General features: G+C 63.2%; 56 protein-coding genes (1 of these 56 only partly in view). 21 read left to right on the top strand and 35 right to left on the bottom strand.

The window, feature by feature from the left end; all coding sequences use genetic code 11:
• The 6 genes in view from NKI01_RS14535 to NKI01_RS14510 are tightly spaced (at most 29 nt apart) and all read left to right on the top strand, a layout consistent with a single transcriptional unit that may run on beyond the window.
• On the top strand, positions 1-354 hold the final stretch of the coding sequence (locus tag NKI01_RS14535; protein ID WP_023719057.1) for a carbohydrate ABC transporter permease. 591 nt of this gene lie to the left of the window's left edge; the window shows 354 of its 945 coding nt (coding positions 592-945); its start codon lies beyond the left edge, outside the window; its stop codon occupies positions 352-354.
• A 4-nt stretch (positions 355-358) separates the two neighbouring features.
• Positions 359-1474: an ABC transporter ATP-binding protein gene (locus NKI01_RS14530; protein ID WP_023719056.1), complete on the top strand. Its 1116-nt coding sequence runs from the start codon at positions 359-361 to the stop codon at positions 1472-1474.
• A gap of 5 nt (positions 1475-1479) precedes the next feature.
• Complete coding sequence (locus tag NKI01_RS14525) at positions 1480-2994, top strand: GMC oxidoreductase (protein ID WP_352481921.1); 1515 nt, start codon at positions 1480-1482, stop codon at positions 2992-2994.
• Positions 2991-3752, top strand: a complete 762-nt coding sequence (locus NKI01_RS14520) for a 3-ketoacyl-ACP reductase (protein ID WP_352963655.1) — start codon at positions 2991-2993, stop codon at positions 3750-3752. Before NKI01_RS14525 ends, NKI01_RS14520 begins: the two co-directional genes overlap by 4 nt.
• Before the next feature lie 29 nt (positions 3753-3781).
• On the top strand, positions 3782-5410 hold the full coding sequence (locus NKI01_RS14515; protein WP_023719053.1) for a GMC family oxidoreductase: 1629 nt from the start codon (positions 3782-3784) through the stop codon (positions 5408-5410).
• A gap of 10 nt (positions 5411-5420) precedes the next feature.
• Positions 5421-5732 carry a Dabb family protein gene (locus NKI01_RS14510; protein ID WP_023719052.1) on the top strand — a complete coding sequence of 104 codons (312 nt, stop codon included), beginning with the start codon at positions 5421-5423 and terminating at the stop codon, positions 5730-5732.
• Here the strand turns inward: NKI01_RS14510 and NKI01_RS14505 are convergent, their stop codons facing one another.
• The 17 genes from NKI01_RS14505 to NKI01_RS14425 form a co-directional block, all read right to left on the bottom strand.
• On the bottom strand, positions 5733-6578 hold the full coding sequence (locus tag NKI01_RS14505; RefSeq protein WP_023719051.1) for an EamA family transporter: 846 nt from the start codon (positions 6576-6578) through the stop codon (positions 5733-5735).
• Between the two features lie 7 nt (positions 6579-6585).
• Positions 6586-7500 (bottom strand): endonuclease/exonuclease/phosphatase family protein, encoded by a 915-nt coding sequence (locus NKI01_RS14500; protein ID WP_352494695.1) that lies wholly within the window; start codon positions 7498-7500, stop codon positions 6586-6588.
• A gap of 193 nt (positions 7501-7693) precedes the next feature.
• Positions 7694-9244, bottom strand: a complete 1551-nt coding sequence (locus NKI01_RS14495; RefSeq protein WP_352494694.1) for a cation:proton antiporter — start codon at positions 9242-9244, stop codon at positions 7694-7696.
• 68 nt (positions 9245-9312) lie between these two features.
• Positions 9313-10485, bottom strand: a complete 1173-nt coding sequence (locus NKI01_RS14490) for a glycosyltransferase family 4 protein (RefSeq protein ID WP_352856958.1) — start codon at positions 10483-10485, stop codon at positions 9313-9315.
• Between the two features lie 17 nt (positions 10486-10502).
• Positions 10503-11453, bottom strand: a complete 951-nt coding sequence (locus NKI01_RS14485; protein ID WP_352494692.1) for an NAD-dependent epimerase/dehydratase family protein — start codon at positions 11451-11453, stop codon at positions 10503-10505.
• Positions 11454-11480: 27 nt separating this feature from the next.
• Positions 11481-12317, bottom strand: coding sequence for a class I SAM-dependent methyltransferase (locus NKI01_RS14480; protein ID WP_198030481.1), 837 nt, complete (start codon positions 12315-12317; stop codon positions 11481-11483).
• A complete protein-coding gene (locus tag NKI01_RS14475) occupies positions 12253-12639 on the bottom strand; it encodes a class I SAM-dependent methyltransferase (RefSeq protein WP_023719046.1) in 387 nt (128 codons plus the stop codon). Before NKI01_RS14475 ends, NKI01_RS14480 begins: the two co-directional genes overlap by 65 nt.
• A 342-nt stretch (positions 12640-12981) precedes the next feature.
• Positions 12982-14046, bottom strand: coding sequence for an ABC transporter ATP-binding protein (locus tag NKI01_RS14470; RefSeq protein ID WP_352963652.1), 1065 nt, complete (start codon positions 14044-14046; stop codon positions 12982-12984).
• A 15-nt stretch (positions 14047-14061) separates the two neighbouring features.
• Entirely contained in the window at positions 14062-14856 is a 795-nt protein-coding gene (locus NKI01_RS14465; protein WP_352494691.1) for an ABC transporter permease, read from the bottom strand.
• Positions 14853-15746, bottom strand: coding sequence for an ABC transporter permease (locus NKI01_RS14460; RefSeq protein ID WP_352963650.1), 894 nt, complete (start codon positions 15744-15746; stop codon positions 14853-14855). The genes NKI01_RS14465 and NKI01_RS14460 overlap by 4 nt, the downstream gene beginning before the upstream one ends.
• A gap of 72 nt (positions 15747-15818) precedes the next feature.
• Positions 15819-16925 carry an ABC transporter substrate-binding protein gene (locus tag NKI01_RS14455; protein ID WP_023719042.1) on the bottom strand — a complete coding sequence of 369 codons (1107 nt, stop codon included), beginning with the start codon at positions 16923-16925 and terminating at the stop codon, positions 15819-15821.
• 244 nt (positions 16926-17169) lie between these two features.
• Positions 17170-18342, bottom strand: coding sequence for an iron-containing alcohol dehydrogenase (locus tag NKI01_RS14450; RefSeq protein ID WP_023719041.1), 1173 nt, complete (start codon positions 18340-18342; stop codon positions 17170-17172).
• A gap of 37 nt (positions 18343-18379) precedes the next feature.
• Positions 18380-18871 (bottom strand): DUF2569 domain-containing protein, encoded by a 492-nt coding sequence (locus NKI01_RS14445; RefSeq protein WP_352494688.1) that lies wholly within the window; start codon positions 18869-18871, stop codon positions 18380-18382.
• 42 nt (positions 18872-18913) lie between these two features.
• Positions 18914-20302 (bottom strand): aldehyde dehydrogenase family protein, encoded by a 1389-nt coding sequence (locus NKI01_RS14440; RefSeq protein WP_352494687.1) that lies wholly within the window; start codon positions 20300-20302, stop codon positions 18914-18916.
• 137 nt (positions 20303-20439) lie between these two features.
• Entirely contained in the window at positions 20440-21810 is a 1371-nt protein-coding gene (locus NKI01_RS14435; RefSeq protein WP_352494686.1) for a glutamine synthetase family protein, read from the bottom strand.
• A gap of 84 nt (positions 21811-21894) precedes the next feature.
• Positions 21895-23463: an amino acid permease gene (locus tag NKI01_RS14430; protein WP_352494685.1), complete on the bottom strand. Its 1569-nt coding sequence runs from the start codon at positions 23461-23463 to the stop codon at positions 21895-21897.
• Positions 23464-23485: 22 nt separating this feature from the next.
• Complete coding sequence (locus NKI01_RS14425; RefSeq protein WP_023719036.1) at positions 23486-24310, bottom strand: N-formylglutamate amidohydrolase; 825 nt, start codon at positions 24308-24310, stop codon at positions 23486-23488.
• Positions 24311-24455: 145 nt separating this feature from the next.
• On the opposite strand from NKI01_RS14425, the gene NKI01_RS14420 reads away from it, so the two are divergent.
• The 3 genes from NKI01_RS14420 to NKI01_RS14410 all read left to right on the top strand — a co-directional run bounded on the left by NKI01_RS14420 (position 24456) and on the right by NKI01_RS14410 (position 27149).
• Positions 24456-25283 (top strand): MurR/RpiR family transcriptional regulator, encoded by an 828-nt coding sequence (locus tag NKI01_RS14420; RefSeq protein WP_023719035.1) that lies wholly within the window; start codon positions 24456-24458, stop codon positions 25281-25283.
• Between the two features lie 516 nt (positions 25284-25799).
• On the top strand, positions 25800-26615 hold the full coding sequence (locus NKI01_RS14415) for an SDR family oxidoreductase (protein WP_023719033.1): 816 nt from the start codon (positions 25800-25802) through the stop codon (positions 26613-26615).
• 39 nt (positions 26616-26654) lie between these two features.
• Positions 26655-27149 (top strand): MaoC family dehydratase, encoded by a 495-nt coding sequence (locus NKI01_RS14410; RefSeq protein ID WP_352857436.1) that lies wholly within the window; start codon positions 26655-26657, stop codon positions 27147-27149.
• A gap of 27 nt (positions 27150-27176) precedes the next feature.
• Here NKI01_RS14410 and NKI01_RS14405 read toward each other — a convergent pair whose 3' ends face one another.
• Entirely contained in the window at positions 27177-27878 is a 702-nt protein-coding gene (locus NKI01_RS14405; protein ID WP_156948069.1) for a hypothetical protein, read from the bottom strand.
• A gap of 193 nt (positions 27879-28071) precedes the next feature.
• Between NKI01_RS14405 and NKI01_RS14400 the strand changes: the two genes are divergently transcribed.
• Positions 28072-28713: a TetR/AcrR family transcriptional regulator gene (locus NKI01_RS14400; RefSeq protein ID WP_352909126.1), complete on the top strand. Its 642-nt coding sequence runs from the start codon at positions 28072-28074 to the stop codon at positions 28711-28713.
• A 190-nt stretch (positions 28714-28903) separates the two neighbouring features.
• Positions 28904-29143 (top strand): DUF680 domain-containing protein, encoded by a 240-nt coding sequence (locus NKI01_RS14395; protein ID WP_352484636.1) that lies wholly within the window; start codon positions 28904-28906, stop codon positions 29141-29143.
• Positions 29144-29243: 100 nt separating this feature from the next.
• Here the strand turns inward: NKI01_RS14395 and NKI01_RS14390 are convergent, their stop codons facing one another.
• The 7 genes from NKI01_RS14390 to NKI01_RS14360 form a co-directional block, all read right to left on the bottom strand.
• Entirely contained in the window at positions 29244-29468 is a 225-nt protein-coding gene (locus NKI01_RS14390) for a hypothetical protein (protein WP_023719028.1), read from the bottom strand.
• 53 nt (positions 29469-29521) lie between these two features.
• Positions 29522-30100: a sarcosine oxidase subunit gamma gene (locus tag NKI01_RS14385; protein WP_352845533.1), complete on the bottom strand. Its 579-nt coding sequence runs from the start codon at positions 30098-30100 to the stop codon at positions 29522-29524.
• Positions 30093-33086 (bottom strand): sarcosine oxidase subunit alpha, encoded by a 2994-nt coding sequence (locus tag NKI01_RS14380; RefSeq protein ID WP_352909124.1) that lies wholly within the window; start codon positions 33084-33086, stop codon positions 30093-30095. Before NKI01_RS14380 ends, NKI01_RS14385 begins: the two co-directional genes overlap by 8 nt.
• A complete protein-coding gene (locus NKI01_RS14375; protein WP_023719025.1) occupies positions 33083-33379 on the bottom strand; it encodes a sarcosine oxidase subunit delta in 297 nt (98 codons plus the stop codon). Before NKI01_RS14375 ends, NKI01_RS14380 begins: the two co-directional genes overlap by 4 nt.
• A gap of 8 nt (positions 33380-33387) precedes the next feature.
• Positions 33388-33810 (bottom strand): hypothetical protein, encoded by a 423-nt coding sequence (locus tag NKI01_RS14370; RefSeq protein WP_023719024.1) that lies wholly within the window; start codon positions 33808-33810, stop codon positions 33388-33390.
• Positions 33810-35063 (bottom strand): sarcosine oxidase subunit beta, encoded by a 1254-nt coding sequence (locus NKI01_RS14365; protein WP_352494681.1) that lies wholly within the window; start codon positions 35061-35063, stop codon positions 33810-33812. Before NKI01_RS14365 ends, NKI01_RS14370 begins: the two co-directional genes overlap by 1 nt.
• Before the next feature lie 128 nt (positions 35064-35191).
• Positions 35192-35932 (bottom strand): hypothetical protein, encoded by a 741-nt coding sequence (locus tag NKI01_RS14360; protein ID WP_352963645.1) that lies wholly within the window; start codon positions 35930-35932, stop codon positions 35192-35194.
• A 194-nt stretch (positions 35933-36126) separates the two neighbouring features.
• Here NKI01_RS14360 and NKI01_RS14355 point away from each other — a divergent pair, with 194 nt between their 5' ends.
• From NKI01_RS14355 to NKI01_RS14330, 6 genes are all read left to right on the top strand, one after another.
• Entirely contained in the window at positions 36127-36885 is a 759-nt protein-coding gene (locus NKI01_RS14355; RefSeq protein WP_352494680.1) for an SDR family oxidoreductase, read from the top strand.
• 109 nt (positions 36886-36994) lie between these two features.
• Positions 36995-37393, top strand: coding sequence for an SET domain-containing protein (locus NKI01_RS14350; protein WP_352494679.1), 399 nt, complete (start codon positions 36995-36997; stop codon positions 37391-37393).
• A 265-nt stretch (positions 37394-37658) separates the two neighbouring features.
• Positions 37659-37931, top strand: coding sequence for a 30S ribosomal protein S21 (gene rpsU, locus NKI01_RS14345; protein ID WP_023675331.1), 273 nt, complete (start codon positions 37659-37661; stop codon positions 37929-37931).
• A gap of 161 nt (positions 37932-38092) precedes the next feature.
• Complete coding sequence (locus tag NKI01_RS14340; protein WP_352494678.1) at positions 38093-38938, top strand: tetratricopeptide repeat protein; 846 nt, start codon at positions 38093-38095, stop codon at positions 38936-38938.
• A 123-nt stretch (positions 38939-39061) separates the two neighbouring features.
• Positions 39062-39535, top strand: coding sequence for a DUF992 domain-containing protein (locus tag NKI01_RS14335; RefSeq protein ID WP_023719019.1), 474 nt, complete (start codon positions 39062-39064; stop codon positions 39533-39535).
• Between the two features lie 373 nt (positions 39536-39908).
• On the top strand, positions 39909-41408 hold the full coding sequence (locus NKI01_RS14330; protein ID WP_502896341.1) for an MFS transporter: 1500 nt from the start codon (positions 39909-39911) through the stop codon (positions 41406-41408).
• Between the two features lie 18 nt (positions 41409-41426).
• Here NKI01_RS14330 and coaBC read toward each other — a convergent pair whose 3' ends face one another.
• From coaBC to ubiE, 3 genes are all read right to left on the bottom strand, one after another.
• On the bottom strand, positions 41427-42890 hold the full coding sequence (coaBC, locus tag NKI01_RS14325) for a bifunctional phosphopantothenoylcysteine decarboxylase/phosphopantothenate--cysteine ligase CoaBC (RefSeq protein WP_352845525.1): 1464 nt from the start codon (positions 42888-42890) through the stop codon (positions 41427-41429).
• Between the two features lie 66 nt (positions 42891-42956).
• Complete coding sequence (ubiB, locus tag NKI01_RS14320) at positions 42957-44531, bottom strand: 2-polyprenylphenol 6-hydroxylase (RefSeq protein WP_352845523.1); 1575 nt, start codon at positions 44529-44531, stop codon at positions 42957-42959.
• A 70-nt stretch (positions 44532-44601) separates the two neighbouring features.
• On the bottom strand, positions 44602-45378 hold the full coding sequence (gene ubiE, locus NKI01_RS14315) for a bifunctional demethylmenaquinone methyltransferase/2-methoxy-6-polyprenyl-1,4-benzoquinol methylase UbiE (protein ID WP_352484649.1): 777 nt from the start codon (positions 45376-45378) through the stop codon (positions 44602-44604).
• 168 nt (positions 45379-45546) lie between these two features.
• Here ubiE and NKI01_RS14310 point away from each other — a divergent pair, with 168 nt between their 5' ends.
• The 3 genes from NKI01_RS14310 (at position 45547) to NKI01_RS14300 (ending at position 47948) form a co-directional block, all read left to right on the top strand.
• Positions 45547-46521 carry an adenosine deaminase gene (locus NKI01_RS14310; RefSeq protein WP_352484651.1) on the top strand — a complete coding sequence of 325 codons (975 nt, stop codon included), beginning with the start codon at positions 45547-45549 and terminating at the stop codon, positions 46519-46521.
• 136 nt (positions 46522-46657) lie between these two features.
• Complete coding sequence (upp, locus tag NKI01_RS14305) at positions 46658-47287, top strand: uracil phosphoribosyltransferase (RefSeq protein WP_023675320.1); 630 nt, start codon at positions 46658-46660, stop codon at positions 47285-47287.
• A gap of 100 nt (positions 47288-47387) precedes the next feature.
• Positions 47388-47948 carry a TIGR02281 family clan AA aspartic protease gene (locus NKI01_RS14300; RefSeq protein ID WP_352963640.1) on the top strand — a complete coding sequence of 187 codons (561 nt, stop codon included), beginning with the start codon at positions 47388-47390 and terminating at the stop codon, positions 47946-47948.
• A 3-nt stretch (positions 47949-47951) separates the two neighbouring features.
• Here NKI01_RS14300 and deoA read toward each other — a convergent pair whose 3' ends face one another.
• The 6 genes from deoA to NKI01_RS14270 are packed head-to-tail and all read right to left on the bottom strand — an operon-like array spanning position 47952 to position 54123.
• On the bottom strand, positions 47952-49268 hold the full coding sequence (gene deoA, locus NKI01_RS14295; RefSeq protein ID WP_352963638.1) for a thymidine phosphorylase: 1317 nt from the start codon (positions 49266-49268) through the stop codon (positions 47952-47954).
• On the bottom strand, positions 49268-50086 hold the full coding sequence (locus NKI01_RS14290; protein ID WP_023719009.1) for a purine-nucleoside phosphorylase: 819 nt from the start codon (positions 50084-50086) through the stop codon (positions 49268-49270). Before NKI01_RS14290 ends, deoA begins: the two co-directional genes overlap by 1 nt.
• Positions 50083-50475, bottom strand: a complete 393-nt coding sequence (gene cdd, locus NKI01_RS14285) for a cytidine deaminase (RefSeq protein WP_023719008.1) — start codon at positions 50473-50475, stop codon at positions 50083-50085. Before cdd ends, NKI01_RS14290 begins: the two co-directional genes overlap by 4 nt.
• Positions 50476-50481: 6 nt before the next feature.
• On the bottom strand, positions 50482-51453 hold the full coding sequence (locus NKI01_RS14280) for an ABC transporter permease (protein ID WP_352963635.1): 972 nt from the start codon (positions 51451-51453) through the stop codon (positions 50482-50484).
• 1 nt (position 51454) lies between these two features.
• Positions 51455-52594: an ABC transporter permease gene (locus NKI01_RS14275; protein WP_352484653.1), complete on the bottom strand. Its 1140-nt coding sequence runs from the start codon at positions 52592-52594 to the stop codon at positions 51455-51457.
• The gene (locus NKI01_RS14270; protein ID WP_352845519.1) at positions 52591-54123 is read right to left on the bottom strand and encodes an ABC transporter ATP-binding protein; all 1533 of its coding nucleotides are present in this window, start codon (positions 54121-54123) and stop codon (positions 52591-52593) included. The genes NKI01_RS14275 and NKI01_RS14270 overlap by 4 nt, the downstream gene beginning before the upstream one ends.
• 181 nt (positions 54124-54304) lie before the next feature.
• Between NKI01_RS14270 and NKI01_RS14265 the strand changes: the two genes are divergently transcribed.
• The gene (locus tag NKI01_RS14265; RefSeq protein ID WP_031194007.1) at positions 54305-54514 is read left to right on the top strand and encodes a SlyX family protein; all 210 of its coding nucleotides are present in this window, start codon (positions 54305-54307) and stop codon (positions 54512-54514) included.
• 67 nt (positions 54515-54581) lie between these two features.
• Here NKI01_RS14265 and NKI01_RS14260 read toward each other — a convergent pair whose 3' ends face one another.
• Complete coding sequence (locus tag NKI01_RS14260) at positions 54582-55571, bottom strand: BMP family lipoprotein (RefSeq protein ID WP_023719004.1); 990 nt, start codon at positions 55569-55571, stop codon at positions 54582-54584.
• Between the last annotated feature and the right edge of the window lie 277 nt (positions 55572-55848).

Genomic DNA, 55848 nt, shown 5'->3' with positions numbered 1-55848 from the left:
GAAGCGTTTCCGAATGAATTGGTGAAGGCGGCGCAGATCGACGGCGCCAGCTTCTTCCAGATCTTCCGGCGCATCATGCTGCCCAACTCGCTGCCGATCATCGTGGTGACGGTGATCTACCAGTTCACCAATATCTGGAACGACTTCCTCTTTGCCTCCGCCTATGCCGGCTCCGGCGACGTGATGCCGATGACCGTGGCGCTGAACAACGTCGTCAACACCTCGACCGGCGTCGTCGAATACAACGTCAACATGGCGGCGGCGATGATCGCCGCGCTGCCGACGCTCCTCGTCTATGTGCTCGCCGGCCGCTATTTCGTGCGCGGCCTGATGGCCGGCGCCGTCAAAGGATAATCGCATGGCTTTTCTGGAAATTGACGGGTTGAAGAAGCGTTTCGGAGCGGTCGAGATCCTGAAAGGCATCGATCTCGACCTCGAAAAGGGCGGCTTTCTCGTGCTGGTCGGGCCCTCCGGTTGCGGCAAGTCCACGCTGCTCAACACCATTGCCGGCCTGGAGACCATCACCGAAGGCGAAATCCGCGTCGACGGACGCACGATCAACGATCTCCACCCCTCCAAGCGCGACATCGCGATGGTCTTCCAGAGCTACGCGCTCTATCCGAACATGACGGTCGCCGGCAATATCGCCTTCGGCATGGAGATGCGCGGCGTGCCGGCCGACGAGCGCCAGAAGGCCATCGACAAGGTGGCGAAGGTCCTGCAGATCGGCCATTTGCTGAAGCGCAAGCCAAGCCAGCTTTCCGGCGGCCAGCGCCAGCGCGTCGCCATGGGCCGGGCACTGGTGCGCGATCCAAAGCTGTTCCTGTTCGACGAGCCTTTGTCCAACCTCGACGCCAAGCTGCGCGTCGACATGCGCATCGAGATCAAGCGCCTGCACGCCACCACCGGCACCACCATCGTCTACGTCACGCACGACCAGATCGAGGCGATGACGCTGGCCACCAAGATCGCGGTGATGCGCGACGGCGAGGTGCAGCAGTTCGGTACGCCGGCCGAAATCTATAACAATCCGGTCAACCTGTTTGTTGCTGACTTCATGGGCTCGCCGGCGATGAACCTGATCCCGGCGACGATCGGCAGCAACGGCAGCGGCTTCTCCGTCGTCATGGAGCGCGAGGCGCGCCAGCCGATCTCGCTGCCGCTGGCCAATGCGCCGGCCGGCCTGTCGGCGTTCCAGGGAAAACCGATCATCTTCGGCGTCCGCCCGGAAGCACTGACCGATCCCGAAGGGGCCGAACGCAACGCCTCGAACATCGCCCGCGCCGACTGTCACATCGAGGTCATCGAGCCGGCCGGCTCGGATACGTTCGCGGTCACCAATCTCGGCGGCAAGGCGGTGGTGGCGCGGCTGCGCGCCGACGCCAACATCCAGCCCGGCACGGTCACGCCGCTCGCCTTCAACCTGACCAAGGCGGTGTTCTTCGATCCGGCGACCGAGAGACGCATCGTCTGACGGCCATGACAAATCCAGATATCGTCATCATCGGCTCCGGCATAGGCGGCGCCACGATCGCTTCCGGCCTTGCCGGCGGTGGCGCCTCGATCCTGATGCTGGAGCGCGGCGAACCGCTGCCGGCGACGCCGCATACACGCGACACCCGCGCCATCTTCGTCGATGGCCACTACCGGCCGAAGGAGATGTGGCTCGAGGCCGGGGGTGCCGCGTTCAACCCTGGCAATTACTACTATGTCGGCGGCAATTCGAAATTCTACGGCGCGGTGCTGATCCGCTACCGCAGGCAAGACTTTTCGGAGATGGAGCACTATGGCGGCATCTCGCCGGCCTGGCCGTTTTCCTATGAGGAATTCGAACCCTGGTATTCCAGGGCCGAGCAGCTTTTTCGCGTGCGTGGTGCGCTCGGCGAAGACCCGACCGAGCCGTTCCACTCGACGCCCTACCCTTTCGGCCCGGTACCCGACGAGCCGCCTATCGCGCGTGCGCGCGCCGAGTTGAAGAGCCTGGGCCTGCATCCGGCATCGCTGCCGCTCGGCGTCGACATCGAAGCCTGGCTGAAAGACGGCAGCACGCCGTGGGATGCGTTTCCCAACACCGGCGCCGGCAAGGTCGACGCGCAAACGGGGCCGCTGGCGTCGGCCCTTGCCGACCAGAACATCAAGCTCGAGACCGGCGCGCATGTCGAACATCTCGAAGCATCGCCGGACGCCAGGACGATCGCCGCCGTCCATTATCGACAGAACGGTACGCTGAAGAGCGTCGCGCCGAAGCTGGTCATCCTGTCGGCCGGCGCGGTCAATTCCGCCGCCATCCTGCTGCGTTCGCCTTCCCCCAACGGCAAAGGCGGCGGCAAAGGCCTGGCCAACCGCTCCGACCAGGTCGGCCGCAACTTCATGAACCACAATTCGAGCGCCATGCTGGCGATCGATCCGCGCCGCCGGAACAAATCCGTCTACCAGAAGACGCTGATGCTGAACGACTATTATCTGTCCGACGGCAAGGGCGGCAAGCCGCTCGGCAATGTCCAACTCCTCGGCAAGATCGACGGCAACATCCTCAAGGCCAATGTCAGGCGCGCGCCCAAATTCGCGCTCGATTTCATGGCCGGCCGCGCCGTCGACTGGTATCTGATGTGCGAGGACCTGCCCGATCCCGAGAGCCGCATCATGGTCGACGGCAAGGACATCGTCATGCAGTGGCGGCGCTCCAACATGCAGTCGCTCGACGGGCTGACCAAGGTGATGCGCGAGAATTTCCGCGCCTGCGGCTATCCGATCGTCCTGTCGCGGCCGTTCGACAAGCGCACGCCCTCGCACCAGTGCGGCACGGTGAAGATGGGCAATGACCCGGCGACCTCGCCGCTCGACCCATTCTGCCGCTCCTTCGACCACAGCAATTTGTTCGTCGTCGATGCCGGCTTCCTGCCGAATTCGGCCGCCGTCAATCCGGCGCTGTCGATCGCCGCACAGGCGCTGCGCGTCGCCGACCACATCCGCAAGACGGAGCTCGCAACATGAGCCGCCCGGCAGCGATCGTCACCGGCGGCGCGCGCGGCATCGGCCTTGCCTGCGCCGAGGCGCTGGCCAGCGCCGGCTTCGACATCCTCGTCGCCGACCTTGCCAACGAAGCCGCCGACGGGCTCGCCGCCGACATCACCGGGCGCGGCGCGAAGTTCGCCTATGTCAGCGGCGACATCGCCGACCTCGACGACCATGCAGCGCTGATCGATGCCGCGACATGCGCCTTCGGCCGCATCGACTGCCTGGTCAACAATGCTGGCATCGGAACCGTCCTGCGCGGCGACCTGCTTGAACTCAAGCCGGAAAATTTCGACCGGGTGCTCAGCATCAATCTGCGCGGCACCGTATTCCTCAGCCAGGCCGTTGCCAAAGCGATGCTCGACCTGCCGAGCGATGGTGCGAGGTCGATCATCACCATCACTTCGGTCAGTGCCGCCATGGCCTCGCCGGAACGCTCCGATTACTGCATTTCCAAGGCCGGGCTTTCGATGTGGGTGAAGAACCTGGCGCTGCGGCTTGCCGCCGAAAACATCGCCGTGTTCGAAGTGCGGCCGGGCATCATCCGCACCGACATGACCGCGGGTGTCACCGCCAAATATGACGGATTGATCGACGGCGGCCTGGTGCCGGCAATGCGCTGGGGCGAGAGCAAGGATATCGGTGCCGCCGTGGCGGCGCTCGCCGGGGGCAAGCTCGGCTTTTCGACCGGCTCGGTCATCAATGTCGACGGCGCGCTGTCCGTGCCGAGGCTATGAACAGGTGACGCCATGATCGACTACATCCCATGACTGACTACATAATTGTCGGCGCCGGCCCGGCCGGCTGCGTACTCGCCAATCGGCTGAGCGAAGATCCGTCGCATCAGGTGCTGCTGCTCGAAGCCGGCGGCAAGGACTGGCATCCCTTGATCCACATGCCGGCCGGTTTTGCCAAGATGACCAAGGGCATCGCCGCCTGGGGCTGGTCGACGGTGCCGCAAAAGTACATGAACGATCGCGTCTTCCGGTACACGCAGGCCAAGGTGATCGGCGGCGGCTCTTCGATCAACGCCCAGATCTACACGCGCGGCAACGCACGCGACTACGATGCCTGGGAGAAGGAAGAAGGCCTTGCCGGTTGGGGCTATCGCGACGTGCTGCCCTATTTCAAGCGCGCCGAGAACAACCAGCGCTATGCCAACGATTTTCACGGCGACCAGGGCCCGCTCGGCGTATCGAACCCGATCGCGCCGCTGCCGATCTGCGAGGCCTATTTCCGTGCCGGACAAGAGATGGGCATTCCCTTTAATCCCGACTTCAACGGCGCCAGCCAGGAGGGCGTCGGCTACTACCAATTGACGCAGAAGGACGCAAAACGCTCCTCCGCCTCGGTCGCCTATCTCAGGCCGATCCGCGAGCGCAAGAATCTCACCATCAGGACCGGCGTTCTGGTGACACGCATCGTCGTCGACAAAGGCCGCGCTGTCGGCGTCGAGATCGTCGACAAGCCGGGCGGCCAGCCAACGATCCTGCACGCCGAACGCGAGGTGATCGTCTCGTCCGGCGCCATCGGCTCGCCGAAGCTTCTGATGCAGTCGGGCATCGGCCCGGCCGACCATCTGAAGGCGGTCGGCGTGACGCCGGTGCACGATTTGCCCGGCGTCGGCTCCAATCTGCAGGATCATCTCGACCTGTTCGTCATCGCCGAATGCACCGGCAACCACACCTATGACAACTACGCCAAGCTGCACTGGACGGCGTGGGCCGGCCTGCAGTATCTTCTCCTGAAGAAGGGCCCCGTGGCCTCCAGCCTGTTCGAGACCGGCGGCTTCTGGTACGCCGATCCGACCGCCGCCTCTCCCGATATCCAGCTGCATCTCGGCCTCGGCTCCGGCATCGAGGCCGGCGTCGAGAAGCTGAACAATCCGGGCGTGACACTGAACTCGGCCTTCCTGCCACCGCGCTCGCGCGGCACGGTGCGGCTGAACAGTGCCGACCCGGCCGACCGCCCGCTGATCGATCCGAACTATTGGTCCGATCCCTATGACCGCGACATGTCGATCAAGGGGCTGAGGCTGGCGCGCGAGATCATGCGGCAGAAGGCGCTGCAGCCCTACGTGCTGCGCGAGGTACTACCGGGACCCGACCTGCAGACCGGCGACGAACTGTTCGACTACGCCTGCCGCAGTTCCAAGACCGACCACCACCCGGTCGGCACCTGCCGCATGGGCCACGATGCGATGAGCGTGGTAACGCCCGATCTCAAGCTGCGCGGCATCGAGGGCCTGCGCGTCTGCGACGCCTCGGTGATGCCGCGCATCCCCTCCTCCAACACCAACGCGCCGACGATCATGGTAGGCGAAAAGGGCGCCGATCTGATCCTTGGCCGGGAGCCGCTGCCGCCGGCGGTGTTTTCCACCAACCGAGCGGCATGAGGGACAAAGAATGATCAGGCACTGTGTTTTCGTCAGATTCCGCAACGATGTCGCCATCGCCGAGCGCGCGGCAATCCATGGCGATCTCGAAGCGTTGCGGCCGGTGATCGACGGCATGGGCAAGGTCGAGTTCAGCGCCAACACCAGCCCAGAACCCTTCGCCCGCGGCTTCACGCACGGCTTCACCATCGACTTTCGCGATGCGGCGGCACGCGATGCCTATCTGGAGCATGAAGCGCACCAGCGAGCCGGCGCGAGACTGGTCGCGGCGCTCGAAGGTGGCACGGACGGGCTGATAGTGTGCGACCTGGAGATCGCGTGACTATCCCAGTCTCAGCGCAACGACGCCGGCGACGATGCTAAGCACCGCAGCACCTCGCCATGCCGTCATCTTCTCGCCGAGCGCGAACACCGAGATCATCATGGCGAACAGGATCGATGTTTCGCGCAGCGACGCCACCGAGGCGATCGGCGCCTTGGTCATCGCCCACATCACGATCCAGTAGGCGCCGCCGCTGAGCACGCCGGTATAGATTCCCGCCTTCCAGTCGCGCGCCAGCACCGGCAGCGCCCGTGGGCCGCGAAAGACGACGCACAGCACCAGCGCCCACAGCGCGTCGCAGACGAACAGCCAGGCCGCATAACTCGACGCGGTGGCGGCGAGCCGCGCGCCGCTGCCGTCCGACAGCGTATAGCTGGCGATGAAGATCGATGTGCCCAGCGCGAAGCCGACGGCGCGCAGGTTCAACTTCTCCAGATGCGCGCCGCCGCGAAACGACAGCACCAGCGTGCCCGCCGACAACAAGACGATGCCGACGATAGCGAGCGGCGCCGGCATCTCGGCCACAACCACAATGCCCCCCAAAGCAGCCAATAGCGGCGCGGTGCCGCGCGCCAGCGGATAGGTCTGGGCGAAATCGCCGGCCTTGTAGGCACCGATCAGGAACGTCCTGTAGCCCATGTGGAAGACAACCGAGGCGAGGATGTATGGCCACACTTCCGGCTTCGGCACCTCGACGAAAGGCAACGTCACCAGCGCGGCGGCACCCATGCCGGCCGTCATCAGCGTAATCGACAGGAAACGGTCGAGATGGACCTTGACCAGCGCGTTCCAGATCGCATGCATGGCCGCAGCGGCAAGCACCGCGAAAAAGACAAACAGGCTCATCGGCGGCTCATCCGCCGCCGATCCCGGTGGCTACCGGCGCTTCCATGTCGATATCGACCCAGAGCGGAAAATGATCGGAGGCGATTTGGCCGACATCGGCACTGACCGAACGCACGCGCCCGGCAAACATGCCGCCGACGAAGCAATGGTCGAGCCGGCGCTTTGCTACTCTGCCGTCGATGGTCTTCACATGGGTATGGAAATCCGTTGTCGGTTCCATGGCGACGGCGGCGGCATCGACAAAACCGTCGAGATAGGCGGCACCGCGATGATAGGGCGCGCTGCCGGCGATGCGGCGGTACTCGGCGCTGCCCGGCTCCATGTTGAAGTCGCCCATCCAGATCGCCGCCAGCGGGCTTTCCGGCTCCTGTTCGCCATTGCTCCAGTTGCGCGCCGGCTCATCGTCGGCACCGCTCCATGGCCCGCCCTCGGACGGCGCCCGGTGATGCTCGGCGAGCAGGTATTCGATCTGCTCCAGCCGCTCCTCGGCGGCAATATGTGCCAGATGCAGCGACAGCACCCGCACCGGGCCGGCAGGGGTGCGGATCATGCACTCGAGTGCGGCATTGCGGGTGTTGAGCGGCCGCAGCGTGCGCCTGAGCGGCAGCGTGTGCAGCCGCGACCAGGCGATCGGCAGCTTCGACAGAAGCATGGTGCCGAATTGCCGCCGCCGGTTGACGATGCGGCCTTCACGCCGTCGGCTGGCATCCATGTCGAAGGCCGGGCCATAGACCCAATGGTAGTCGGGCAGCAATTGCGAAAGAAGTTCCGGCTGGTCGTCCTCGTTGCTGCGCAACCAGTGCCGCTCCACTTCCTGTAAGGCGATGATGTCGGCGCCGGCAACGACCTTGGCGCAGCGCGCCAGATCGTAGCGGCCATCGCTGCCGAAGCCGTACTGGATGTTGTAGCTGACCAGCTTCATTGCTTATCCGGCTCAGTTTCCTGCTGGCAGTAGCCGTTCGCTGACAGCCTTGCAATGTGCAGCCGGGCGGACGGAGCTTGGGCCAGATGCTAATGCTTGTCGCCCAAAAGTGCGCAGCGGTTTTGGGATAACGACATGCATAGAGACAAAAACTTAAAGCGCGTCGCAAGAGGCTGTCCAAACGCGACGCGCTTTAAGTGGTCAGCGGCTGGAACCGACCGGGCGGGGATGCTGCCAGTTCCGACCAGTCGATTTCTTCCTCAAGGCGGTGGTAGGCTTCGTCGCCGATCGTTCCGTCGATGCGCAAACGCTCCAGCGCATCGCGCTGGCTCTTGATGGCATAAAGACGCAATCTGTCATACTCGGTCGCGGCCTGGGCATCCTCCGGGTTTTCGGCGATGGCGCGCTGCGCCGCATATTGCTCTCGCACCGCCCCTGCCGCACTCGATGTCTTGCCGCTCAGCACGTCCAGCGCCGCCTGCATGATGGCGACGCGCGCCTGCGCGACCTCCCGGTCGACGGTCTGGTCGGGGTCGAAATTGAGCAGAAGCAGCAACGGCTTCAGGCTGACGCCTTGCAGCACCAGCGTGCCGAGCACGACAGTGAAAGCGGCGAGCACGATCGGGTCGCGGCCGGGAAAATCGGCCGGCAAGGCGAAGGCTGCCGCAAGCGTCACCAGGCCGCGCATGCCGCACCAGCCGATGAGCACGCCGCCGCGAAATGTCGGAGCGTCTCTCCGCCTGTCCTCATCGCCCAGACGTGCCAGCCTTCTGAGAATCGCGCCACAGCCCAGCACCCAGACCAGCCGCGAGACGATGACGACAGCCAGCACGGCTGCGGCGAAGATGAATGCTTCGACCTGCCCCTGCTCAGCAAGGCGGCCGACGATCAACCGTGCCTGAAGTCCCATCAGAACGAAGGCCAAGACATTGAGCACGAACACCGCCGTCTCCCAGACCGAGTAGGAACTGACACGATTCCTTGCCGGCATGCGGCGCGGCGACGTACGTGCGATCGTCATGGCATAGACGACGATCGTGATGATGGCGGAAAGCCCTATCCTGTCGGCCAGGATCCAGACGCCGAACGTTGAGGCGAATTGCACCACGGTGCCGCTCGCCGGGTCGTCGATGCGGCCGAGTATCGCGAGAGACAACCGGCCGAGCACATAGCCTGCGGCAAGGCTGCCAACCGTCGACAGCAGGATCATTGGTACGGCACTGCTGAACAGGATGGAGCCGGCGGCTGCGGAAACCGACATCCTGTAGATCAACAGCGCCGTGGCGTCGTTGAGCAGGCTCTCGCCTTCCAGGATGGCGGTGATGCGGTGCGGCACCTTGAACTGTCCGAGCACGGCCGCGGCTGCGACGGCATCGGGCGGCGCCACGATCGCCCCAAGTGCTATGGCCGCGGCAATGGGCAGGCCTGCCATCGTCCAACCGACAAATGCCACGGTCACGGTGGTAAAGATGACGGCGCCGAGCGCCAGCAGGATGAGCGAAACCTTGTAGCGGTTGAGATCGCGCAGCGACGTGTCATAGGCCGCGTCGAGCAGCACCGGCGCGATGAACAGAGCGAGCGCCAGCTCCGGGTCGATCTCGATGGTCGGTGCAAACGGCAGGAAGGCTATGCCGGCGCCGGCCAGCGCCAGCAACGAAGGATAGGGAATCTGCAGACGCCGTGACAACGCCGTCAGGGCGACCGCGGCCAGGAGAAGAACAAGGGTCAGTTCAAAAAGCGCCATGCCCAGTTATAACCGTGAAAAGCGACCGACGGCAGGGGCCTGGACGGTTCGATCATGACTGAGGGCGGTCAGCGAACTGCGGCGGCGCGCTGGAATGCTCCAAGAAGCGCGTCCGCATACATCTGGCGACGCGCCGCATGATCGGCACGCAGCTTTTCGGCCTTTTCATGCGTTCGCGCCGGTCCCTGAGACATTGTGACCATGGCGGACGCTAACGCCACGGCATCGTCGACCGGAAAGAACGTCGCGTTTGGCGCCTGCTCCCGATGAAGGCTGATATCCGAGAGGAGCATCCGTGTGCCGAGCGCCTTGGCTTCCTCGACCGTGGTTGACCAGCCCTCGAACAGCGAAGGATTGATGAGAGCATCGGAAGCAGCGTTGAGGCCGAACACATCCTCGTAAGGCACAAGGCCCAGATGACGGAAATGACCCGACACGCCGGCCTCCCTGGCGCTAGCCAGCAACTGGTCGAAATGTCGGGGATTGCGCGGGTCTTCGGTTCGCCCGGTCAAGATCACGGGGGCAACCTTATCAAGCCCGCCATTTGCCGATATGTGCGCCAATGCTTTGATCACAAGCCCATGGTTCTTGTGCGACCAGAACTGGTTCGGTAGGTAGAAATAACGCTGCGGCAGTTCATACCGTGCGATCACCTCCGCCTGCCTTGCTATATGCGGGGCCGGATCAAGATCGATTGCAAACCGAACGACCGCCGTCTTGCCGCGTGCTGCGGGATAATACGTCTCGCAGTCCCGCCTGGCGTCATCGCTCGACAACAGGATGATGCGTTTGCCGGACGTCTGCAGACGGTATCCCAAATCGCGACGCCACCACATGGAGCGCGAGAACAGGTGTGGCAAGTGTCGGTGCTGGAAGTCAGGAATCCACGATACGACAGAAATCGGAAAACGGTTGCCGTAGAACTGCGCCGGCTCGAACACCACGTCGACGCCTTCGCGGCTTAGTATCCGTGCCGCATCGGCGTCGCTGCCGCTGGCCAGCGCCCGGATGGCGTTGCGACCGCGGCCAAAATCAGCAACCTTCGCATCGACGATCGGCGGCGCGGCCAGGAAAGCATCCATCGATGTGCCGATCTTTTCTGCCTGCGCCGGAGTTAAGAACAGCTTGGCCTGCAACTTCCCGGCCAATTCGCTGGAAATAACGCCGAGCATGTTGCGCAGGTAGGTCTCCCCACCTGACCAGTTGCCTCGGCCGATGAGCGTGAAGCCCGCGGTAATCATCTTCGCCCCTCGATGCCTCAGCCTGCCTTTTTGAAAGGAAACCCGCGCACGATATCGGCCACGGCGGCTGGAAGTTCGATCTTGGCGGACCAGCCAACTCGATTTCCGATCTTGTCCACCTTGGCCAGTTGCGTTGCGCGGTCGACCCTGCGTAAGCGCGCCTTGTCCTCGACGATCTCGATATCGACCTTCATCGCCGCTCCGATCAGGCGAACAAGCTCCTCCACCGATGCGTCCCTGCCGGAACCGATATTCATGACATCGAAACTCGCCTCACCAGTGTCGCCGGCCAAAGCCGCCACCCCGGCAGCGGTATCCTCCGCATGGATGTAGTCGCGCCGCGGTTTCAGATTGCCCAATGCGATCCTGGCCTGGCCCTTGGCATTGTAGAGCTGGTTGAGAATATCGGGAATGAGATGCGCATTGGGGTCGTCATGGCCGATAGTGTTGAAGATGCGCGCCACACGCCCCCTCCCGCCGGTCCTGTCGGCCCAGAAACGAAGCTGGCTTTCATTGGTCAGCTTGGACAGAGCATAGTTGTCGCAAGGCCAGGTCCTGGTCGCATCCTCGTCGAGCGGGGCATCGACCCAGTCGTACACCGCGCCGCTGGACGCCAGCACGACCGTTCCGACACCAGCCTTTTCAGCAGCATCGAGGACGATTTCGGTGCCGACCACGTTCACGTCCAACGCATAGGCGCGCTGTCGCTCGCATGTCGGAATGTGGTGAATAGCCGCCAGGTGGATAATGGTGTCGGGCTTGAAACCCTCAGCCAACTCTACCATCCCACTCTTGTCGCGGATGTCGATCTCCCGCGTCTCGCATCCGTCCATGTCAGGCATCGGCATGCCGACCGAAAGATTATCGGCGATCAACACCCGAGCGCCGTCCTTGGCGAGATTTCGCGCGCACCGCCAGCCTATGAAACCAGCTCCGCCCGTAACGAGGACGCGTTGGGGATTCGTCATCAGGATTTCTCTCCGGCTATCTGAAGTTCACAAGGGCATGGCAGCCGGGGCGGACGGATCATCGCGCGGCCGGCAGAGCACCATGAGGGAAAAGCCGCCCAGCAGCAGCGCGCTGGTAGCGGGGGCAACGCTGCCTATCAGTTTGCGCACTGGATTGAGCAATTTGGTGCGCAGAGGCCTCGTGGAAACGTTGGCTTCGCCCGCCACGTCGGTAAAGTGCCAATCGACCACCGTGTAACCCGTGTCCTCAAGCGTCGCAAGCGCGGTCTCGCGCGTGAAATAATGGAGATGCCCCACCTTCTGACGTGCGTGCATGTAAGCTCGCCGAACCAGTCCCTGGACGTGAAGGTCCAAAGGAATATGAAAAACGTGATAGCGGCCGTGCGGGCGCAGTGCCCGCAAAAAGCCCATATAGTCTTCGACATGTTCGAAGACGTCGATCAGCATGACAAGGTCATGCACTGACTTGGTCGCCAGAAAATCCTCGTGGTGGAAGATCGCGCCAGACGCCTTTTGCAGCGGCCAGAGTTTTGCTGCGTCTTCGGAAATATCGTATCCATGAATAGGTCTGCCCGGATATTGCGCGGCCAATTTGCCGACGATGCCGCCGCTGCCGCAGCCGACCTCGACGGCGTCGCGCCAGACAACATTGTTGCGCTCCAGGATGTTTGCGATCTCGCGCGCCTTCCAGGCTGTATCGGCCAGATGCCAGTCAGGATTGTTGGCAAGGTACTGACTGTCCGAGTAGATGTCAGCCGCGGTATCAGTGACTGTTATCGGCCGCGCTTCTTCGACCCCTTTAGCCGACATCACGATCTTCCTTTTCACAAATGAACGATACCAGGTGACCGGCTTCGACGACATCAATGCGCGTACCGGTGTTTCTGGCGGGCGCCCGAATCGCATCAGTTCCGGTCAACGCGCTAGGGTCCGGCTCAACCGCCGTGACCTGCCATCCATCGGCCGCCGACGCAAGAGACAGGGTTCCATTGCCCACCCCGAGATCAAAGGCTCGCCCAAGCTGCTTCGGCAAATTGCGGCGCAACTCGGCACTTCCATGATAGCGGCGCGCCGGCATCGATTTCAGTTGATGGAAATACGCTGCGCGCGCCAAGTCGGCCTGTTCCGGATGACCAGGCAACCTGCGCACAGCGTCTTCAGAGTCCAGGAAATTGCTGGAGCCCATCAGCCAAAATGTCCCAAACTGCAGGTCACAAAACCGGCTGCAGACAATTCCAATTCAAGGATCAATCTTCACTCCCCAGCGGGTTTCCCTTGGCGGTCTGCTTGTCTCTTTTGACGCATGAGATTGACCGCGATTGCAACATTCCCTGACTAAATGTGGAGCACAGGAAATCACACCGTCGCGACCTCCGTATATTCGTCCGATCGACAATTGTCACGCTACCAAGCTTGGGTCTGAGCAGATCCGGTTCTTTTGCCCGCGCCGAGGCAAATCCGCCTGTCTATTGGCGGATCGCCTGAAGGCGATCCCAGGAAAATGTGGAACAGTTTTTCCAGAACTGCCTCAATGCAGCACAAGCATGTCGCCGGACGAGAACGAAATCTCGGCCTTTTCGCCGACGGCAGGCGGCGGCGTTGCCGGGCTGTTGAATGTGTCTAGCGAGACCGTGCTGCCGCCGATGCCGACGCGCACCCGGATCACCGAACCGAGGAAATGCACCTCGGCGATTTCGCCCGAAAGGCTGGAGTCGCGGCCGGGGTGGCGGCCGAGCGAGATCGCCTCGGGCCGCAACGCCAGCGACAGCGTGTCCCCGGACTTCGAGCCGTTGAGCTTGCCCTTGAGCGAGACCTCTTGCGAGTTGACGCGCACCTTGCCCGAAGCCGCGTCGGTGACCGTGCCTTCCAGCACGTTCAGCGTGCCGACGAAATTGGCGACGAATTTGGTTGCCGGCCGGTTGTAGATCTCGAACGGCGTGCCGACTTGCTCGGCCTTGCCGCCATACATCACAGCGATGCGGTCGGAAATCGACAGCGCCTCTTCCTGATCGTGGGTGACGAAGATGGTGGTGATGCCGAGCTTCTTCTGGATCGAGCGGATTTCCTCGCGCAGCGATACGCGCACCTTGGCATCGAGCGCCGACAACGGCTCGTCGAGCAGCAGGAGCTTCGGCTTCGGCGCGATGGCCCGCGCCAGCGCGATACGCTGCTGCTGGCCACCGGAGAGCTGATAGGGATAGCGATCGCCCATCTGCGGCAGCTTGATGAGGTCGAGCATCTCGGCAACGCGCCTGTCGGCATCGGGCTTGGGCATGCCCGCGACCTTCAGCCCGAAGCCGATGTTCTGCGCCACGGTCAGATTCGGAAACAGCGCGTAAGCCTGGAACACCATGCCGACATTGCGCTGGTTGGGCTTGAGCCGGGTGATGTCCTTGCCGGCCACCACGATCTTGCCGGCGCTCGGCTCCTCGAAGCCGGCGACCATGCGCAGCACCGTCGTCTTGCCGCAGCCCGATGGCCCGAGGAAGGAGACGAATTCGCCCGGCTCGACGTCGAGGTTGAAATCCTGCACCACGGTGATGGCGCCGAAGGATTTTTGCACCTGCTGTATTGAGAGGAATGGCTCGGCCATGACTTTTTCTTTCGATCAGTTCGGGCGGTTTGCCGATTTCGGCGCGAAGCGCGACAGGATCTGGATCAGCGACATGCAGCCCCAGGTGATGGCGAACGAAATGATCGCCAGTGCCGACGGCTCATAGGCACTGTTGGCGCCGATGTTCTGCAGATAGGGGCCGAAGGCTGGGCGATTCAACAGCGAGGCCATGGTGAACTCCCCGATGACGATGGCAAAACTCAGGAACGCGCCGGATAAGACGGCGATCAGTACGTTCGGCAGGATGATGCGGGCGATGATGGTGGTCCAGCCGGCGCCGAGGATTTGTGCGGCTTCGGTGAGCGTTCTGACGTCGATGGTCCTGAGACCGGTATCGACCGCCCGGTACATATAAGGCAGCGCCAGCACTGCATAGCCGATGACCAGCAGAACATCGGTGCCGCGCGCTGTCGCCAGGAAAGGCAGCGTTGAATTCGAACCGAACATTCTGATGTAGCCGAAGACGATGACGATAGCGGGAATAACCAGCGGCAGCAGAGTGATGAACTCTATGAGCGGCCGCAGATTCGGTAGCCGCAGCCGAATCCAGTAGGCCGTCGGGACAACGAGGAGCACGCCCAAAAGAATGGTGAAAACCGCCACAACGACGGAGTAGGTAAATGTCGTCTGGAAATTCGGATCTTCGAAGACTGAGCGGTAGGCGTCAAAGGAGTATTCCCCGCGCCGCTTACGCAAGGAGAATTCAAAGGTCGCCAAAAGCGGCAGGACAAAATAGGCGGTTCCCACGCCAAAAACGAGCCAAGCCCAAAAGCGGCTGCCTTGCTTCATTTCAGCCACCGCTCGGCTCGCCGTTGGAACAAGATATAGAAGAGGTTGGCCAAGCCGGTGATGACTATCATGCCGAATGCAAGCGCGTAGCCTAGATTCGGATTGTAAAGCACGTCGCCGCGAATCTGCGCGAACAGCTGGATGGGCACGATGTTGAGTGACGGCCCCGTCAGTGCATAGGCTGTTGCGACCGCCCCGAACGCGTTGGCAAAGAGGAGGACCGTCGTACCGAGAAAACTCGGCCATAAGACCGGGATGACCACCATGCGCCAATATTGCCAATTGCTTGCGCCGAGCGTGGCGGCAGCTTCACCCCATTCCTTCTTCAGCCCATCGACCGCCGGCGTGATGATGACAATCATCAATGGAATCTGGAAATAAAGGTAGGTGAGGATTAGGCCCCAAAACGAAAAGATACTGAAGCCGAGCGAATAGATGTTGATGCCGAAAATGTCTCGCAACAGGATTGTCGCCACTCCGAGCCGACCTAGCGTCGCGATGAACGAGAATGCCAGCGGCACGCCGGCGAAATTCGAGGCGACGCCCGAGAAGGTCAAGGTCGCCGAGCGTAACCACGACGGCAAACCTCCGCGAACGACTGCCACGGCCATTGCCAGGCCGATCAAGGCGCCAAGGATCGCAGAAACAAAGCTGATCTGAATGGATACCCAATAGGCCGCCGCGAGCTTGGGTTGCGACAACGATATGATGTTATCGAGCGTATAGTCGCCAGCTGCATTTTTGAACGCGCCCGCGACCAGCCCTACCGTGGGCAAGATCAGAAAGAGCAGCGCGAAAATGAAGAACGGAGTTACGCCTAACCAATGCAGTGGCAGCCGAAGGCGGCTGATCTCCGGCGCGCCAGGACTGACGCTGGCTGTCTGGGACATTGTGGAATCTGCCATGGAGTTCCCGAAGTTGGCATAGGGCGCCGGGCGGCGAACCGCCCAGCGCCCTATGAATTACTTCACGACGGCGCCAACGATGGCATCCCAGTTCGTGCTGATTTCCTTCTTGGCAGCGTTCTGTTCCTCCAAAGTAGGGAAGACCGCTTTTTCATAGTTCTCGGCGGCCGGCAGCTTGTCCAGCATCTCCTTCGGGATCACGCCCTTCTTGGCGAGATCGTTGAAGCGGATCGGGTGGCAGTAGCCCTTCAGCCAACCGAGCTGGCCTTCGTCCGAATAGAGATACTCCATCCACAACTTGGCGGCATTCGGGTGCGGCGCATAGGCACTGATCGCCTGAACGTAGACGCCTGCGACCACCGCTCCCTTTGGCACGACGATTTCAATTTCCGGATTGCCGGCCATCTTGTCGCGCATGGCAAGCAGGTTGTAGTCCCAGTTCATCACGATCGGCGTCGTGCCCTGGGCGACAGCTGCCGCTTCAGCGTCGACCGGCACGAAGTTGCCGGCATCGTTGAGCTGCTTGAAGAATTGCAGACCCTTGGCGGCGGCGTCCTGGCCGCCGGTACCACCAGCCGCGAGGCCCGAGGCGTAGACCGACATGACGGCGTTGTTCGACGTGCGCGGGTCACCGGCGAGCGCCACCGAGTTGGCATATTCCGGCTTCTGCAGGTCAGCCCAGTCCTGTGGCGCGTTCTGCACGACGGCTTTGTTCACGCCGAAGGCGAGCACGCCGTAGTAGTCGCCGGTCCAGAAGCCATCGGCATCCTTGGCGCTGTCAGGGATCGTATCCCAGGTCGACACCTTGTAGGGTTGGATCAGGTTATCTGCCTTGGCGGACGGGCCGAAAGACAGGCCGACGTCGATGACATCAGGCGCCTGCGGGCCTTTATTGTCCTTGTTGGCCTTGATCGCCTCGATCTCGTCGCCGGAGCCGGCATCGGGATTGAGTTCGTTGACGGTGATCCCCGGATATTTTGCCTTGAAGCCGGCGATGACGTCGCCATAGCCGCACCAGCTGTGCGGCAGCGCGATCGTGGTGAGCTGGCCTTCCGCCTTGGCTGCGGCGACCAGTTCATCCATGGACTGGGCCGACGAGATGGCAGAGGTCGCCATCAGGGCGACGGCCGAAAGGGAAAGCAGTTTTCCCGTGAATTTGAACATGTGTTCTCTCCGTTGAACTGACGCCGTTGGACGCCTGCGATGCGGTATCGTTTTCGTGTGACAGCCAGATGAAAGCTTTGTGAAAGCGATGCCCTGCAGTACGAAAAAGTAAACTCTTTTTAACCGGCTGTAGCAATCGCTACGCCGTTATTTTTCCGGCTAACTAGTTTCGGCCTTGCCTTTCATCCTTTCCCCCTTTCTTCGCCTCTTTTTTCCCAAATGGATTTGCAATGCTGAAGTTGCCTCAGACGGCGCCGGCAATGGCGTTTTCCAGCAGCGTCAGCGCCGCCTTCTTGGTCAGCTTGACCGGGTTGCCGCCGGCGGTCGGATCGACCACCGCCATGTCGGCGATCAGGCCCTTGCGCTTCTTGTCCATGTCGAGCCCCTTGATCAGGCCGGGCAGCGCGTGCGGCACCTTGAGCTCCTTGCGCAGCTTGACGATCGCCTTGGCAAAGCCGTCGAAACCGCCCTTGATGCCGCAATAGGCGGCGAGCCGGGCGATGCGCGGCTCGATCGCCTCGCGATTGAAGGCCAGCACATAGGGCATGAACACTGCGTTGGTCATGCCGTGGTGGGTGTCGTAGAGCGCGCCGATCGGATGCGACAGCGAATGAATGGCGCCAAGCCCTTTCTGGAAGGCGGCGGCCCCCATGGCGGCGGCGCTCATCATATTGGCGCGGGCGACCAGATCCTTGCCGTTGGCATAGGCTTTCGGCAGGTTTTCGAAGACCAGCCTGATGCCTTCCACGGCGATGCCGTCGGCCATCGGGTGATAGCCCGGCGCGCAATAGGCTTCGAGGCAGTGGGCGAGCGCATCCATACCGGTGCCGGCGGTGATGAAACCGGGCATGCCGACCGACAGTTCCGGATCGGCAATGACGATCGCCGGCAAAAGTTTCGGATGGAAGATGACCTTCTTGGTGTGGGTCGCTTCATTGGTGATGACGCCGGCGCGGCCGACCTCCGAGCCGGTGCCGGCCGTGGTCGGCACCGCGATGATCGGCGCGATCGCATCGGCATCGGCGCGCGTCCACCAGTCGCCGACATCCTCGAAATCCCAGACCGGCCGCGTCTGCCCGGCCTGGAAGGCGATCAGCTTGCCGAGGTCGAGTGCCGAGCCGCCGCCAAAGGCGATGACGCCGTCATGCTTGCCCTTCTTGAACACGGCGATGCCGGCGGTCAGGTTGGAATCGACCGGGTTCGGCTTGACCTCGGAAAACACGCCATACGGCACCTTGGCGTCGTCGAGGATCTTCAGCGTCGAGGCCACCACCGGCAGCTTGGCCAGTCCCGGGTCGGTGACGAACAGCGGCCGCTTGATGCCGGTCGCCGCCAGCACCTCCGGCAGTTCCTTGATGCGTCCGGCGCCGAAGCGGACGGTCGTCGGGTAATTCCATTTGGAAACGAGTTTTGTCATTTCGACCTTCTGACTGCTTTCATGCTCTCGGCTGTTGTTAATTCACAAAGGTATTGGCCACACGGTCTGACCGCATCATGTACGGAATCCAGATGGCTGCGGCCCAGACCGAACGGTAAATGTCGCGCATCGTTTCTTTATCGAACGCATCGTCCAGCGATGGAAAGCTGTCGGGAAAAGCCAGATACCCGGCCCATGAATCGACAACGGAATATATCGGCATCGCGAATGCCCAAATCATGTACCAGCCGGGGAATATCTGCCAGCGCTTGAACATGAAGAACAATAATAGGGCCGGGGCCGTAAGGTTTAGTATGCCGGATATCACCAATTCGACAACAATCAGCACACCTTGGGACAAACTGAAGGCCTGCCAGTTCTGTAACATGCCGAGATAGTCGGTATTGTGCAATTGTACCAACCCTAGTATCGGGGTGAGCATCAACCCGAGCATCGGCAGGACAAGCCAACCGCCGATACCCTCGGGACCTTCACGATCCGGCAGCGCCGATTGTTGCGTATCCGCCATTACTCCCTCTCAACAGCGATCGTTGGCTTGCCGATCGCCACCTTAGATCACCTCGCGCAGATGGTATGATTTCGGCCTGGTCAGATTGTCGTAGCCGATGGCCGACAGTGCCGCGCCCTTGCCGGTGTCCTTGACGCCGGTCCAGACCAGCGCCGGATCGAGATAGTCGCAGCGGTTCATGAACACGGTGCCGGTCTCGACGCGATCGCCGATCGCCGCCGCATGGTCCGTGTCGCGCGTCCAGATCGAGGCCGTCAGCCCATAGGGGCTGTCGTTCATCAGCGCGATCGCCTCCTCGTCGTGGCGCACCTTCATGATACCGACGATCGGGCCAAAGCTTTCCTCGCGCATCACGCTCATCTGGTGGTCGACCTGGGTAAGCACTTCCGGCGCCAGATAGGGCGAGCCTTGCCTGTCGTTAGCCACCTTCATGTCGATGTGCGCCTTGGCGCCCTTGCGTAGCGCCTCCGCCTTTTGCTCGCGGATCAGGTCGGCGAAGCGCGCCTGCGCCATCGGCCCCATAGTGGTCGCCTGGTCGAGTGGATTGCCGACGACGTAGTTCCTGGTCTCGGCGATGAAGCCTTCGACGAATTCGTCGTAGACCTTCTCGTGGACATAGACGCGCTCGATGCCGCAGCAGCACTGGCCGGAATTGAAGAAGGCGCCGTCGACCAGATTGGCAACGGCATGGTCCATCTTGGCATCCGGCAGCACATAGGCCGGATCCTTGCCGCCAAGCTCGAGGCCGAGCGTCATGAAGGTGCCCGCCGCCGCCTTTTCGATGGCGCGGCCGCCGGCGACCGAGCCGGTAAAGTTGACATGGTCGATCTTGCCGGAGCCGAGCAGCCTTTCGGTCTGCGCATGGTTCAGAACGAGGTTCTGGAACAGGCCCTTGGGCAGGCCGGCTCTGTCGAACGCCTGCTGAAACCGTTCGCCGACCAACAATGTCTGTGCCGCGTGCTTGAGGATGACGGCGCTGCCCGCCATCAGCGCGGGCACGATCGTGTTGACGGCAGTGAGATAGGGATAGTTCCACGGCGCGATCACCATGACCACGCCGAGCGGCACCTTCTTCACATAGCGGCGAAAGCCGTGCTTCGGGTTGGAAGCCATGACCGGCTTCAGTGCCGCCTCGGCGATCTCGACCATGTAGCTGACGCGTTCCTTGACGCCGCCGAACTCACCGCCATAACGCACCGGCCGGCCCATCTGCCAGGCGATCTCCGGCACGATCTCGTCGCTCATGGCGACCAGCGCTTCCAGCATGGCAAGCATGTACTTGCCGCGCTCGACGACCGGCGTCTGCGCCCACTTCTCCTGCGCCGCCTTGGCACGTTCGACCGCGGCACCGATCGCCTGGTCCGTGGCCAGAGGCCGTTCGGCATAGATCGAACCGTCGATGGGGGATTTTATCTTGACCGTTTCGGTCATGCCTTGGGTCCTCACATTCTACAATAATTCTCGTTGGTGACGCCGCTCTAGAAGGGACGAAACACCGGCGTTGGCCCCGTTCTTCACAGAGAGCGGGTAAAGGTGAGGGGCGGGCGGCGCCGACGTTGCCAGGTCATTTAATACCGCTCGAACCCCCTGTGCAGTTCCCAGTCGGTAATCCGGCGGTCGTATTCGAACTGTTCCCAGTGTGCCGTGTGGACGTAATGTTCCAGCACATCGTCGCCGAGTGCCTGCCTCAGCATCTTCGATTCCACCAGCGTCGCGGTAGCGTCGCGCAATGTCTTTGGAATTTCAGGCAACTGCGAGGCCTGGTAGGCGTCGCCGACGAAGGGCTTCTGCAGTTCAAGCTTTTCATCGATGCCGGCAAGCCCGGCCGCGATCAGCGCGGCGAAAGCCAGATAGGGGTTCAAATCGGCACCGCCGATGCGGCATTCCATGCGGATGCCCTTGGTGCCCTCGCCGCAAAGACGGAAACCGGCGGTGCGGTTGTCCTCGCTCCACATGATCTTGGTCGGCGCAAAGGTGCCGGCCTGGAAGCGCTTGTAGGAGTTGATGTAGGGCGCCAGGAACCAGGTGAATTCCTTGGCATATTTGAGCTGGCCGGCCGCCCATTGCTGGCCGAGTGTCGACAGCGTCCACTCAGCATTTTTGTCGTAGAACAACGGCGTCTTGCCGTCGGCGCTCCATAGCGAATTGTGGATGTGGCTGGAATTGCCGGCGAGTCCGTAATTGTACTTGGCCATGAACGAGATCGCCTTGCCTTCGGACTCGGCGATTTCCTTCGCGCCGTTCTTCAGGATGACGTGGCGATCGGCCATGTCGAGCGCCTCGGCATAGCGAACATTGATCTCTTCCTGGCCGGGACCCCACTCGCCCTTGGAATTCTCGATCGGGATGCCGGCCGCCTCCATCTCGTTGCGCAGCCGGCGCATGACGCCCTCTTCCTTGGTGGTGATGCCGATCTGGTAGTCGCCGATATAGGGCGATGCCGTCTCGAGGCCTTGCCAGTGCTTCCTGCGGGCGGAATCGTAGGTCTCGCTGAACAGATAAAATTCGAGCTCGGACGCGAAATAGCCGATATAGCCGCGTTCCTGCAGCCGCTTGACCTGCTTCTTCAGCATGGCGCGCGGCGAATGCGCCAGGTCGTCATGGGTATGGTGGTCGAGCACGTCGCAGATCACCAGCGCCGTCTTCTCCAGCCACGGAATGCGCCGCAGCGTCGCAAGGTCCGGCTTCATGACGAAATCGCCATAACCCTTCGACCAGCTCGCCGCCTTGTAACCGGGCACCGGTTCCATATCGATGTCGGCGGCCAACAGATAGTTGCAGCCATGCGTCTCGTCATGCGCGGAATCGACGAAATACCGGGCCAGGAACCGCTTGCCCGCAAGCCGCCCCTGCATGTCGACGATGCAGGCCAGCACGGTGTCGACCTCGCCGCTGGAGACCGCTTGCTTCAACTGATCGAACGAGAAATTTCCGGCCATTCTTACGGCACTCCAGCGCTAGTCGTTTTGAAAAGGGAATGAAACCATGGCCGGCGCGATGCCGGCCATGGTCATGAGAGAGCGTCAGGCGCCGGCTTCGCCGACAGCTATCTCGGCTGCCTTGATCGCCGCCTGGCGCTTCGCGATCTGGTCGCCGATGGGCGGACCCTGGAAGCGGCGGTTCTCGAAACCGAACCAAAGCACCGCAGTCAGTACAATGAAGCCCAGGGTGATATAGAGCACTTTGTCGTTCGGCGGCTGGATGGCGATGTAGAAGATGATCGCCATGCCGATGACCGACAGGATGCAAAACAGCTTGAACAGGCCGGCACCGAGATTCCATGGGCCGGGATTCGGCCATTTCGCCGTTCCGAAAGCCATCATGCCGAGCGCGATCGGAATGGTGAAGGACAGGAACAGGAACACCAGCGTCGAATTGACGACGATGGTGTAGATGTTGGTGCCGCCGATCGAAATGAACTGGGCAAGAAAGACATAGATGATCTCGAGGATCGCAGCTGTCCAGATGGCATTGACCGGCGTGCGCCAGGTTGGGCTGACTTTGGCGAGCCCGGCCGAACCGACCGGCATGCCGCCGTCGCGAGAGAAGGCAAACAGCATGCGCGAGGCCGAGGTCACCGTAGCGAGGCCGCAGAGGAACTGCGAGATCAGGATGGCCAGATAGAGCAGTGTCCTTAACCATCCTGGCAAGATCGCGTTCATGGTTTCGAAGAACACGGCCCACCCTTGCTTGGCGCCTGCCGCCATATCCGGAATTGCCAGCACGATCGCGCACAGCATCACCCAGCCGATCAGCGACGACCAGAGCACGGATGAAACGATTGCCCGCGGAACCGAGTGCGCCGCCCTCAACGTTTCTTCCGAGGTATGCGCCGACGCATCATAGCCAGTAATGGTGTAAACCGGCAGCAGCAGGCAGAGCAGGAAGAGATACGTCATGGAATCGGACTGCGGGAAAACACCGCCGCCCGCATCGCCCGAATAGTTCGTGAACGTCCACAACCGGGTGATGTCGATCGCTGGAGCAAACACCAGGCAGGCGACGATCAGCACCGCCGTCGCTCCGAGAATCAGGAAGCCGGACGCATCCGTCAGCATGGCGGTCAGCTTGATGCCGAAATGGTTGAACAGCGCCTGAAGGACCGTGATAATGGCAACAAAACCAACGACTTGAGCCGGAGACGCAACACCGTCGGTGGTAAGCCCTGCGCCGAAGGTCCCGTAGAAAAACAAAGACGTTCCGATGTTGATCGCGCCGAGCACGGTGATCAGGCCGAGCAAATTGAGCCATGCGGTAAGCCAGCCAGTGAAACGGTTCCCCAGAATGGATGCCCAGTGATAGAGGCCGCCGGCGGTCGGAAATGCCGAGGCGATCTGGGCCATGGCGAGCGCGAAAAATCCCGAAACCATGCACCCGACGATCCAGCCGATACCAGCGCCGGCGCCACCGATGGACGATGTCGCCTGCGCGAAGGAATTGATGCCGCCTGAGAGGATGCAGATGATCGAGAACGAGATCGCGAAATTCGAGAAGCGGCTCATGCTTCGCGACAGTTCCTGAGCATAGCCCATTCCGTGGAGAACTTTCAGGTCCTCCTTCTTGTCACCTTCGCTGTAACCCGGTGCTACCATTTTGAAGTCCCCTTTTGGTTTCTTAGCTGGCCGATTGAACTGACTTTCCGACTGCGCTTGGTCTGGAGGCCTTGGCCGCTTCGGGCTCCAGATTGAGAAAAATACCCGTGAGCAGATCCGCCCATTTCCGCTGCCCGGCTGCGCCGGAGATCTCGTCGTTGCGGATTTCGATCATTGCGCAGGGCAGCCCGCGCGAGCGGGCATGGCGTTCCAGCGTGAAATAGACGCGGTCGGCCGGCGAATAGGGTTCGTTGACGCCGACGGTGACGCCGGCGACCCGCTGCAGCGCCGCGATCAGCGGCGCCGCCAGCCGGCGGTCCTCGTCGTGGATAACGCCGATATGCCAGGGCCGGCTGCCGCCCTTGTAGACCGGGGTGAAAGAATGGACCGAGACCAGCCGCGTCTCCCGTCCGGCCGCCAGGCGCTCGTCGATGATCGTCGCGATCCGGTCGTGGAACGGCCGCCAAGCGAGCGCGATGCGCGCCTCCCGCTGATCGGCCGAAAGCCCCTGATTGGCCGGGACCACGGTTTTTTCGCTGGCGCTGACCGTCACTATCAGGTCCGGTGCATCGAGCGGGCGGTTGCAGTCGATGACGAGCCGCGAAATGCAGGTCTCGACCAGCGTCGCATCGAGTGCCTCGGCCATGCGGCGCGCCACCGGCAAGGCGCCGGGATCCCAGGCGATGTGGCGGGAAAGCTCCTCGGCGGCAAGTCCGAGCGTTCCGAATTCCGGCGGCAGGAAATTGGAGGCGTGGTCGCAGGTTAGCACGAAAGGGCTCAATCCGCCGGGGTTCGTCACCCTTACGGTTTCAGGCGATGCAAGGCTGGCGGGCCGTGCTGTCTCCATTGTCTGCCGTCCCCGGGGAGCGCTGTACCGTATGTTACGTATTTTGCCTCATTGCGTCCCTACGGATGATTTCATACAGTTTGGCCGGCTTTGTCAAACGCGATTTCGATAATGCGGTAACGGCCCGGCCAGGGTGGGGAAAAACATGGTTTCCAGCATTGCCGAACTGATCTCCGACCGCATCGGCACCATGCCGGCCGGCGAGCGGCGCGCAGCGCAAACGCTGATCGCCAGCTATCCGCTGATCGGGCTGAAGACGGTCGCCGAATTCTCGGCTGCCGCCGGCGTATCGTCGCCGACGATCCTGCGTTTCGTCGCCCGGCTCGGCTTCCAGAACTATCCGGAATTCCAGTCGGCGCTGCAAGACGAACTGGCGGCGCAATTGCAGTCGCCGGCCTCGCGCACGCTCAATCCGCCATCGCCGGGCAGCAGCGCCGTGTCGCCGATGCTGGAAGCGACGCTCGACAATATGCGCGAGACCTTCCGGCACCTTTCGGATAAGCAGCTTGCCGACATCGTCGCCAAGCTGGCCGACCGGCGCGGCAAGACATTCCTGATCGGTGGCCGCTTCACCGACCCGCTGGCGCGCTACATGGCCGCCCACCTCGCCATCATCCAGCCCAACGTTTTTCACCTCGGCGGGCAGGAAAGCGTCTGGCGCGACCGGCTGATCGACATGGGTAAACGCGACGTGCTGGTGATCTTCGACATCAGGCGCTACCAGGACAGCCTTGTCCGCTTCGCCGAGACGGCCAACCAGCGTGGCGTGCAGATCGTGCTGTTTACCGACCAGTGGCTGTCGCCGATCGCCCGCTTCGCCCGCCACGTCATCGCCGGGCGCACCGCCGTGCCTTCGGCCTGGGACTCATCCGCCGCACTTTTCGTCGTCGTCGAAACGCTGATCGGCGCCGTCACAAGGCAGCTCGAGGCCGACGGCACCAAACGCATCCGCGAGTTGGAAAGCCTACGGTAAAGCGGCCCTTCGGGCGAACGGTCTTCGTTGGGGTCTAGTCAACCAAAAGGCTGACCATCTGCAGGATCAGGATCAGCAAAAAGACGCCAAAGACAGACGCAAAGACCGCTGCCAACAGGACGATGCGTTGTTTCTTACCCACAGCTCCCTCGGGAAGGCATAGCTCCCCCACGATCACGAACGTCAGTCCTGCCTATCGCTCGGCTACCGTCCCAAGTCCTCAAGATCTGCCTGCGGCTTGGGCGGAGGAGTAATGACGAGTTGCTTCACGCGCGAAATGAACCGCTGGCCAAGGTGCTCGCTTAGGGGGACGGCTGCATCATTCATCCGACCCATGTCACGGCCGAATGACCACCTTGCTGCTGGGGCTTAACCATTTCAGCCGCAAGGGGTGCCATCGCCCCACTCCAGCTACTTTACCCGTGGCAAGGGTGATCGAAGTTCGGCTAGCCTTGGCGACGCGAAGCCGCTCCTTGACCCACCATCAAACAGCGGTGAACTGCGCGGAGGATTTCGATGAGCTATCTGGACGAGCTGTTCTCAGTCGCCGGCAAGACGGCGCTGGTCACCGGCGCCGCCACCGGCATCGGCCGCATGGCGGCGACCGCTCTGGTCAGGGCCGGCGCCTCGGTGATGATTGCCTCGCGCAAGGGCGAGGATTGCGCCAAGGTAGCGGACGAGCTGAACGGGCTTGGGGCATCCGGCCGGGCCGAGGGTTTCGCCGGCGACGTGTCCAGCGAGGCCGGCATTGCAGCGCTTGTCGCCGAGGTCAGGGCGCGGACCGAACGGCTGCATATCCTGGTCAACAATGCCGGCATCTCCTGGGGCGCGCCGCTGGAAAGCTTTCCCTATCATGCCTGGGCCAAGGTGTTCGGCGTCAACGTCACTGCGGTCTTCTATGTGACGCGCGAATTGCTGCCTCTGCTCGAGGCCGCTGCCAGCGAGGCCGACCCGGCCCGGGTAATCAATCTGGGATCGGTGATGGGCACGCAGCCGTTGGCCGAAGACGCTTACTCCTACTCGGCCTCGAAGGCTGCGGTTCACCACCTGACACGCATCCTGGCGATCGAGTTGGCCGCCCGACGCATCACCGTCAACGCCTTTGCGCCCGGCCCTTTCCAGAGCCGGATGACGGCCTTCGCCACCGGCACCGAAGACCAGGCAAGACATGTCGGCAACCACGTTCCGATCGGCCGCATCGGCGCACCGGATGACATTGCCGGCGCAACGCTCTATTTGTGCAGCCGTGCCGGCAGCTATGTCACCGGCGCCATCCTGCCGATCGATGGCGGGCAGTCGGTGCAACACGGGCTGACATTGTTCAAGGAATGAGACGCACGCCATCCGGCGAGTGAAATGCCGGGGGTGAAGATGGAGGACATCAGCGTGGAACCGATCAGTCTCGATGTGCTTCTGGCCAACGTCGGCAAGGAAGTCGGCGTGTCGCCATGGCGGGTGGTCACGCAGCGCATGATCGACCAGTTCGCCGATGCCACCGACGACCATCAGTTCATCCATTGCGATCCGGAGCGCGCCAGGAGCGCGACGCCGTTCGGCGGCACCATCGCGCACGGCTTCCTGTCGCTTTCGCTGTTGTCGGCAATGACCTTCGAAACCATGCCGCCGCTGGAAAACAGCAAGATGGGCGTCAATCACGGCTTCGATTCGCTGCGCTTCCTGGCGCCGGTGAAAACCGGCTCGCGCATCCGCACCCGCTTCGTGCTGGCCGATGTCAAGGTCAGGCCGTCGGGCTGGGTGCAGACTGCGCACGACGTGACGATCGAGATCGAGGGCTCGAAAAAACCGGCGCTGACCGCGCGCTGGCTGACGCTGACGCTGATCGAACGCCAGCCGGAAGCGGTTTGACTGGCATCCGGGCCTGGGAACCTAAATCTATTTGGCTTCGGCCGCGACGTACTTCATGTGGCGGCTCACCTGCAGCGCAATGTAGACGACCAATGAGCAACCGATTGGGAACACGATCTCGTTGAGGCCGGTTGCGATAGCCTGTGGCAGTGCCAGAGCAGCGTCGTTCGCCGCGGCCGTCTCAATCGTCAGCACCGTGATGCCGCCACCGAATACCGCGCCTATCAGGGCGCCTGCCAGCGCGAAATGAAGCGGTCGGGGTTCTTCCTTCGATGCCAGCGACGCCAGTATCCAGCCGAGCAGCCCGTATTCGATCGCCCGCAGGACGCCCAGCGTCGTGAGCGACAGGATGGCCGGCTTTGCCGCCGCGTCGAGCGCGCTGACCATGACCTTTTGCGTCCCCTTGGCGATGCCCATGGCCAGCGGTGCCGAGATCGCGGCGATCAGGCCGCCGAGCGAGGCTCGCACTTTGGCGAGCGCCGTGCCGAGGCTGACGCCGGCGCAGACGAAGAACGACCAGGTCACGCCTTGCGCCAGTTCGATCAGGATCAGCGTCGTCGCCGGGTAGGAACCTGCCGCAAATCTGACGGTCAGAATGAGAGCCTCCATGGCGAAGCCGAGCGCGATCGCCAGCCATGCGACCATGACGACGCGCCTGAGCGCCATCCTGGCGCGATGGGAAAGCGGGTTCACGTCCGGCACGCCGGACGAAAGCTCAGTCAGGGCCATGTTGGCCTCCCAGATCACAATTCTTGCAGAGCCGCGAATTAGCGTTTGTCTGTAACAGTCCGATGTTGCCGGCTTTATTGCCGGGTTACATCGTTTTGTGACGTCAAGCTTCTGCTTCGTGCCACCCTTGCCCGACGTCGTACAGCGTATATATGCTGCATCCAGCCATCAGTAATTAAAGGCAGTCGAACAATTGCAGCTAAGCGTCCAGGAGCGCCGCGAAAAACAAAAGGCCGAACTGCGTTCCGAACTTGTCGACGCCGCGCACAAGCTTGTCCAGGAAGAAGGCTATGACGGCCTCACCATCCGCAAGCTCGCCAAGCGCGTCGGCTATGCGCCGATGTCGGTCTATTCCTATTTCGCCGACAAGCAGGACATCCTGTTCGCGTTGGCCGAAAACGCCTTCGAGACCCTGGCCAGGCACATCGAAAATCATACGGCCGACGACCCGATCGAGGCGCTCAAGGCGGTGCTGGTCGAATATGCCGCCTTCGGGCTCGAGAATCCCAACGAATACCGCACCGTCTTCATGACCGAAAAAGTCAGGCCGCCGGCCGGCAAGACGTTCGCCGAAATGCAGAGCGGCAACCCGGCGATGAAAGTGCTGATCGAGAGGGTCGAGGCCTGCGTTGCCGCCGGCAGGCTCAAGGGCGATCCGCGCGCCATCGCCACCATGCTGTGGGCGGTCGGCCACGGCGCCATCTCGCTGCTGATCACCTTCCCGTTCTACCCGTTCGGCGACCAGACGACGTTCATCACACGGATCGGCGACATCATGCTCGAAGCCATCGCCGCGCACGAGATTGCGCCCCTCGGCCCGCCGGTCAACTGCTGAGGAGCGGCGCTCCTCCCGATCTGTAAAATCTTTCTCCGAACGATCCGCGCTCCGGTGCCGAGCGTCCGGCAATTCCTGCGCCTAATTTCTCCGTACGTGTACGATTTTTGCTTGAACTCCCTCAGCTTGGGCGTATCTGTACGCAATACCGTACATGTACGAATTCACTAGCTGGAACCGGAGACCGATCATGAAGAAGGCAATTCTCACGCTCGCCGCCCTGCTGGCGCTCTCTGGCGCCGCAATTGCCGGCAGCAATCAGACAGGCAAGCAAGAAGCGGCCTGCATCGACACCAAGACCGATGTGAAGCTCGATTGCGCGCCGACCGGATCGCTTGAAAATGCCGATACCGAGACCCACAAGGCCGGCAGCAAGGGCCCGAGGCTCGGCATCGGCATCGACCCGTGGATCGTGCCCAGCAGCTTCTGAGCCGACCGGCGATAATATGCGGCGATGAACCGAAAGGGCGGCAGCAATTTCCGGCCGCCTATCTTGCCGGCCTCAGCCCTGCTTTATCGCGCCGTGCAGATCACTTCTTACGCTTCTGTCCCGCCACCCTCTTCGCCTTGCCGGGTCTTGCCGGCGCGCCGGGAATGGCCGTTCCGGTGATCGACACCGGATCGCTGGCCGGAAACGTATCCTCGAGGCCTTCCTCGAGTTCCTCTTCGACATCCGCCTCAGTGCGCTGCTCGTGTTCGAAAGAGCGCACGGCCGGCGTCTTGGCCGGCAACTTCGGCGCGGAGTTCGACGGCATTTGCATTCTCCCTCGGCTCGCTGTCGCAGAACGGCTGGGCGCGGCGAACATTGCTATGCTGCCGCGTCGCGCGCTGCCTCCGACAGAAAAGTAAAGACATAGTCGGAGAAGGAACGCCAGCATTCGACGCGGAACGCGTCGGCCGCCGTGCGCAACAGCACGATTTCGACCTTGCCGAGAATGGTGCGCGACGCCGCCCCGACCGGAAAGGCGTCGAGCGACAGATCCTGCGGGCAGCCGGCATTGATCGTCGCCGCGGCCGCCGGACCGGTGACCGATATCGCGACATTGCGGTGCGAGATGCCAACCGCCGAATGCAGCGCGGAAATCTTGGCGCAATCGGCGAGTGGATCTTTGCCGCTCTCATCGATGACCAGCCATTCGTCCGGCCCGAGCCACAAGGCGGTGCGTCCAACCTTTGCCGCCGAGGTTTTCGGCCTTTGCGGCAGGGCGACCCCGAGTGCTTTCGAAAGTGCCGCGATCGAGGCGTCCGGCGCGCGCAGCGATATGCGTTCGGCCGGCGGCAGCACGGCAAGTGTGACGGCGGTGGCGGAAAGCGACTGGCCGGCGAGAGCCGGACGGCGTTCGACCGACGGCCCGGCGACGGCGGTTTTCACAGCGGCCTTAGCCATTGAGGCGCTCCCCCTTCTCGTCGAAGAACACCATACCGGTAACCTCCACCTCAATCACCCCGTTCGGCATCGGTACATAGAGCGTCTTGCCTATGCAATCGCGGCCGCCGGCAACCAGCCCCAGTGCGATCGAGCGGCCGCAATTTTGCGACCAATAGCTCGACGTGACATGGCCGATCATCTTCATCGGGATTGCCTGCTTCGGGTCCGCGACGATCTGCGCTCCCTCCTCCAGCACCACCTTGGCATCCCTGGTCTTCAGGCCGACAAGCTGCTTGCGGCCCTTGGCGACCAGATCCGGCCGCGCCATGCCGCGAATGCCGACGAAGTCGGCCTTCTTCTTGCCGACCGCCCAGTCGAGCCCGGCGTCGTTCGGCGTCACTGTGCCGTCGGTATCCTGGCCGACGATGATGTAGCCCTTTTCGGCGCGCAGCACATGCATCGACTCGGTGCCGTAGGCACAGGCGCCATGCTTCTGGCCCTCGGCCCATAGCGCTTCCCAGACCGCCTCGCCGTAATCGGCCGGCACATTGACCTCGAAGCCGCGCTCGCCGCTGAACGACATGCGAAACAGCCTGGTCGGTACGCCGCAGATCCGGCCTTCGCGCACCGACATATGCGGCAGCGCCTCATCCGACATGTCGATGCCCTCGACCAGCGGTGCGATGATGTCGCGAGACTTCGGCCCCTGCACGGCAATGACCGCCCACTGCTCGGTGATCGAGGTCAGCCAGACGTTGAGATGCGGGAACTCGGTTTGGAGATAGTCCTCCATATGGTTCATGACGCGCGGCGCGCCGCCGGTCGTCGTCGTCACGTGGAAACGGTCGGGTGCAAGCCTGCCAACGACACCGTCGTCATAGATGAAACCGTCCTCGCGCAGCATGATGCCGTAGCGGCAGCGGCCGGGCTCGAGCTTCTCCCATGGATTGGTGTAGAGCAGTTCCATGAATTTGGCCGCATCCGGCCCGACCACCTCGATTTTGCCCAGCGTCGAGGCGTCGAACAGGCCGGCCGTCTTGCGCACCGTGACGCATTCGCGGTCGACGGCCGCATGTATGTCCTCGCCCGGCTTCGGGAAATACCAGGCGCGCTTCCACTGGCCGACATCCTCGAACATCGCGCCTTGACGCTCTGCCCAGGGATGGATCGCCGTCTTGCGGGTCGGGTCGAACAGGGGACCCCGCGCATGCCCGACGATCGAGCCGAACGTCACCGGCGTATAGGGCGCACGGAACGTCGTCAGCCCGACCTGCGGGATCGGCTTGCCCAACGTCTCGGCGGCAATCGCCAGGCCGTGCATGTTGGAGGTCTTGCCCTGGTCGGTCGCCATGCCGTTGGTGGTGAAGCGCTTGACGTGCTCGATCGAGCGCATGCCCTCATGCACCGCCTGGCGGATGTCCTTGGCGGTGACGTCGTTCTGGAAGTCGACGAACGCCTTTACCGTCGTTTCTGCCCCGGCGCCGGGCGCCGCACCCAGCATGCCGCGCGACCAGCTCTCGCCGACATCGACTTTCGGCTTGGTGCCCTTGGCTGGCTTGCTGCCGGCTTCCTTGGCCGCCTTGACGCCCGCTGCATAGGCCTCGTCGATGGTCGCCGACAGCCCGTCCGTGCCGTTGCAGGCGCCGACCGAGCCGCAATCCTGTGCATAAATGCCGGGCACGAAGCGCTTGGTCTCGTCGTTGAAGGCAACCTTGCCGCGCGATTGCGAGAACAGATGCACCGACGGCGTCCAGCCGGCCGACATCAGGATTGCGTCGACCGGCATGGTGCGCTCGCCGCCGCCATTCTTCGGTTGCACGGTCATCGACGACACGCGCAATTTGCCGCCGGCGCGGATCACCGCGCGGCCGAAATTGATCTCGATGCCGAGCGCCCTCGCCTCGTCGATCACCGGCCCGGTCGGATTGTCGCGCAGATCGACGATCGCCGCCACGTTGATGCCGGCCTTCTTCAGGTCGATCGCCGCCGCATAGGCGGAATCGTTCGCCGTATAGACGCCGATATTCCTGCCGACCGCGACGCCGTAATGGTTGAGATAGGTGCGCGCCGCCGACGCCAGCATGACGCCGGGACGGTCGTTGTCGGCAAACACCATGTGGCGCTCGATGGCGCCGGTCGCCAACACCACGCGTTTGGCGCGAACCTGCCACAGCCGCTCGCGCGGCAGGTCGCGGCCGGGGCTCTGCAGATGGTCGCTGACGCGCTCAACCAGTCCGACGAAATTCTGCGCGTAATAGCCGAAGGCCGTGGTGCGCGGCAGTACGCGGACATTGTCCATCGCGCTCAACTTGGCGAGAGCGGATTGCGCCCAGGAAAAGCCGTCCTGGCCTTCGATCTTCGCCCCGCTCTCGAAGCGAAGGCTGCCGCCGAATTCCGCCTGCTCGTCGGCAAGGATGACGCGCACGCCGGTTTCGGCGGCAGCCAATGCCGCGGCAATACCCGCCGCACCACCGCCAAGCACCAGCACCTCGCAATGGGCGAAGCGCGCCGAATAATGGTCGGGATCCGGCTGGTCGGGGGCGACGCCGAGACCGGCCGCGGCCCGGATCTTAGGCTCGTAGAGGTTCTTCCACGCAGCCTTCGGCCACATGAAGGTCTTGTAGTAGAAGCCGGCCGAAAGCATCGGCGAGGCGATGCTGCTGACCGCACCGATGTCGAAGGCGAGCGACGGCCAGCGGTTCTGCGACTGTGCCGTCAGCCCGTCATAGAGTTCCTGCACCGTGGCGCGGACGTTCGGCGTCTTGCGTGCCGCGTCGCGCTTGATCTCGACCAGCGCGTTCGGCTCTTCGGCGCCGGCCGACAGGAAGCCGCGCGGCCGGTGGTATTTGAACGAGCGGCCGACGAGATGGACGCCATTGGCAAGCAGCGCCGAGGCCAGCGTGTCGCCCTCGATGCCGGTATAGGGGCGGCCGTCGAAGCTGAAGCCAGCTATCTTTGCCTGCTTGAGCCGCCCGGCGCCGGCAATGCGGAACGTCGCGCTCATTTGGCGGCTCCCGGCAGCTTCGCCGGCTTTGGCTCGCCGGCCTTGTAGGTCATCAGGAACCTGTCGCTGACGGTGTCGCGCACGGCGTTGAAGAAGCGCGCGCAGCCATGCATGTGCCGCCACCGCTCATAGATGATCCCCTTGGGATTGGAGCGGATGAAGAAGAACTTTTCGAAGTCGTCGTCGCTCTCGCCGGCGATGTTTGGGGAACGCGCAATATGCGCCTCACCGGCGTTGCGGAATTCGAGCTCGGGACGCTCTTCCTCGCAATAGGGGCAGCGGATGAGAAGCATGGTTGGTCCTACAGTTCGCCGTGGCCGACGCGAGCGCCGGCAGGTTGGTCGCAAAGCCTCTGACCCATCGTGACGAAAGGCGCGACGAGCCGGATGCGCTCCTCGATGCTTGCCGCAGGGCGAAACAGAGCGCGATTGGCCATGTTGCCGATGGTCAGTTGGATTGGATCGGTGGTGACGATGACGCCGCGCGGTTGGAAAGGCTCGTCCGGATCCAGATCGGAAGGACGGGCCTCGAAGAAGAAGACGATCTTTCGCCCGCCGCTCCAGACGCAGGTCAGCATGCCGTCATCGATGGAAAACGGCCAGTCGGCCTCGTTCCCGGCGCGACTGATCGGCTGCGTGCGCACCTCGTCCGGTGACGGAAAATGAAACAGGCCTTGCTCGCCGGCGAGCATCAGCGGCATGGCGACGGCCATCTCGGTCATCATCAGTGCGCCACCGCCGCCGCCGCCGCCTCGTCGATGAGGCGGCCGGTGCGGAAGCGCTCGATGGTGAAGGGTGCGTTGATCGGGTGCGGATCGTCCCTGGCGATCGTATGGGCAAAGACGTGGCCCGAACCCGGCGTCGCCTTGAAGCCGCCCGTGCCCCAGCCGCAATTGACGTAGAGGCCGGGCACCGGCGTCTTGGCCAGGATCGGCGAACGGTCCGGCGTCACGTCGACAATGCCGCCCCATGAGCGCAGCATCTTCATGCGGGTGAAGATCGGGAACATCTCGCAGATCGCGTCGAGCGTGTGCTGCAGGATGTGCAGCCCGCCGGTCTGCGAATAGGAGACATATTGGTCGGTGCCGGCGCCGATGACCAGCTCGCCTTTGTCGGATTGCGAGATATAGGCATGCACCGTGTTCGACATCACCACGCAAGGCACCACCGGCTTGACCGGCTCCGACACCAGCGCCTGCAGCGGATAGCTTTCCAGCGGCATGCGCACGCCGGCCATGTTCATGATCACCGAGGAGTGGCCGGCGGCGACCACGCCGACCTTCCTGGCGCCAATGAAGCCGCGCGTCGTCTCGACACCGGTAACCGCGCCGTTCGGCGCCCGTTTGACGCCGGTGACCTCGCAATTCTGGATGATGTGGACGCCGCGCGCCGAGGCGCCGCGCGCATAGCCCCAGGCGACAGCATCGTGCCGCGCCGTGCCGCCACGGCGCTGCAGCGCGGCACCCATCACGGGATAACGGGCATCGCGCGAAATGTTGAGCGGCGGGCAGAATTCCTTGGCCTGTTCCGGCGTCAGCCATTCATTGTCGATGCCGTTCAGCCGGTTAGCATGGACGTGGCGCTTCAGGACCTGAATGTCGTGGATGTTGTGGGCGAGCATCATGACGCCGCGCGGCGAATACATGACGTTGTAGTTGAGCTCCTGGCTGAGCCCGTCCCACAGCTTCAGCGCATGGTCGTAGATGCCGGCGCTCTCGTCATAGAGATAGTTCGAGCGGATGATGGTGGTATTGCGGCCGGTATTGCCGCCGCCGAGCCAGCCTTTTTCCAATACCGCGACGTTGGTGATGCCATGCACGGTGGCGAGGTAATAGGCTGTGGCCAGGCCGTGGCCGCCGGCGCCGACGATGACGACGTCATACTCCTTCTTCGGCTCCGGCGAGGACCACTGTTCCTCCCAGCCCTTGTGGCCGCGCATGGCCTCGCGGGCGATAGCGAATACCGAGTATTTCTTCAACGTTGCAGGCCTCGCAAATGGCGGCCGGGCAGATCAGCCAACCCGGGCGCGCGAGCTGTATCACTAGCGAAACCGCACTGCCAGCCTTGCACTGTTTGCGACGGCGCTTGCCGTTTTGCGCCGTGCCTTCAACGGCCGCTGTTCTGAGTTTCGCCTTTTGACGTTTCAGACGAAGCACGCTTGAAGATGGACGGCCCGATTGCATAGGTCGGCCGCAAATAACCCTCACGGCAATCGCTGGCGATTTTACGAACTTCCGCGTCGTCCGACTGCTCCGCCATGGCCACGAAGCGCTCGATGATCACGTCGCGTGGCCTGATAGCCACTGCCGCTGCAAAGCGCCGCAACACCGCATCCGGATCCTCGAGCAGTCGCCGCCGGTCCTTGGCGCTCGGCATGAAATACCTGCCGTAAGCGTTAACCAGCATCGCGAAAGCAGGGTCTGGACGCAGTGCGGCGGCATTTTCACCCCCGAGCCGCAACTGCCAGCGCTGCGCAAAGCAGATGAACTTGACGACGGACCACCGAACGCCCGCATGCTCATCATCCAGTCGCAGCATCACGCGACCTAGAAAGGCGCCATCTGCAGGTGTGGTACAACTTCTGAGCGTTTGGATCGCATCGAAGCGTATCGTTGAACTTTTGCTGTCGAGCAGGTTGGCTATTTCCGCCACTACACAATTCAGCTCGAAGCCCAACCTAAAGACCGTTTCGACCGTTATAAAGACGGCCGCGGCCTGGGTCTGGACATTGCTGGACACCAACAATTGCCGCAGGTTTTCGAGCGGAAAACCCTTGAGGAATTCCGAACGAAGCGCATTCGCCAATTCGCCGTCGCCCTCGTAGCCGGGCTCCAGCAACTTGCTCATCATGTCTTGGGGGGTCATTGCAAATGGGTGGCGCGTCCACCCGCGATTTTGGATGAGGACCCGTAGCTTGGTGGCCAGCGGGCGTCAAGAAGCGCTGTTGAAAACAGCGCAGGTATCGGGTGGCTCGCGCCGCCCTGATTTGCGACCAAGGATCCCGATTGCCGGCAAGGGCCGGCGCGAAAAAGGATGCAAAAATGTTCGCACTTGCCAACAAAGTTGCCATCGTCACCGGCGCCAGCTCCGGCATCGGCCGCGCCACGGCCAAGGTGTTTGCGGAGGAAGGCGCCAAGGTGGTCGTCGCAGCCCGCCGCCAGGCGGAGCTCGATGCGCTGGTTGCCGAAATCGAAGACGCCGACGGCACCGCCGTCGCTCTTGCCGGCGATGTCCGCGACGAAGCCTACGCAAAAGCCCTCGTCGACCTGGCGGTCGGGAAATTCGGCGGGCTCGACATCGCCTTCAACAATGCCGGCTCGGTCGGTAGGATGGGGCCGGTTTCGGAGCTGTCGCTGGAGGGCTGGCGCGAGACGCTCGATACCAATCTGACCAGCGCCTTTCTCGGCGCGAAATACCAGGTGCCGGCGATGATCGATCGCGGCGGCGGCTCGCTGATCTTCACCTCCACCTTCGTCGGCCACACCGTCGGCATGCCGGGCATGACCAGCTATGCCGCAAGCAAGGCCGGACTGATCGGGTTGACGCAGGTGCTGGCCGCCGAATATGGCGCCAAGGGCATTCGAGTCAACGCGCTGCTGCCGGGCGGCACCGACACGCCTTCGGCGACGTTCAAGACACCTGAATCGCGAGCCTTCGTCGAAAACCTGCATGCCTTGAAGCGCGTCGCCGAGCCTGAGGAGATCGCCCGCTCGGCGCTCTACCTGGCGTCCGACGCATCGAGCTTCACCACCGGCGCGGCGCTGTTCGCCGACGGCGGCGTCTCGATCACCCGGACGTGAGGGTTCGGAGGGCGCAACGCATGCCCGCCAGCCGAAATGTCGCGAACCGGCCCTTGATTTTTTCGGCGATTTGACGATTCCGTCTTCTCCTCGAAGACGGGTTGGAAACATGTTGCTGATCAGGACCTATATCGCTGCAAGCGCAATCGAAGGCGTCGGTGTGTTTGCCGCCGAGCCGATCCGGAAAGGCGCGCAGATCTGGCGGCTCGATCCGGACTTCGACCGGCTGATCCCGAGGGAAAAATACGAGACGGCGCCGCCGCACCTCAAGGAATTGCTCGACAGATATGCCTATCCCAGCCCGGACCGGCCGGGCTTCATGGTCTATGAGGTCGACAATGGCCGCTTCATGAACCATGCCGACAAGCCAAACACCGATTTTTCGCAATATGGCGGGGCCACCGCGACCCGCGATATCGCCGCCGGCGAGGAGATAACCTGCGACTACGGCGAGTTCTTCGAGGGTTTCGAGCAGCTCCACCTGGCCACGGCCCTGGCCACGGCATAGCGGCGCCTATCTGGCCCAAGGCGAATTTTGTTCTTGCTTTGTGCCGGAAGCTATGCTACTAAATTGCCTATGGTGATGATTCACACCAGAGACCCGCCGCCGAGGCGGGTTTTTCGTTTCGGGATCGGCACCGCCTCTCAATCGGCTGTGGACAGCGCCCCTTGATTCTGCTATCAGCCGCCCCAATTCGTGGTGTAACGCGCCGCGGAGGCTTGCGGCTATGGCCGCTTGCCTGTTGATTTCAAACCGAAAGACAGGATTGCACGTGCAGGTACTCGTCCGCGACAACAATGTTGATCAGGCGCTTCGCGCGCTCAAGAAAAAGATGCAGCGTGAAGGCATCTTCCGCGAAATGAAGATGCGCGGACATTACGAGAAGCCTTCCGAGAAGCGCGCCCGTGAAAAGGCGGAAGCCGTGCGCCGCGCCCGCAAGCTGGCCCGCAAGCGCGCCCAGCGCGAAGGCCTTCTGCCGATGACGCCACGTCCGGTCGCGGCCGGTGCTGCCGGCGCCGGTGCTCCGCGTCCGCCGCGGTTCTGACGTCAATTTTTCGTCCTTTTCCAAGGATATCCAAGGTGGCGCGATGCGGAATCGCCGCCACCTTTTTGTTGTGATTTCGACCCGGTTCGAGAGAACCGGTTGGGAGAGATGCCGGTTCGGAGGGGGAACGGACCAGACGGCGCAGTAAGGACAGGGCAGACATGGACGCAATCACCGTAGAGCGCAGAACCGCGTGGCGCGGCCTCGCCCTGACGGCAGCCCTGCTCTCCGGGTTGACGCTTGCCGGCTGCCAGAGCGTTCCGACCGGCGAGTTCAACAACATCGACAAGGCGCAAGCCTCGACCGAGAACATTTCCTCGCTGTCGGCGGTGATCCAGCGCAACCCGCAGGATCCGGAAGCCTACAATGTGCGCGGCTCGGCCTATGGCCGCGGCGGCCAGTACCAGGCAGCGCTGAAGGACTTCAACACTGCCATCCAGCTCAATCCGAATTTCTACCAGGCCTATTCCAACCGGGCGCTCATCCAGCGCTTCCTCGGTGATCAGGCAAGCGCGCTGGCCGACTACAACCGCTCGATCCAGATCAATTCCAACTACGACGCCGCCTATATCGGCCGCGGCAATCTCTACCGCAAGGCAGGCCGGGTCCAGGAGGCGTTCAACGATTTCCAGAAAGCGATCCAGCTCGACACGACTGACGCGCGCGCCTATCACAATCGCGGCCTGATCTACCAGAGCCAGGGCCAGCACGCCTTTGCCATCGAGGATTTCTCGACCGCCATTTCGCTGGCGCCGGATGCTTCCGAGCCTTACAACGGACGCGGCCTCTCCTACCTTGCCATGAACGACGAGGACAATGCCTTCGCCGACTTCAACATGGCCATCAAGCTCGACGGCAAGAACGCCGAGGCCTGGTCCAACCAGGCGCTGATCTACGAGCGGCGCGGCGACAAGGTCAGGGCCGCGAAGTCCTACCGCGAGGCAGTGCACCTCAATCCGACCTACCAACCGGCCAAGGACGGTCTGGCCCGCACCAGCGCCGGCTGACCGGGCCTCCGTTTCCGCACTCCGACAACCCTGCGTTTAGCCTTGCCTTGCTGGCGCCAAGTTTTCGGCGGAACGCTCGGCGTGCTCAGCCGTTGTTCAAAGCCATTTGGAAAGGACCCTCCCATGATCAAGCAACTTGCCTGTGCCGCCGCACTCGCCACGACCGTCGTTGCCGCTCCCGCCAGCGCCGGCAAGCTCCAGCTCGGCGTGCTCGACTGCACCATCGACGGCGGCACGGCCTATCTGGTCACCTCCAACAAGGGTGTTTCCTGTGTCTTTCGTCCGCATCGTGGCGGCCCACCCGAAGTCTATACCGGGGTAATTTCCAAGCTCGGCGTCGACGTCGGCCGGACGCATCAGGGCCAACTGGCATGGGCGGTTCTGGCAGCAACCCGCAACCATGATGAAGGCGACCTTGCCGGCAGCTACTATGGCGTGAATGCCGAGGCGAGCGTGGTCACCGGTGGCGGCGCCAATCTTCTGGTCGGCGGCCTCGGCAGCGCCTTTTCGCTGCAGCCGCTCAGTGTCCAGGCGCAGACCGGCGTCAATCTGGCGGTCGCCGTCACTTCGCTGGACTTGATCCATTCGTTCAAATAGCGGCGTAGCATGGCTCCCCGAGCAGCCGGGCAGCGTAAGTGTCGGCCTGCGAATAGCTGCCGAAAGCTCATGGATTCCGGCAGGCCCGCTCCGCAGAGGATGGGCCGCCCTGATGTTCAAAGTTGCAGCGCTCGAAGATCACGGCATGGATCCTAGGATCCATGCCGTTACCGTGACCGAAGATTGCGGCGATCCAATATTGCTTACATCTTCGGCCTGACTAAGATCTCGACATCTCGTGACTGTCTCGCGCCGCATGATCTTTGGCATCCGCCGCGCTAACGGCGATCAAAAAACCGCTTGAGCTCAACCGCGGTTGAGGTTTTACAAACCGCACGCGAACAAGGCGCGCATCGCGCCTGAAGTGGCAAAGATGCTCTGGCTCGGCAGGAATTCGGGGGTGGACTTGACCAAAACAAGCACAAACAGGGTCGATTGGCGCGCGCTGTGGGCGAGCGGCGATCTGGCGCGCTTCTGCTTCATCAGCCTCGGCATCCTGTTGCACGCCACCAACGAAACCATGGTGGCAACGGTCATGCCGGCCATGGTCGGCGAGCTCGCCGGCGTGCAGCTGGTCGGCTGGTCGCTGGCGATCTACGAGCTCGGCGCCATCGTTGCCGGTGCGGCCGCCGGACGGCTGGTGAGCTATGTCGCGCTGCGCACCAACATGACGGCCGCCGCCCTGCTCTATGCCGCCGGCGCGCTGGTCTGCGCCACCGCGCCGTCGATGCCGCTGTTCCTCTCCGGCCGCCTGATCGAAGGGCTTGGCGGTGGCGCGCTGGTGTCGCTGGCCTTCGTCTCGGTCGAGCGGCTGTTTGCCCGCGCGATCTGGCCGCAGCTTTTCGGCGTTATGTCGGCGATCTGGGGCGTCGCCGCCTTCAGCGGGCCGGTGCTCGGCGCGGTCATGACCGAATTGCTGTCCTGGCGCTGGGCCTTCGGCGTCTTCACCCTCGGCGGCACGGCTATGGCGCTGGCAAGCTTCCTCGTGCTCGATACACCTAAAGCAACAAGGCCGCAGGCGACCGGCGGGTCGGCGCCGCCCTTCCCGTTTGCGGCACTTGGCTGTCTTGCCGTCAGCGTCGTGCTGATCGCCACCGCCGGCGTCGACATCGCCCTGCTGCGCTCGTCGCTGCTGCTCACCCTCGGCATGATCGGCCTGGCGCTGTTCGTCTATATCGACGCGCTGAAGCCGCGCTCGCGGCTGTTCCCGTCGCGGCTGTTTTCATGGCGCTCGCCGGTCGGCGCGGGCATGACCATGGTCGCGGCGTTTTCGGTGGCGACCTGCTCGTTTGCGGTCTACGGGCCACTGCTCCTGACCAGCCTGCACGACATTCCGATCCTCACCACCGGCTACATCATCGCCGCCGAATCGATCGCCTGGTCGATCCTGTCGATCCTCGTCGCCAATGCCCCGCCGGAGCGCGAGCGGCTGATCATCGTCGGCGGGGCGCTGATGATCGCCACGGGCGTCGCGGGTTTCGCCTATACGGTGCCGGCGGGCTCGATCCCGTTGATCCTGCTTTGTGCCTTGCTGCAAGGCGGCGGTTTCGGCATCGCCTGGCCGTTTGTCACGCGTGTCATCGTGGCATCGGCCAAGGAAGGCGAGCAGACGATCGCCTCGGCCGCCGTGCCGACCATGCAGCGCATCGGCTATGCCGTGGGTGCGGCACTGACCGGCATCGTCGCCAACGCCAGCGGCTTTTCCGAAGGCCTGAACCGCGAGGCCGCGGCAAATGTCGCCGCCTGGCTGTTCCTCGCCTTCATCCCGCTCGGCATCCTGGGATGCCTTGCCGCCTTGCGGATTTCGGGCGCGAGCGACGACGCGCGGCTGGCGAAGCTGCCAATCTCCCCCACGAGAGGTGAGATCGGCTAAACACCCGAGGGGAGATCGCTAAACCACGACCGTCTTCAGCCGGCCGGCGATCAGTGCCGCGAGCCGCGTCGCCACCTCTTCCTTGCTCATCTCCGGCCATTCCTCGACGCCGGCCTTCGAGACGATCCGCACCTTGTTGCGGTCGCCGCCCATCACGCCCGGGGAACCATCTTCATGCGAGACATCATTGGCGACGATAAGATCGGCACCCTTTTTCGCAAGCTTGGCCTCGGCATTCCTGACCAGGTCCTGCGTCTCCGCGGCGAAACCGACCACCAGCATCGGCCGCCTTTTGTGATGCCCGACACCGGCAAGAATATCGGGATTTTCCACCATCTGCAGCGCCGGCGGCCCCTCGCCCGCCACCTTCTTGATCTTTTCCCCGGCCGAACTTTGAGTGCGCCAGTCGGCGACAGCCGCGACGAACACTGCCGCGTCGGCCGGCAGCAGCTGTTCGACCGCATCCTTCATCTCGACGGCCGTTTCGACATGCAGCGTGGCGACGCCGGCCGGATCCGCAATGCCGACCGGACCGGAGACGAGACGCACGTCGGCGCCGAGCCTGGCCAGCGCCGCCGCGATGGCATGGCCCTGCTTGCCCGACGAACGGTTGGCGATGTAGCGGACCGGGTCAATCGGTTCATGCGTCGGCCCGGAAGTGACAATGATCTTCCTGCCCGCCAGCGGCTTTGGCCGACTGTCGAGCAGCGCCTCGATCGCGGCGACGATCTCCAGCGGCTCGGCCATGCGGCCCTCGCCCGCCTCGTTGCTTTCGGCCATCTCGCCCTTCGCCGGGCCGACGAATGCGACGCCGTCCTTACCCAGCATCGAGCGGTTGCGCCGGACCGCCGGGTGCGTCCACATTTTCGGGTTCATAGCCGGAGCCATCAAAACCTGCTTGTCGGTTGCGATGAGCACCGTCGAGGCAAGGTCGTTGGCGTGGCCGTTGGCGAGCTTTGCCATCAGGTCGGCGGTGGCCGGCGCCACGACCACAAGGTCGGCCTCGCGCGAAAGCCGGATGTGGCCGATGTCGTGCTCGTCCTGCCGGTCGAACAGCTCGGTGAAGACATGATGGGCGGACAACGCTCCGGCCGACAGCGTGGTGACGAATTGCTGCGCCGCGGCGGTCATCACCACGCGCACCGAAGCACCGCGCTCGCGCAGCCGGCGGATCAGGTCGAGCGCTTTGTAGGCGGCGATACCGCCGCCGATGATCAGCAGGATGCGCTTGCCGGAGAGGACACCTCGCGCGACTTGGCTGGGGACCGCGACCACCGGAGCTGCAGGATTCTGCAAGCTTGTCAGTTCGCGCAACGTTTTCTCGATCTGGTCGATGCGGCCGGACGAACCGAGTTGACCTTCGACCGCTGCGCGGATCATGACCCGCGCCTGGTCTTCCATCGACCGGCCATTCTCCGCAGCCAATCGGCGCAGCATATCCTTGACCTCGTGATCAAGGTTGCGGATGGTGATGCTGGCCATGTGATTGCACTTTGCCCGAGATCGCTGCAAGCAATGATATCAATGCGATCAATCGGGAACAAGCCGCTAAAGCAGCTTCCAGGCGATGTACACCAGCGTCAATGCGATTACCCACAGCGCCAGCCGGCCGGAGCGGGTGTAGCGCGCCTCGGCCTTGCCGATCGCGTGCGCGGTCCTTTCGTCGAAGCGCAGGCCGTGTTCGGCCATCAGGTCGATCTCGCGCGACAGCCGCTCGGTGCGGGCGGCGAGGTCCGGCGCCTGGCGGGCCAGCGCCAGCAGCGCGTTGGCGCCGTCGCGCGCATCGGCCAGCAAAGCGCGCGGGCCGAGATTGCGGGCAATCCAGCCGCTGACCACAGGTTCCGACGTCTTCCACATGTTGAAGGCCGGGTCGAGGGTGCGGGCGACGCCCTCGACAACGACCATGGTCTTCTGCAGCAGCACCAGCTCGGATCGCGTCGCCATGTCGAAGAGCTCGGTCACCTCGAACAGCAGCGTCAGCAGCTTGGCCATCGAGATGGTCTCGGCCGGCTGGCCGTGGATCGGTTCACCGATCGCCCGGATCGCCTGGGCGAAAGCTGCGACATTGTGCTGGCGCGGCACGTAGCCAGCCTCGAAATGCACCTCGGCGACGCGCTGGTAATCGCGCGTGATGAAGCCGTAGAGGATTTCAGCGAGGAACCGGCGCTCCTTCCTGCCGAGCCGGCCGGCAATGCCGAGGTCGACGGCGACGATGGTGCCGTCGGCCTCGACGAACAGGTTGCCCGGATGCATGTCGGCGTGGAAAAAACCGTCACGCAGCGTATGGCGCAGGAACGACTGGACCAGATTGGCGGCGATCGCCTTCAGGTCGTGGCCGGCGGCGGTCAGGCCGACAATATCGTTCATCTTGATGCCGTCGACCCACTCCATGGTCAGCACATCGCGGCCGGTGCGCTCCCAGTCGACCGACGGCACGCGAAAGCCGGGATCGTCCTTGGTGTTTTCGGCGAGCTCCGAAAAAGCCGCCGCCTCCAGCCTCAAATCCATTTCGATCTTGGTGGTCTGGGCCAGCGTCTCGGTCACCTCGACCGGCCGCAGCCGGCGCGACGACGGGATGTATTTTTCCTGCAGCCGGGCGGCGAGGAAATAGCTCTCGAGATCGCGAAAGAAGCGGCGGCGCACGCCCGGCCGGATGACCTTCACCGCCACCCGGGTAACGACGCTGTCCTGCAGGGTTTCGGCGGTATGGACCTGGGCGATCGAGGCGGCGGCGACGGCCTCGCCAAAACTGGCATAGAGCTCGCCGACCTTGCGTCCGAGCGAGGCCTCTATTGCCGCTATGGCTTCGGCCTTCGGAAATGTCTGCATCTTGTCCTGCAGCATGGCGAGATCGAGCGCTATGTCGTTGCCGACGACGTCCGGCCGCGTCGCCAGGAACTGGCCGAGCTTGACGTAGGATGGGCCGAGCCGCACGACCGCCTTGGCCAGCCGGTCGCCGCGCTCGTAGGCAAGCGCACGGCGACGGGTGAACAGCCGGGCCATGCGCCAGCCGAACTTCGGCAGGCCGAAGAGTTCGTCGCCGGGCAACGCCGCGATGACACCCTCGCGGACCAGCACCCAGCCGGCCCGCACGAGCCTGAAACCAGCGCCTATGCTGCTCATGGCTGGCTTTGCCTTGCCGGTTTCCTGAACTGGCGAAAGGCACGTCGGGCTATGAAAATGCGGGCCAGCCTCAAAGCTTCCAGCCCGAATGAAGCGCGGCGATGCCGCCGGAATAGTTGCGGAATGAGGCGCGCTCGAAGCCCGCGCGCGAGATCATCGCCGCGAAATTCTGCTGGTTGGGAAATTTGCGGATCGATTCGACCAGATAGGAGTAGGGCTCGCCGTCGCCGGTCACCGCCTTGCCGATCCGCGGGATGGCGTTGAACGACCATGCCTCATAGACCTTGTCGAGCAGCGGCATCTCGACCTCGGAAAATTCAAGGCAGAGAAAGCGCCCGCCAGGCTTCAGCGCGCGATAGGCTTCGGCAAGCGCCACATCGATGCGCGGCACGTTGCGGATGCCGAAAGCAATGGTGTAGGCATCGAAAGTAGCGTCGGCAAAAGGCAGTTCCTCGGCATTGGCCTCGACGAAATCGGTATTTGCCGACAGGCCCTTTTTCTCGGCTCGGTCGCGGCCGACGGCGAGCATCGAGCCGTTGATGTCGAGAACCGTTGCATGGGCGTGCCTGGCGCTCGCCTCGACGATGCGGAAGGCGACGTCGCCGGTGCCGCCGGCAACGTCGAGAACGCGCCAGCCCGGCCGCTTCGGTGGATTGAGCCAGGCGACCATGGCGTCCTTCCACAACCGATGCAACCCGGCCGACATCAGGTCGTTCATCAGGTCGTACCGGTTCGCCACCTTGTGGAAAACATCATTGACCAGGGGCTGCTTGTCGCCTGGCCCTACCCGCTTGAAACCATAGGAGGTTTCCATGCCGCCCGCAGCCGTGGTTCTTTCAACCGACATCGTTTTGATCCGCCATAAAATCGGCGGGACCATAGCCGATCGATGGTGCGGGCGCTATTGTTTAAGGCGCGGTGTTCGGCCGCGCTTCGAAGCAGGTTCCGGAAAAGCGTCGCACGGTTTTCCGACCAGAACCTGCGTCATAAGAAAAAGGCCTGACGGGATAATTGAATGCCTTTGAAAGCAGAACTGCACTGCCACATCGAAGGGGCAGCGGCGCCTGAACTCGTCCTCCGCCAGGCCGAGAAATACGGCAGGGATGCCTCGCCCTATATCCAGAACGGCTCCTTCGTCTGGCACGATTTCACCTCTTTCCTCGCCGCCTACGACTTCTCCTCCGACCTGTTCCGCACCGAAGAAGACTATGCGCGGCTGGCCGATCACTACCTGACCAGCCTCGCCCGCGACGGCGCCATCTATTCCGAGGTTTTCACCTCGCCCGACCATGCCGGCAAGGCCGGGCTGTCGCCGAAGGCCTATACCGATGCGCTCGGCGAAGGCATGGCCCGCGCCAAGGCGAAGACCGGCATCGAAGGCCGCATGATCGTCACCGGCGTGCGCAATTTCGGTGTCGAATCGATCGAGCGGGCGGCGCGTTTCGCCGCCCGCAGCGGGCATCCGCTGGTCACCGGCTTCGGCGTCGCCGGCGACGAGCGGATTGGCGATTTGGAAGATTATGTCAGGGCCTTCGAGATCGCCCGCGAGGCCGGCCTCGGCATCACCGTGCACGCAGGCGAATTGATGGGCTGGGAGAGCGTCGAGGCGGCACTCGACCATATCCGCCCCTCTCGCATCGGCCACGGCGTGCGCGCCATCGAGAACCCCGATCTCGTGCGGCGCATCGCCGACGAAGGCGTCGTGCTCGAATGCTGCCCCGGCTCCAACATCGCCCTGAAAATCTTCGACAGCTTCGCCAACCATCCCTTTCCTGCTTTGAGGGCGGCGGGCTGCAAGGTGACGCTCAACTCCGACGACCCACCCTATTTCTGGACCTCGCTGAAGCGCGAATACGACATCGCCGCCGAACATTTTGCGATGGATGACAAGGCGCTCACCGCAGTCACCAGGACGGCCATCGAGGCAGCTTTCGTCGACAGAAAGACCAGGGCGGCGCTGCTGGGCAGGCTCGGCGCCAAGGGCAGGTGAATGGTGAATTGCGAGCCTGGCGCTTCGGTCCGTCAACCGCGAGTTTTTCCGCGCAACCAAGGACTCGCAAACCAGTTCACTATTCACTATTCACCATACACCATTCACTATTCACCTGCGCAGTTCGGAGAACACCATGAAGGGCGTCACCGTCGTCGACCATCCGCTTGTCCAGCACAAGCTGACCATCATGCGCAAGAAGGAAACCTCGACGGCCGGGTTCCGGCGGCTGCTGCGCGAGATCTCGCTACTGCTCGGCTATGAGGTCACCCGCAACCTCGAACTGACCACGACGACGATCGAGACGCCGATCGAGACGATGGAGGCGCCGACGCTGGAGGGCAAGAAACTCGTCTTCGCCTCCGTGCTGCGCGCCGGCAACGGCTTGCTCGAAGGCCTGCTCGATCTGGTGCCGGCGGCGCGTGTCGCCCATATCGGCCTCTACCGCGACCATGAGACGCTGGAAGCGGTCGAATATTTCTTCAAGGCGCCGGGCGACCTCGCCGACCGGCTGGTGATCGTCGTCGATCCGATGCTGGCGACCGCCAATTCGGCGATCGCGGCGATCGACAAGCTGAAAGGCCGCGGCGCCACCAACATCCGCTTCCTCTGCCTGTTGGCGGCACCAGAGGGCCTCGAGCGTTTTACCCAGGCGCATCCCGATGTTCCGGTCTTCACCGCTTCCATCGACCGCCAACTCAACGAGAAGGGCTACATCATGCCCGGCCTCGGCGATGCCGGCGACCGTATGTACGGCACCAAATAGGTCCGTTTACCGATTGTTTACGCAAACGGCTGGTTTCCGCATTCGTTAAAGCGGCAAACACCTTGTCGGACTAAGGATCGGCAACCACAAAGGCCGGTCCATGCTGCGCAAGCTTCTTATCCTTGGCGTGTTTGCCGGAACGTCGGCATCGCTGCCGATCGTCTATCAGTCGAATCCACAGACGATCGAGCGGCTGTTGAAATCCGCCATCGGAGCCAAGCCGGCCGACACCCAAACCGACCTGAACCTCGCCGCCGTCCCGGACAGGCCGGCGACGACGCAGCCGCTCGGCCGCAAGGTCGTCGTCACCGCGGACGCGCGCGGGCATTTCATGTCGGTCTTCAAGTTGAACGGCCGCCAGATCGAAGGCATGATCGATACCGGTGCGACGCTCGTCGCCATCAACCGCTCGACTGCGCGCAGGATCGGCATCTCGCTCAATTCGACCGACTTCAGCCATCAGGTAAACACCGCCAACGGTGCGATCAAGGCCGCCGTGGTGACGATCGACCGCCTGCAGATCGGGAGGATCACTGTCGAGGGCGTCGAGGCCGTCGTACTTGACGACAGGGCGCTGCACACCAACCTGATCGGCATGAGCTTTCTGCAGCGGCTCGAAAAATATCAGGTCGAAGACGGCACGCTGCTGCTGGTTCAGTGACTATCAGCGCGGCAGGATCCGCCGGATGACGGTTTTCTCCGCGGCCGGTTTGGAAGTCCCGATCGTATAGGCCGAAAGCACGGCGGCCGCGGCTGCCTCGGCATCCCCGGCATTGCGGGCATGGACCAGCGCCAGCGCCTCGCCGGCCCGCACTTCAGCGCCGACCGGCAACAGCCTGGTGATGCCGACGGCGTGATCGATCCTGTCGTCCGGCCGCGTCCGCCCGCCGCCAAGCCCGACCACGACAAGCCCGATCTCGCGGGTCGCGATGCCGGCGACAAAGCCGTTCGCGCTCGCCTTGACGGCAAATTCCGTTGCCGCTTTCGGCAGATATTTTTCCGGATTGTCGACAAAGTCGGCGGGACCGCCAAGTGCCGCCACCATGCGCGCGAAGATGGCAGCGGCGCGACCGCCGGCCAGCGTCTCGGCGGCGCGGCGCAGGCCGTCCTGGTTGGACGACACCAGGCCTGCCGATTGCAGCATCTCGGCGGCCAGCGCCAGCGTCACTTCCTCCAGCCGCCGGTCGCGGACGCGGCCGGTGAGGAAGTCGACGGCGTTGCGCACCTCGACCGCATTGCCGGCAGCGGACGCCAGCGGCTCGTTCATGCCGGTGACCAGCGCCGAGGCCTTCAGGCCGGCGCCATTGGCGACGTCGACCAGGCTGTTGGCCAGCGTGGTTGCGTCGCGCGATTTCTCCATGAACGCGCCGTTGCCGACCTTGACGTCGAGCACCAGCGAATTGAGGCCGGCCGCCAGCTTCTTCGACAGGATAGAGGCGGTGATCAGCGGCACCGATTCCACCGTTCCCGTCACATCGCGGATGGCGTAGAGCCTGGCGTCGGCGGGTGCGAGATCGGCGGTCTGGCCGATGATGGCGCAGCCGGTTTCGAGCACGGTCTTGCGGAAGCGCGCAACATCCGGCTGGCTGATATAGCCGGGGATGGCATCCATCTTGTCCAGCGTGCCGCCGGTATGGCCGAGGCCCCTGCCGGAAATCATCGGCACATAGGCGCCGCAGGCAGCGACGATCGGTGCCAGCATCAAGGAGACATTGTCGCCGACGCCGCCCGTCGAATGCTTGTCGGTGACCGGGCCGGGCAGATCCGACCAGTCGAGCACATCGCCGGAATCGCGCATCGCCATAGTCAGCGCCACCACCTCGTCGCGGCTCATGCCGTTGAAGAACACCGCCATGGCGAAGGCGCCGACCTGCGCGTCGGTAACGGTGCGGGCGGTCAGGCCCTCGATGAAAGCCGATATCTCCTCAGCCGAGAGTTTTTGACCGTCGCGCTTGCGGCGGATGATTTCCTGGGGAAGCATCAGGCGTCTACCCTGTGCTCCGGAAGCCCGTCCTGAAAAACACGCTGCAGAATGGTCGCCAGCCGCGCGCCGCCGACCGGCGCCATGTCCTTGGTCTCCTGGTGCGACAGCTCGGCTCCGGTCATGCCGGCGGCAAGGTTGGTGACGACCGAACAGGCTGCGACGCGCAGCCCGAGGAAGCGGGCGAGAATGACCTCCGGCACCGTCGACATGCCGACCGCGTTGGCGCCCATGATGCGAGCCATGCGGATCTCGGCCGGCGTCTCGAAGCATGGGCCGGAGAACCACATGTAGACGCCCTTGTGCAGCCTGGTACCGGTGGCCTTCGCGGCTTGCTCGATGGCGGAGCGGAGACCGGCGTCGTATGCTTCGGTCAGGCCGACGAAGCGGCGGTCGCTCGGCTCGCCGATTAGCGGGTTGGAGCCTGAGAAATTGATGTGGTCGGTGATCAGCATCACCGAGCCCGGGCCCATCCCGGGATCGACCGAACCGGCGGCGTTGGTGAGGATCAGCCTGGAGATGCCGAGGCCGGCGAGCACCTCGAGTGCCGGCCGCATCGCCGCCGCGTTGCCGTGCTCGTAATAGTGTGCGCGACCGGACAGCATCAGCACCGGCGTGCCGGCAAAGAGCCCCGCCACCACCTCGCCGGCATGGCCGCTGACGCCGCTTCTGGGGAAGCCCTGCAAGTCGGCATAGGAAATGCGCACCGCATCCTCGACCTTGTCGACAAGCCCGCCAAGCCCCGATCCCAGCACCAGCGCAGTGGTCGGCGCCAGCCCGTCCAGCCTTTCGACGAGGTGATCGAGTGCTTCCTTCATTTCAACACATCGCCCTGGAAGCCGTATGGCAGCAACTCGCCCATGGTCACGGTCTCGACCACGCCGCTATCATCGCAGAGATAGAACTTCGTTTCCGGCCGGCAGAATTCAGCCAGCCGCTGCCGGCAGCCGCCGCAGGGCGAGCATTTTGCCACGCGTTCGGCGATCACGGCGATTTCCGTAATCTTGCCGCCGCCACCCATGATGTAGTGGCCGAGCGCGGTGGTTTCGGCGCACCAGCCCTCCGGATAGGACGCGATCTCGACATTGGCGCCGGTGAAGACACGGCCGTCCTCGGTGCGCAACGCCGCGCCGACCGGAAATTTCGAATAGGGCGCATAGGCCTTGGCCATGGCGGCTTTCGCCGCTTCGAACAGATCACGAGCCATGATAAATCAGCGTTCCTTGACATAAGGCACGCCGCCGGCACGCGGCGGGATTGCCTTGCCGATGAAGCCTGCAAGCAGGATGACGGTCAGCACATAGGGCAGCGCCTGCATGAATTGCACCGGCACCTTGCCGATCAGCGGCAGCGGCGTGCCTTGCAGGCGGATCGACGCCGCGTCGAGGAAGCCGAACAGCAGGCAGGCGAACATGGCGTTGACCGGTTTCCATTTGGCGAAGATCAGCGCGGCCAGCGCGATGTAGCCCTTGCCGGCGGTCATGTCCTTCACGAAGCCGCCATTCTGCACCATCGACAGGTAGGCACCTGCAATGCCGGTGAGCACGCCGGTGCAGATCAGCGCCCGATAGCGCAGCCAGGCGACCGATATGCCGGCGGTATCGACCGCGGCCGGGTTCTCGCCGACGGCGCGCAGGCGCAAGCCGAAGCGGGTGCGGAACAGCACCCACCAGGTGAACGGCACGGCCAGGAAGGCGAGATAGACCAGCACTGAGTGGCCGGAGATGAGTTCCGAATAGATCGGCCCGAGGATCGGCACGCTCCTGAGCGCATCCGCGCCCGGCCAGATGATTGTCTCGAAGCGCTCGCCGGCGGCCAGCGCCGGCGTGCGCCCGCCTTGCTGGAACCAGGCCTGGCCGAGCATGATCGTCGATCCGGCGGCAATGAAATTGATCGCGACACCGGAAACGATCTGGTTGCCGCGGTGGGTGATCGAGGCAAAGCCATGGATCAGCGCGAAGGCGACCGAAATGAGGATGGCCATGCCGAGGCCGAGATAGGCCGAGTGGAAGACCGAGGCGGCGGCGGCACCGGCGAAGGCGCCAACCAGCATCTTGCCTTCGAGCCCGATGTCGAAGACGCCGGCCCGCTCTGAATAGAGGCCGGCGAGGCAGGCGAGCAGCAAGGGGACCGACAGACGGATGGTCGAGTCCAGGACCTGTACGATGGCGTTGAAGAAATCCATCTCAGGCGCCCTTCCCCTTGACCGCTTCCATGCCGACCGATCTCGGGCTGAGCGAGGCGAACAGCGCCTGGACATAGGGCCGGAACATATGCTCGAGCGCGCCGGCGAACAGGATGACCAGGCCCTGGATGATGACGATCATGTCGCGGCTGATCGCCGGCATCTCGAAGGCGAGCTCGGCGCCGCCCTGGTAGAGCATGCCGAACAGGATTGCGGCAAGCACGATGCCGACCGGGTGCAGTCGCCCCATCAGCGCCACCGCGATGCCGACGAAACCGGCGCCCGAAACGAATTCGAGCGCGACATTGTGCTGGTCGCCCATCGTCGGGTTGAGCGCCATCATGCCGGCCAGCGCGCCCGAGATCATCATCGCAATGATGATGATGCGGATTTCCGAAATCCCGGCATAGCGCGCCGCTTTCGGGCTGTGGCCGTAGGTACGCATCTCGTAGCCGAGCTTGGTGCGCCAGATCAGGACCCACACCAGAAAGGCCATGGCCAGCGCCAGCAGCGAGCTGACGTTGAACGGCGCCGAACGGATTTTGGCGCCGAACAATTCGATGATCCAGTTGAGCTTCGGCAATTGTGCGCCTTCGAGGAAGGTGCGCGTCTGCGGCGCCATCGAGCCGGGCGGCTTCAGCATGCCCACCAGCGCATAGACCATGACGCTGGCGGCGATGAAATTGAACATGATGGTGGTGATGACGATGTGCGAGCCGCGCTTGGCCTGCAGATAGGCCGGGATCAGCGCCCACAGCGCGCCCATCGCCGCGGCGGCGATAATGGCGATCGGGAAGGTCAGCCACCAAGGCAGCACGCTGTCGAAGGCCAGGCAAACGATGCCGATGCCGAGACCGGCGATATAGCCCTGGCCCTCGCCACCGATGTTGAACAGGCCGCAATGCGCCGCAACCGCCACCGACAGCCCGCTGAAGATGAAGGTGGTGGCATAGAAAAGCGTGAACGCGATGCCTTGGCCGCGACCGAAGGCACCCTCGACCAGGATGACCGCAGCACGCAGCGGGTTCTCGCCGACCAATATGACGACGAAACCGGCAACGACGAAGGCGACGAACAGATTGATCAGCGGGATCAGTACATAATCGGCCCAGGCCGGCAGCTTGGCATAGGGAGTGCTCATTCCGCGGCCTCCCGGTGCTCGACGCCGGCCATCAGCAGGCCGAGTTCGCCCTCGGTCGCGTCGGGGCCGCGCTCGCCGACGATGCGGCCGGCAAACATCACCAGAATGCGGTCGGAAAGCGAGCGGATCTCGTCGAGCTCGACCGAAACCACCAGCACCGCCTTGCCCTGGTCGCGCATCGCGATTAGGCGCTTGTGGATGAATTCGATGGCGCCGACATCGACGCCGCGCGTCGGCTGGCCGACGATCAGCACGCCGGGATCCTGCTCCATTTCCCGCGCCAGCACGATCTTCTGCTGGTTGCCGCCGGAGAAATTGGCGGTCTTGAGGCGGCAGTCCGCCGGTCGGATGTCGTATTTGACGATCTTGTCCCTGGCATCGTTACGGATGGCGTCGATGTCGAGAAACGGCCCCTTCAGATAGCGCTCGTCGTCCTGGTAGCCGAGGATCGAATTCTCGTTCTCCTCGAAGGCCAGCACCAGGCCGACATGATGGCGGTCCTCCGGCACATGGGCAAGGCCGCGCTCGCGCAGTTCACCGGGATCGGCGGCGCCGGTGAGGTCGATCGGCTTGCCGTCCAACGTCACCGAACCCGAAACGGCGCGCCTGATGCCGGAAATCGCCTCGAGCAGTTCGGATTGCCCGTTGCCGGCGACGCCGGCAATGCCGACGATCTCGCCGGCACGGATATCGAAGGAGACGTCGTCGACCATGGTGACGCCGCGGGAATCCTTGACCGTCAGGTTCTTGACCGCGAGCTTGACGCCGCCGGCCTTCGCCTCGCCTTTCTCGACGCGCAGCAGCACGCGCCGGCCGACCATCAGCTCGGCCAGCTCCTCGACCGTGGTCTTCCTGGTTTCGCGTGTCGCCACCATGGTGCCCTGGCGCATCACCGAGACCGTGTCGGTGATCGCCATGATCTCGCGCAGCTTGTGGGTGATCAGCACGATCGTCTTGCCCTGCTCCTTCAACTGCCTGAGGATGCGGAACAGATGGTCGGCTTCGGCCGGCGTCAGCACGCCGGTCGGCTCGTCGAGGATCAGGATCTCGGCGCCGCGATAGAGCGCCTTGAGGATTTCGACGCGCTGCTGCAGGCCGACCGGCAACTCCTCGATGATCGCGTCCGGATCGACTTCGAGCCCGTATTCGCGCTCGAGCCGCTCCAACTCGGAACGCGCCTTGGCGATGCTTTTCTTCAGCAGCGCATCGCTTTCGGCGCCGAGAATGACATTTTCCAGCACCGAGAAATTGTCGACCAGCATGAAGTGCTGATGCACCATGCCGATGCCGAGCGCGATCGCATCGTTCGGTGTCTTGATCGATGCCGGCTGGCCGCCGACACGGATTTCGCCGCTGTCGGCCTGGTAGAAGCCGTAAAGGATCGACATCAGCGTCGACTTGCCGGCGCCGTTTTCGCCGACGATGCCATGGATGGTGCCGCGCGTAATTTCCAGATTGATGTCGCGGTTGGCGCGCACGGCGCCAAAGCTCTTGTCGATGCCGATCAGCTCGATTGCGGCTTGCGCCATGCAGCCTGTTCCCACTGTTATTTTTTTACCGCTTGGTCAAACGCCTAGCATGACGCCCAGTCTGTGCCAATTGGGTCTGTGCCAATTGGCCGGAGCACGGTTCACTCTCGACAAATCCCGTCATGCTTGTCAATTTCCAACGTGGCCGCACCCTGCACAATCGCCTGATCGAGGATTTCAAATGACCATGCCCGACGACCGGCTGACGACGCTGGAAATCCGCGCCGCCGAGCAGGAGAAGACCATCGAGGAACTGTCCGGCCAGATCGCCGAGCAGTGGAAGGTGATCGAGCGCATGCAGCGCAAGCTCGACGCGCTGGCCGAGCGCTTCCTGGCGCTGGAGGAACAGGCCGCACCCGACGTGCCGGTGACCAAGCCGCCGCACTGGTGAGCGGCCTGACAATGCAAAACCGCCGGGCTTTCACCCGGCGGCTCGTCAGCTCAGCAATGTCTGTCGATCAATACGGGCAGGCATTGTCCGACATGTAGTCGTGCACCTTGATGGTGCCGGCGATGATGTCGGCCTTGGCCTTTTCGACCGCTGCCTTCATCGCATCGTCGACAAGCGCCTTGTTGTTGTCGTCCATGGCGTAGTCGACGCCGCCTTCCTTGAGGCCGAGATCGTTGATGCCGGCCGTGAACTTGCCGTCCTTGGCATCCATGAAGGTGTTGTAGACGGCAACGTCGACACGCTTGACCATGGAGGTCAGCACCTTGCCGGGCTGCAAGCCGTTCTGGTTGGAATCGACACCGATGCCGAGCTTGCCCGCGTCGGCCGCCGCCTGCAGCACACCGACACCGGTGCCGCCAGCCGCAGCATAGATCACGTCGGCGCCCTGGTCGATCTGCGTCTTGGCGATCTCGCCGCCCTTGGCGGGATCGTTCCAGGCTGCGGGCGTATCGCCGGTCATGTTCTGGATGACGTCGGTGGCGCCGGCCGCTTTGGCGCCGCCGACAAAGCCGCAGCCGAATCTGCGGATCAGCGGAATATCCATGCCGCCGATAAAGCCGACCTTCTTCGACTTCGAAGCCATCGCCGCCATCACGCCGACGAGATAGGAGCCTTCCTGCTCTTTGTAGACGAGGGAGCGGACATTGGGCTTGTCGACGACCATGTCGATGATGGCGAATTTGGTCTCGGGGAATTCCGTGGCAATCTTGTCAAGCGCATCCGACCAGGAGAAGCCCGCCATGACGATCGGATTGCGGCCGTCCTCGGCGAAACGGCGCAGCGCCTGCTCGCGCTGGGTGGCGTTGCTGACCTCGAATTCCACATAGGGGATGCCGGTCTCGGTCTTGAACTTTTCGGCGCCGTGGAAGGACGCCTCGTTGAACGACTTGTCGAACTTGCCGCCGAGATCATAGAGAAGCGCGGGTTGAATGTCCGCGGCGAAGGCCGGAAGAACCATTGCAGCTGCGGCCATGAGGCCGAGTACGATACGTTTCATGTGATCCACACCCCTGTCGGTTATTTGTCCATTATGCACCGCATGCCGGCCCGGTTCTCCGGCAGGCATTCGGCGTCAGGCAGGAGTGTCTTCCTCCCGCTTCGGGCCAATCTGGCACGGCCCGAAACAAAATTCACGTGGAATTTTGACCCTTTGGAAAAGCGTGGGGCCCCCCGGCGGGGCGCCCCCAGTATTCATTGGGTGGGGGGGGGCAAATACGCGGGGCCGGGGGGCCGGCTGGGGGGGGGGGCGCCGGGGGCGGGGCGGGCGCCCAATG

The sequence above is a fragment of the Mesorhizobium sp. M0815 genome (genome assembly GCF_040319995.1).
GTDB lineage: Bacteria > Pseudomonadota > Alphaproteobacteria > Rhizobiales > Rhizobiaceae > Mesorhizobium.
Note: the sequence above shows the minus strand (reverse complement) of the source record. Positions and strands in the feature narration are given on the sequence as shown.

What these genes read in the sequence shown, in the direction of transcription:
- NKI01_RS14530 (WP_023719056.1), top strand. Translation starts at nt 359, where the DNA reads ATGGCTTTTCTGGAAATTGACGGGTTGAAGAAGCGTTTCGGAGCGGTC.
- NKI01_RS14525 (WP_352481921.1), top strand. Translation starts at nt 1,480, where the DNA reads ATGACAAATCCAGATATCGTCATCATCGGCTCCGGCATAGGCGGCGCC.
- NKI01_RS14520 (WP_352963655.1), top strand. Translation starts at nt 2,991, where the DNA reads ATGAGCCGCCCGGCAGCGATCGTCACCGGCGGCGCGCGCGGCATCGGC.
- NKI01_RS14515 (WP_023719053.1), top strand. Translation starts at nt 3,782, where the DNA reads ATGACTGACTACATAATTGTCGGCGCCGGCCCGGCCGGCTGCGTACTC.
- NKI01_RS14510 (WP_023719052.1), top strand. Translation starts at nt 5,421, where the DNA reads ATGATCAGGCACTGTGTTTTCGTCAGATTCCGCAACGATGTCGCCATC.
- NKI01_RS14505 (WP_023719051.1), bottom strand. Translation starts at nt 6,578, where the DNA reads ATGAGCCTGTTTGTCTTTTTCGCGGTGCTTGCCGCTGCGGCCATGCAT.
- NKI01_RS14500 (WP_352494695.1), bottom strand. Translation starts at nt 7,500, where the DNA reads ATGAAGCTGGTCAGCTACAACATCCAGTACGGCTTCGGCAGCGATGGC.
- NKI01_RS14495 (WP_352494694.1), bottom strand. Translation starts at nt 9,244, where the DNA reads ATGGCGCTTTTTGAACTGACCCTTGTTCTTCTCCTGGCCGCGGTCGCC.
- NKI01_RS14490 (WP_352856958.1), bottom strand. Translation starts at nt 10,485, where the DNA reads ATGATTACCGCGGGCTTCACGCTCATCGGCCGAGGCAACTGGTCAGGT.
- NKI01_RS14485 (WP_352494692.1), bottom strand. Translation starts at nt 11,453, where the DNA reads ATGACGAATCCCCAACGCGTCCTCGTTACGGGCGGAGCTGGTTTCATA.
- NKI01_RS14480 (WP_198030481.1), bottom strand. Translation starts at nt 12,317, where the DNA reads ATGTCGTCGAAGCCGGTCACCTGGTATCGTTCATTTGTGAAAAGGAAG.
- NKI01_RS14475 (WP_023719046.1), bottom strand. Translation starts at nt 12,639, where the DNA reads ATGGGCTCCAGCAATTTCCTGGACTCTGAAGACGCTGTGCGCAGGTTG.
- NKI01_RS14470 (WP_352963652.1), bottom strand. Translation starts at nt 14,046, where the DNA reads ATGGCCGAGCCATTCCTCTCAATACAGCAGGTGCAAAAATCCTTCGGC.
- NKI01_RS14465 (WP_352494691.1), bottom strand. Translation starts at nt 14,856, where the DNA reads ATGAAGCAAGGCAGCCGCTTTTGGGCTTGGCTCGTTTTTGGCGTGGGA.
- NKI01_RS14460 (WP_352963650.1), bottom strand. Translation starts at nt 15,746, where the DNA reads ATGTCCCAGACAGCCAGCGTCAGTCCTGGCGCGCCGGAGATCAGCCGC.
- NKI01_RS14455 (WP_023719042.1), bottom strand. Translation starts at nt 16,925, where the DNA reads ATGTTCAAATTCACGGGAAAACTGCTTTCCCTTTCGGCCGTCGCCCTG.
- NKI01_RS14450 (WP_023719041.1), bottom strand. Translation starts at nt 18,342, where the DNA reads ATGACAAAACTCGTTTCCAAATGGAATTACCCGACGACCGTCCGCTTC.
- NKI01_RS14445 (WP_352494688.1), bottom strand. Translation starts at nt 18,871, where the DNA reads ATGGCGGATACGCAACAATCGGCGCTGCCGGATCGTGAAGGTCCCGAG.
- NKI01_RS14440 (WP_352494687.1), bottom strand. Translation starts at nt 20,302, where the DNA reads ATGACCGAAACGGTCAAGATAAAATCCCCCATCGACGGTTCGATCTAT.
- NKI01_RS14435 (WP_352494686.1), bottom strand. Translation starts at nt 21,810, where the DNA reads ATGGCCGGAAATTTCTCGTTCGATCAGTTGAAGCAAGCGGTCTCCAGC.
- NKI01_RS14430 (WP_352494685.1), bottom strand. Translation starts at nt 23,463, where the DNA reads ATGGTAGCACCGGGTTACAGCGAAGGTGACAAGAAGGAGGACCTGAAA.
- NKI01_RS14425 (WP_023719036.1), bottom strand. Translation starts at nt 24,310, where the DNA reads ATGGAGACAGCACGGCCCGCCAGCCTTGCATCGCCTGAAACCGTAAGG.
- NKI01_RS14420 (WP_023719035.1), top strand. Translation starts at nt 24,456, where the DNA reads ATGGTTTCCAGCATTGCCGAACTGATCTCCGACCGCATCGGCACCATG.
- NKI01_RS14415 (WP_023719033.1), top strand. Translation starts at nt 25,800, where the DNA reads ATGAGCTATCTGGACGAGCTGTTCTCAGTCGCCGGCAAGACGGCGCTG.
- NKI01_RS14410 (WP_352857436.1), top strand. Translation starts at nt 26,655, where the DNA reads ATGGAGGACATCAGCGTGGAACCGATCAGTCTCGATGTGCTTCTGGCC.
- NKI01_RS14405 (WP_156948069.1), bottom strand. Translation starts at nt 27,878, where the DNA reads ATGGCCCTGACTGAGCTTTCGTCCGGCGTGCCGGACGTGAACCCGCTT.
- NKI01_RS14395 (WP_352484636.1), top strand. Translation starts at nt 28,904, where the DNA reads ATGAAGAAGGCAATTCTCACGCTCGCCGCCCTGCTGGCGCTCTCTGGC.
- NKI01_RS14390 (WP_023719028.1), bottom strand. Translation starts at nt 29,468, where the DNA reads ATGCCGTCGAACTCCGCGCCGAAGTTGCCGGCCAAGACGCCGGCCGTG.
- NKI01_RS14385 (WP_352845533.1), bottom strand. Translation starts at nt 30,100, where the DNA reads ATGGCTAAGGCCGCTGTGAAAACCGCCGTCGCCGGGCCGTCGGTCGAA.
- NKI01_RS14380 (WP_352909124.1), bottom strand. Translation starts at nt 33,086, where the DNA reads ATGAGCGCGACGTTCCGCATTGCCGGCGCCGGGCGGCTCAAGCAGGCA.
- NKI01_RS14375 (WP_023719025.1), bottom strand. Translation starts at nt 33,379, where the DNA reads ATGCTTCTCATCCGCTGCCCCTATTGCGAGGAAGAGCGTCCCGAGCTC.
- NKI01_RS14370 (WP_023719024.1), bottom strand. Translation starts at nt 33,810, where the DNA reads ATGATGACCGAGATGGCCGTCGCCATGCCGCTGATGCTCGCCGGCGAG.
- NKI01_RS14360 (WP_352963645.1), bottom strand. Translation starts at nt 35,932, where the DNA reads ATGAGCAAGTTGCTGGAGCCCGGCTACGAGGGCGACGGCGAATTGGCG.
- NKI01_RS14355 (WP_352494680.1), top strand. Translation starts at nt 36,127, where the DNA reads ATGTTCGCACTTGCCAACAAAGTTGCCATCGTCACCGGCGCCAGCTCC.
- NKI01_RS14350 (WP_352494679.1), top strand. Translation starts at nt 36,995, where the DNA reads ATGTTGCTGATCAGGACCTATATCGCTGCAAGCGCAATCGAAGGCGTC.
- NKI01_RS14340 (WP_352494678.1), top strand. Translation starts at nt 38,093, where the DNA reads ATGGACGCAATCACCGTAGAGCGCAGAACCGCGTGGCGCGGCCTCGCC.
- NKI01_RS14335 (WP_023719019.1), top strand. Translation starts at nt 39,062, where the DNA reads ATGATCAAGCAACTTGCCTGTGCCGCCGCACTCGCCACGACCGTCGTT.
- NKI01_RS14330 (WP_502896341.1), top strand. Translation starts at nt 39,909, where the DNA reads ATGCTCTGGCTCGGCAGGAATTCGGGGGTGGACTTGACCAAAACAAGC.
- coaBC (WP_352845525.1), bottom strand. Translation starts at nt 42,890, where the DNA reads ATGGCCAGCATCACCATCCGCAACCTTGATCACGAGGTCAAGGATATG.
- ubiB (WP_352845523.1), bottom strand. Translation starts at nt 44,531, where the DNA reads ATGAGCAGCATAGGCGCTGGTTTCAGGCTCGTGCGGGCCGGCTGGGTG.
- ubiE (WP_352484649.1), bottom strand. Translation starts at nt 45,378, where the DNA reads ATGTCGGTTGAAAGAACCACGGCTGCGGGCGGCATGGAAACCTCCTAT.
- NKI01_RS14310 (WP_352484651.1), top strand. Translation starts at nt 45,547, where the DNA reads ATGCCTTTGAAAGCAGAACTGCACTGCCACATCGAAGGGGCAGCGGCG.
- upp (WP_023675320.1), top strand. Translation starts at nt 46,658, where the DNA reads ATGAAGGGCGTCACCGTCGTCGACCATCCGCTTGTCCAGCACAAGCTG.
- NKI01_RS14300 (WP_352963640.1), top strand. Translation starts at nt 47,388, where the DNA reads ATGCTGCGCAAGCTTCTTATCCTTGGCGTGTTTGCCGGAACGTCGGCA.
- deoA (WP_352963638.1), bottom strand. Translation starts at nt 49,268, where the DNA reads ATGCTTCCCCAGGAAATCATCCGCCGCAAGCGCGACGGTCAAAAACTC.
- NKI01_RS14290 (WP_023719009.1), bottom strand. Translation starts at nt 50,086, where the DNA reads ATGAAGGAAGCACTCGATCACCTCGTCGAAAGGCTGGACGGGCTGGCG.
- cdd (WP_023719008.1), bottom strand. Translation starts at nt 50,475, where the DNA reads ATGGCTCGTGATCTGTTCGAAGCGGCGAAAGCCGCCATGGCCAAGGCC.
- NKI01_RS14280 (WP_352963635.1), bottom strand. Translation starts at nt 51,453, where the DNA reads ATGGATTTCTTCAACGCCATCGTACAGGTCCTGGACTCGACCATCCGT.
- NKI01_RS14275 (WP_352484653.1), bottom strand. Translation starts at nt 52,594, where the DNA reads ATGAGCACTCCCTATGCCAAGCTGCCGGCCTGGGCCGATTATGTACTG.
- NKI01_RS14270 (WP_352845519.1), bottom strand. Translation starts at nt 54,123, where the DNA reads ATGGCGCAAGCCGCAATCGAGCTGATCGGCATCGACAAGAGCTTTGGC.
- NKI01_RS14265 (WP_031194007.1), top strand. Translation starts at nt 54,305, where the DNA reads ATGACCATGCCCGACGACCGGCTGACGACGCTGGAAATCCGCGCCGCC.
- NKI01_RS14260 (WP_023719004.1), bottom strand. Translation starts at nt 55,571, where the DNA reads ATGAAACGTATCGTACTCGGCCTCATGGCCGCAGCTGCAATGGTTCTT.